We start from the raw sequence: 57,671 nt of genomic DNA, 5'->3' as shown, positions 1-57,671 counted from the left end.
ACCGATGGTTCCATCGTACTGATGAACATATTTCATGTTGATCCCGCACAGGCAGACATCCTGGAGGCGGCCTGGAAGGAAGATGCGGAGTATATGCTGGCACAAACCGGCTTGATTTCCGCACAATTACATCGCGGGATCGCTGGCAGTGGTACGTTCATGAACTATGCCGTTTGGGAAAATCTAGAATGTTTTCGCGCTGCATTCACTAATCCAGAATTTCAGGCGAAGCTCGCTAAGTATCCCGATGGGATAACTGGGTCGCCGCACATATTTCAAAAACTAGCAGTTCCCGGAATCTGCGAGGCATAAATAAAAGAGCGCACCCGATCAACGTTTACCCCGGATGCGCTCACTCATAAACTAACTCATTATTTCAGCAGAGCTTTAGCCTTAGCGACAACATTCTCTACAGTGAAACCGAACTCTTTAAACAGCTGATCAGCAGGAGCCGATTCACCAAATGTCTCCATACCCACGATAGCGCCATGCATACCGACATATTTAAACCAGTAATCAGCAATACCCGCTTCAACTGCAACACGCGCAGAAACCGCAGTTGGCAATACAGCTTCACGGTACGCAGCATCCTGCTTATCAAAAGCATCAGTAGATGGCATAGAAACTACACGTACTTTACGGCCTTCCTGAGTCAATTGATTATAAGCCCCTACTGCCAATTCCACTTCTGAACCTGTTGCGATCAGAATCAACTCTGGCTGACCTTCACAATCTTTCAGGATGTAAGCACCTTTCTCAATATTAGCCAACTGTTCAGCAGTACGTTCTTGCTGTGCCAGATTCTGACGAGAGAAAATAAGTGCTGATGGGCCTATTTTACGTTCGATAGCGTATTTCCATGCAACCGCAGATTCAACCTGGTCACATGGACGCCATGTGCTTAAATTTGGCGTCACACGCAAACTGGCAATCTGTTCTACCGGCTGGTGAGTCGGGCCATCTTCACCCAAACCGATTGAGTCATGGGTATAAACAAAGATGCTGCGAATTTTCATCAGTGCCGCCATACGCACTGCGTTACGGGCATATTCAACGAACATCAGGAAAGTGGCACCATAAGGTACAAAACCACCATGCAGAGCAATACCGTTCATAATGGCGGACATACCAAATTCACGAACGCCATAATGGATGTAGTTACCTGCCTGATCTTCGTTCAATGGCTTAGAACCTGACCACATCGTCAGATTACTTGGCGCCAGGTCAGCAGACCCCCCCATAAATTCAGGCAGCACTTTACCGAAAGCCTCCAAAGCATTCTGAGAAGCTTTACGGCTGGCAATATTGGCAGGATTTTGTTGCAATTGTTCGATAAATGCTTTTGATTCGGTTTCCCAGTCTGCCGGTAATTCGCCACTAGTACGGCGTTTGAATTCAGCGGCTAATTCAGGATACGCTTTTTCATAAGCAGCGAATTTCTCATTCCAGGTTGCTTGCTTCGCGTTACCCAACTCTTTTGCATCCCACTCAGAATAGATTTCCGCTGGAATTTCAAATGCTGGATGATGCCAACCCAGCACTTCACGCGTTGCGGCAATTTCTGCGTCACCCAGTGGGGCGCCGTGAGAATCATGAGTACCCGCTTTGGTTGGCGCGCCAAAACCGATAACTGTTTTACACATTAGCAGTGAAGGTTTATCAGAAACTTTACGTGCTTCTTCAATCGCTGCTTTGACTGCATCTGCATTATGACCATCAACGCCGCGAACGACATGCCAGCCATAAGCCTCAAAACGACCTGCGGTATCATCGGTAAACCAGCCTTCAACATGACCATCAATAGAAATACCATTGTCATCATAGAAAGCAATCAGTTTGCCCAGTTTTAACGTTCCCGCCAGAGAGCAAACTTCATGAGAAATGCCTTCCATCATGCAACCATCTCCCATAAACACATAAGTGTTATGGTCAACAATATCATGACCAGGACGGTTAAATTGCGTAGCCAGAGTACGTTCAGCAATAGCAAAACCTACTGCATTAGCAATCCCCTGCCCCAAAGGACCGGTCGTTGTCTCTACGCCTGGCGCATAACCATACTCAGGATGGCCTGGCGTTTTGGAATGTAACTGACGGAAGTTTTTCAGATCATCAATAGAAACGTCATAGCCGGTGAGATGCAACAGGCTATAAATCAGCATAGAGCCATGGCCGTTAGACAATACAAAACGATCACGATCAACCCAATGTGGATCAGTGGGGTTATGATTTAAATAATCGCGCCATAAAACTTCAGCGATATCAGCCATTCCCATAGGCGCACCAGGGTGCCCTGATTTTGCTTTCTGCACAGCATCCATGCTAAGGAAGCGAATAGCATTAGCAAGGGTTTTACGAGTGGTCATTTTCTACTCCAAGTGGGATAAAAACGTTTAGGGGGATAATTTTCTCAGCACAGCGTACAAACCGCAATCTTTAAAGCCAGATATAAGAAAACTATCTTAATTTCACTTAAACGACAATTCTTTGATTTAGATTGCTGATTTACATGAATTTCATCGTCATCAGAATAAGAAACAAGCTCATTACGCAATATAGCGAGGTAATTTAATTAAACATAACTATTATTCGCAAATCAATAGATAAAATGCCCAATTAAACGGAGACACATCTTTAATTCGTGGCAATTTCTAGCTACCAAATTAATTATTTATATTGAACATATATTACGGTACCAATGATCCATTAGCTATTTAATTTATAAATAATTAATGCTCAGGCCTCCTCTCCAGATATCAATATCATCGCCACATCAATAAATAAACAAATAATTTAAAATCAAATAATACTTATAGTGATATTTTCTTATATGATGATATTTTTACGTAAAATAATAAGCAATTTAATTAACAAATACAGATAAAGCAAAAAATATTATTTTTTGATGAATTAATTATTGCAATCCATTATATAATCAGGTTATTTTAAATAGAATAAGAAAAATAGCCATTCAGATAATTACTTAATTAGTCATTAGGAGGTTTTCATGCTGAATATAAAAAACAAACCAAATAATATCACTCCGCAATTAATTTATATGTGGGAAAGAAGTAATGAACCTTGGGGGAGCTAAAGATTGCCAGTCAAGATTTGTCTCTATTGGCAGCAAAGAGTTATAAATTTTCATTAATCCAAGAACCAAACCAAAAACTCAAATATCTTTCTAACAAAATAGGAATTTTGTTGTGAATTACAAAAAATTAACTGTATCTCCTCAAATTATTAACTTGATGGAAACCAGTCATGAACCATGGGGTATAAAAGATAAAAGCTCCCGCTTTGTTTATGAGAATAAAGCAATGGCTATGTTACGGGATCTTCCTGTTGGTTTTAATGTCGAAGGGCGTCTCGACAATGATTTGCCTTGGAATGGCGCAGCTTTTGCAGAACAATTTCAAATACATGACAGAGCAGTCATGCAATCAGAACAAAGAATATGTTCATTAGAAACGCATTTATATGGTAAAGAAAAATTACTTTCCTCATATTTCTTCGAGAAGTTTCCATTTTATAATGAAGATAATCAATGTGTTGGCGTTATTTTCCATGCTTGGAAAGCTGAAGCTTTTTCTCTGACGCGCTTTTTTTACGGTAAACTTCCTGCTTCTATTATGTTTCAACCGCCCTCGGAGTTATTTACTCAACGGGAATGGGATGTCATTTTCCTATTTTTACAGAAATACACCAGTAAACAAATCGGGCGAGTGCTCAATATCTCTTATCGCACTGTAGAAGCTCATATGTTACGAATATACAAAAAAATTGGCATTAATTCTGGTCAGCAATTGGATGAATATTGCCGCCTTAATGATTTTGATCTCTATGTTCCTGAGAGATTTTTAAAGCCAGGAAGTAAAATGTTGATATAATATGATAAATACAAATAAAACAGATGAAAACCACACATAAGATATCAACGCAGATAATAAACACCATGAAAAATAGCTCCGATCCTTGGAGCATTAATAAAGACAAAAGCACTTGTTTTATTTATGAAAATAAAGCAATGGCTATGTTACAAGATATTCCCCCTTGATTTGAGCATTGAGGGGCGTTTTGATTGTGAGTGAGTTACCCTAGATGGATGCTGTCTTAAGACTGTAAAGAATACGCTAAAAGTACCAGTAAGAAACTATTAGCCAGTCAAGATATTAAACCAAGAATACTTTTAATATATAATAATTATGACCTTTACATCCAGCAGAAACACCTTCAATATATAGTTCTTATTTTGTTGAAAAATAACCGTTATCATTATTACGTAATCGTTTCGATAGCCTCTTTAATTAACCCTCATTGATAATCTGTCCCCAATTACCACCAAGTGGTAAAAACATTGATAATTTATCTATATATCGATGTTTTTTAATAATTAAAATCAGGAGATTACGATGAATATGCAAGATTGGCATCCAGCGGATATTATTGCAGCCTTAAGAAAACAAGGGACAAACCTTTCAGCGGTTTCCCGCAAAGCAGGTTTGGCATCATCGACACTGAATAATGCATTACATCGTCCATGGCCAAAGGGAGAAGCGTTAATCGCCACCGAATTGGGTTTACATCCATCGGCTATTTGGCCATCACGCTATAGACCTGGTAAAGAGAATAAGTTCCTGATAAAGGTTGAAGAAACAAGAAGTATAGAAAGCTGGTAGCTTCTCTATGTCTTATTTCAATGCAATTTCATCATTGCCAATAAAGAGACTATTGCATGGCATAAACGAGAAAGCCCCGGGCGATTACCCAGGGCTTCAAAATCATTGGCGGTGCGGACGGGACTCGAACCCGCGACCCCCGGCGTGACAGGCCGGTATTCTAACCGACTGAACTACCGCACCGCGCAGCGTTCTGGTTAAGAACGAGGTAGATATTACGAACCCAGGATCATCCCGTCAATATTTTTTATTACAAAGTGGCGCGCTTGATCAACTTTTCACCCTTAAAGGTGATTTATCTGCAATTTTATTTTAACTCTGTTCAGAACTTGTACGCCATAAACAGCTCCCGCCTTTCTTCTCAACTAAATCCAATCTGGATTCATGAGCGACAAGTTCTTCATCCGCTGCATAAATAACTTTTAATGCAGTTTGAGGCCGGGTAATACGCTGTACTTCAGAAACACCCGCATTGCCAGAAATATCCCCTTCCATTGAGAATGCAAGAGAAGTCTGTCCGCCTGTCATTATCAAATAGACATCAGACAATATCTCGGCATCAAGCAACGCCCCGTGTAAGGTTCGCTTAGAATTGTCTATATCATAACGATCACACAACGCATCAAGGTTGTTTCTTTTTCCTGGAAACAACGCTCTTGCTAATTGCAAGCTATCAGTAATCTTGCAGAAATCAGCTGTTGGTGGGATATCACGGCCCAGTTTCCCAAATTCATAATCCATAAAGCCGATATCGAAGGGAGCGTTATGGATAATTAATTCAGCGCCACGAATGAATTCAATGAATTCATCTGCGATATCAGCAAACAGCGGCTTATCCTGCAAAAATTCATCACTGATTCCGTGAACTTCAAATGCCTCAGGATCGACCAATCTGTCCGGTTTAATATAGATATGAAAATGGCGGCCAGTCAGACGGCGGTTAATAACCTCTACGGCGCCAATTTCAATAATTTTGTGTCCTTCATAGTGAACACCTAACTTATTCATACCGGTGGTTTCGGTATCAAGGACAACTTGTCGTGTAATCGCAGTGCTCATAACGCTTTTTTATGTCAGACTTAAGGTTTTGGGATTGAATAAGAAGAGTCTACCAGATATGAGCAAGCAGGTAGAAATTTTCACCGATGGATCTTGTCTTGGAAATCCAGGGCCAGGTGGATATGGTGTTTTATTACGTTATCAACAACACGAAAGAACCCTCAGTGAAGGTTTTTATCACACAACTAACAACAGAATGGAGCTGATGGCCGCAATTATTGGCCTGGAAACCCTGACCCGCCCTTGCAAAATTGTATTAACCACCGATAGCCAGTATGTGCGCCAGGGCATTACACAATGGATCCATAATTGGAAAAAGCGCGGCTGGCGTAAAGCAGATAAATCGCCTGTCAGCAATGTCGATTTATGGCAACGTCTCGACCAGGCAATTACCCGCCATGATATTGATTGGCAATGGGTTAAAGGCCATGCCGGGCATGATGAAAATGAACGTTGTGATGAATTGGCTCGAGCCGCCGCAAACTCACCAACCAAAACCGATGTCGGGTATGTCGAAAATACAGATTAATCGCGCTTTCGGTAACATTTTGTTACACCAACGGCACTACCCAGTTTGGGCCTTAATAGCGTCATTTTTATCTGGTTTAGTGTTAATGGCAGTGTCCGCTTACGGGCAATAATCAGGCTTACACAACCAAATATAGGCAAATGCCGGTTAAAAAAGCCGGCTTCATTTCGCCAGGGTAATACTTGAAAATTACCACGATACATCACTTCATAATTAAGCAGACTCAACCAATCAAGTTGACGCGTCAGGGAAAACATACGGCTGCAATAGGGCTGATGCCGCCATAATCCTGGTACTAATTTTCCTAAACCCAGCAGACTCCATGAATTGAAACCACTGATGATAAGCCAGCCATCATCAATCATCACCCGGTCAACTTCCCGTAAAAGACGATGAGGGTCAGCATTGTAAGCCAGCACATGACTCAGCAAACAAGCATCAACGGACTTTCCTTCAAATGGCAGGTGGTAAGGATCGGAAATCACCTGCATATTCTTTCCTTCCTTACCCACATTAATCTGATTGAAGATCGGACACTCCTTGCTGTTAATTTCAGCACTCAAATTACCGACTTTCAACAGATGGAAACCAAATATTTTCGGCCACCAGGGTTGTAATTGACGTTCCAAAGCGGCACGGTAATACTCCCCCCAAGGTAAATCAGACCAAGAAGCCGGGGGATTCATATTTTGTGTTGTATGTGCAGATTTCATGGCTTCTTTTCCTTATAACCGCTGTTAAATAAGAGGTATACAATGGAGCTTATCAGTATTCCTGCCCTTTCGGATAATTACATTTGGTTACTTTGTGATGAAAATAGACACTCTGTAATCATTGACCCAGCAGAATCACAACCTGTTCTTGATACCTTGAAATCCCGAGGCTGGATACCCGATGCAATTTTACTTACCCATCATCATCATGATCATGTTGGTGGTGTTCCTGGGATTATTGATCAATTCCCTGATCTGCCAGTATACGGCCCAGAGGAAACCCAGAACAAAGGCACCACAATAATAGTACGTGGAGATAATAGCATCAATTTTGGTTGTTTTTCTTTCCAGGTTATTGATGTTCCAGGCCATACTCTGGGACATATTGCTTTTTATCAAGCTCCTTACCTTTTTTGTGGAGATACATTGTTCTCTGGTGGCTGCGGACGTCTCTTTGAAGGCACCGCTGAACAGATGTACGCATCTATAGGAAAAATAGCTGAATTACCTGATGACACACTTATCTGTTGCGCCCATGAATATACCGTTTCAAATATGAAATTTGCCCATGCTGTTTTGCCCAATCAGGCTATTAGCGAATACCAGCAAAAAGTAACTAGAATGAGGGAAAATAATCAACCAACAGTACCAACCACGTTACAAACTGAGAAAAAAATCAATATTTTCTTAAAATGTGATGATATTGATTTACAAAGAAATATTGGAATCACACCACACTCTCAACCGCTTTCCAGCGTTTTCCGTCAGCTAAGAATCCAAAAAGACCAATTCTGATTTAGATAGTTGCTATATCAAGCCAAGATAAGTATTATTGTTCACCTTTTAAGCAACTATAAAAATTAATTATGAAGACAAAAGCGATTCTGTTCGCATCTGTCTTGCTGGTTGGCTGTCAATCCGGACCTGATTGGTCGATGACAGCCGGGCAACGGGCACAGAATTCGTCTTCAACGAGTCTAAAAACAGGCAAGATAGCAGCGGCTGATGGCGCCAATCAGTTTGCTGCCTGGAAGGATGGTGATCCCAGCACTCAACAGGAGCTGTGGAGATACATCCGTGACGAGTTGAGGATGCAGATCCCTGATAATTACAGGGTTCGTGAACAACGAAATTATTACCTGAAAAACAAGAGCTATCTCCACGATGTAACTTTACGGGCTGAACCGTATATGTACTGGATAGTCAGGCAAATCAAGCAGCGCGATATGCCGATGGAACTGGTGCTGGTACCCATAGTGGAGAGTGCTTTTAACCCGCATGCTACCTCACGCGCTAAAGCGGCAGGTCTGTGGCAGATTGTCCCGGATACGGGTCGCAATTATGGTCTTACTCAAGATAAATGGTACGACGCACGCCGGGACGTTGCTGCCTCAACAACTGCTGCCCTGAATCTGTTACAACGCCTTAATAAAATGTTCAATGGTGACTGGTTATTGACTATTGCTGCTTACAACAGCGGCGAAGGCCGTGTTATGCGTGCAATGAAAGAAAATGCGGCAAAAGGTAGACCAACCAATTTTTGGTCCTTATCACTGCCAAGAGAAACTGCGCTTTATGTACCTAAAGTTCTGGCGCTCAGTGATGTCATTCGTCACAGTGATAAATATGGTATTACGCTGCCAAAATCCAATGATCAACGGGCACTTGATCAGATTGATGTTGGTCAGCAAATCACACTGTCTCAAGCCGCAGAAATGGCTGGCATGTCCCTGACATCCATTAAGGCATATAACCCTGGATATAAACGGGGAGTCACATCGCCTAACGGTCCACATTACATCATGCTGCCAAAGGCAAAAGTTGATCAGTTTAAAAACTCGCTGGCAAACGAAACCGTTCTGAGCAATATGCGTCAGGAAGTTGCGAAAAACAACCGACAACTGAATAAACGAAGCCAATACAAAGTTCGTTCAGGAGATACATTATCCGCTATTGCAAAACGGTTTAATTCTTCCCCCCGTGAATTACAACGCATGAATAACCTAAAAACAGCCAGATTATTGAAAATTGGACAAATATTAAGGGTAAATAATAACAATGCCATTATTTACCGTGTCCGCCAAGGTGATTCAATTGCCAGTATTGCTAAACGTCACGGTATCAACATTAAGGATTTAATGAGCTGGAACGATGGCATAAAAATAACAGATATCAAACCAGGAATTGAATTAACACTCTATGTCAATGAATTTCCTGATGAAGTTTAAAATCTTTTCCAGTAGATATTTTATTGTTGAAGGAAGATAGTAGATGGCCCTCTCTTAGGGCCATTTCTTCATATTTAGTGGAATAAACTTTAGCTTACTCTTTCCGAAATCAAACGAATCGACAAACATTGCAAGATAATCATATAACTAATTGATAAATATAATATTCGGTCATTAAAATTGGATTAATAATCAATGTCGTAAAGTATTAAATATGCTATTTAAGAAATCGAATTTAAATAATATAACAGTATAATTACGATAAAACATTGACTAATTTTAACTATATCAATGAAATACCTGACTCATGTGCTCTGAACCGGAGTCTGACTCCGGCTCTTTATGTATGAAGTTATTTTTTTATTTTATGAATAAAGCGCTTTTACAGGCAGGGAAAGAGAGTTGCCTGTGAGCACTTTTTGTAGAAAATCAGTCAGGTTTTTCTGATGGTTTTCAACCTCTTCTTTGCCAAACATTGCTGAATCAGCATCAAAATCAACAATTAATTCTCCAGCATCTACTTTCCCGCGATAGATAATGTTAAAGCTAAAGCAATCATAGAGCCCGCTGGTGAGTATATGGCGTTTAACCTGACAATCGACAAAATTGGGAGAGTCAAAAGGTAACACATTGATGAGTGGCGAAAATAAATAACGGGTATCTTGAGGTAGCTGATGATCTAAAAAGATCTGTTCTATACGATATCTGGCATGAGTCCGTTGAGTATGAAGTGCGTTGATTGTCTTTTTCAAAAAGGTCTCTAATGTTTCATCCGGATTGGTGTTTATCAATAAGGGAAGAATATTAGTCATTAATGCCGGTGTATTGGTTCTGAAACGGGTTCGGCGATTCATATAGGGTAGCCATAACGGCATTGAATATTCACCATTTTGTGTCTGTGCCGCGAAATAGTGAAGCAAGTAGATGCTTGAAAGCGCCACTAACAGATCAGGCCAGGCGATATCTGTATCAGCCGATAAACGTATTAAGCCTGTGACAATATTCGCGGAGAGCGCACAACTGGTGTAATGGTGTTTGGTACTATAGTCGGCACGGGCGATATCCACGGTTGTAAGGCGGGCGGATGAAAGATAATTTTGCCAGTATAAGCGATCCTGTTCATATTGCTCGCTGTTACAGTACTCTTGTTCTTCAGTAAGGTAGTTGCTGAGTGAGTGAAAAGAAGCATCGGCACTGGCTTTACCAAGATAATACGAATAGAAATGCGCACAACGATGTTCAATGAGCGCCATACCAAATCCATCAAGCAGAATATGATGAGCCCGGTTGTACCAGAGATAATGAGACTCGCTTAATTTAAATAGCCACTGAGCGGATAGCAGTTGAGTTAATAAATTCAGCGGAGATTCCACATCGGCCCGCATAAGTTGCAACGCTGTGTGGAAAGGATCGGGCTGCGTCTGTAAATCAATGAATTTTAACTGTGGTATGGCGGCTTGATTCGGTTGTTGTAAAGGAAGCGGTTCTTCTTCAAGGCGTTTAAAACGGACAGAGAGCACATCTGTTTCACTGGCCACTGTCGTTATTGCTTTGCAAAGTGCCTCTTGATCGACGTTGCCCTGAATATCAAGATAGTGAGCGACAGTCGAAACAACTTTTTCGGAATGCAGGCTGAACTCGTGCCAGTAATATTGTTGTGCCTGCGTCAATGGCATCCAGCTAGAAGTTTGATCGATGTTTAACATTGTAAACCTTATGAATTCATCATAGAAAATAGAATAAAAAATAAAAAAACAGATAAAACTTTCTTCTATGTTTGTGATCGGTGTTCATACAATGTTAAGCCACGATATTCCCGTCTGAACAAGCCAACGCGTAATCGCCTATTTATTCCCATGACATTCATTCTCCTGTTTGATCACCATTTTTCGTTGATTGTTTCTGGCTGAAATCTGAATTGGTTTTATATCTGAGAAAATGAAACATTTGTTGTGCTATACAACAAGAATGTGACGTATTTCGTGATCAGCGTTATTGTATATGATAATCATTATTAATCTCATTGTCGGATATTAGACAAAATGATACATTACGTCCACTTTGGATTATCTGAATGGGTATGCGAGGTTTCTGCATCGCAGATCCACAATCACTGTCTGAGAATGCCAGAATGAAATCGATATTAACCCTTGTATATGGCTTGGTAATTACTCTGGTCACTCTATTTGGGGGGACTGTTTATGCTGCAAACGCGAAAAATGCAGCTCAGATGGAAAGCCTTTCCTGGCCAAGAGATTTTAAAAATGCTGATGGCACTATCACCACGATTCCGACAAAACCTCAGCGTATTTTATCGACCACAGTTTCGATAACCGGAATACTGTTATCGATTGACGCGCCTGTAGTCGCGAGTGCAACGGCCACGAATGGGAAATTTTTTGCGCAATGGGACAAAGTTGCTCAAGAGCGGAAAATTGAAAAGCTCTGGTCAGCCGGCAATATTGATCTGGAAATGGCTTATGTTGTCGCGCCCGATCTGATCGTGGTTTCTGTGAGCGGCGCTGATTCCGCATATGCTCAGGTAGAACAACTTAAACAAATCGCGCCTACGATTATCTTAGATTATGGTAAACAGACATGGCAGGATTTGGCGACTGAATTAGGAAAGGCGACAGGGCTTGAAGATAAAGTTGCGGCCAGAATTACTGGTTTTGATAATTATCTTGCTGAGTGCCGGGCAAAAATTGCTATCCCCGAAGGTAAGGTTAATATTATCAGCTATGCGGGGCCGGGCACCATTAACCCCATATCAACGAGTATAAGCCCACATGCTTTGTTGCTTTCACAGCTTGGGTTTACTATCGAGTCGGCAGATCCGGCCTGGCATAATAATGCGAATAAAACCGGCGACTTTGTTTGGGCGCAATATGAAAATATTACGCAGTTAACCGCGCCCACGACATTTCTTTTAAGTGCGGGAGAGCACAGAGCTGCTGAATTCTTAAAGGATCCTGTACTTGCTAATTTGGCTTCAGTCAGAACAGGACAAGTCTATGGTCTTGGTGTGAATTCGTTTCGAATTGACTATTACAGTGCAAAAGAAATTGCCGATAGCATTGTTAAACGGTTTGGCATTAAGCAGAAAGCGAAATAACTTAGCAATTGTTTGAGTTGGATATGAAAAAATTGATTTTTTCAGTTGCTAATTCTGTTGCGCAATCTGATAACCGGCAATTCAAATTTCAGCGAAAAGGGTTGCTGATTTGCGGGTTATTACTTGTGGCATTTTCAGTTTTTAGTCTTTTTGTCGGGACCCGCCCTGTCACGATTAAAGTCACCTGGGAGGCATTCACCGCTTTTAATCCTGCCAATAGTGAACATTTATTGGTTCGTTATCTGAGAGTGCCCCGTACTTTGCTGGCGATTATCGTTGGTTGCTCATTGGGTGTCGCGGGTGCCATTATGCAGGCGCTTACCCGTAATCCACTGGCTGATCCGGGTATTCTGGGAATCAATGCCGGAGCGGCGGTTTCCATTGTCTCGGCAATTGCTTTTTGGGGTATTTCCGACGTTATTGGCTATATGTGGTTTGGTCTGGCAGGGGCGACAATTGCAGGTTGTGGCGTGTATTTACTCGGGGGGATCCGGCATGGGTTGAACCCGGTAAGAATGGTATTGGCGGGCGCTGCACTGTCCTTTGTATTACTTGCTATCACCCAGATTATCACCATAAACAGTGAAGACGAGGTATTTAATCAATTCCGGCACTGGGTGGTGGGTTCACTTCAAGGGCGAGGTTATGAGGTGCTTTTCCCTGTCTCCATATTGGCGGCCTCAGGAGTGATGATTGCTTTAATGCTGACAAAGTCTCTTGATACGGTAGCACTTGGTCATGATCTGGGGAAATCATTGGGTGTTAACCAAACCAAAGTTTGGATTCTATCTGCACTGGTCATCATTATGTTATCTGGCGGCGCCACGGCGGCGGCGGGGCCCATTAGTTTCATCGGCCTGACCGCCCCTCATTTTGCCCGTTTAATTGCAGGGTCTGATTATCGTTGGGTACTTCCTTATTCTATGCTGATATCTGGCGTTATGGTGGTAGCTGCTGATAGCTTGGGACGAGTCGTAGGATATCCTGGGGAAATTAGTGTTGGCATTATGGTGGCGCTAATTGGGGGACCGTTCTTTGTTTTCCTTGTCAGAAAATGGAAAATTGTTCAATTATGAGCAGACGGAATGATGGTGAGACTGAGGTTAATATTTCCGGTAAGGTCTGGCGACAAGGAAAAGTGTCTCTTGTTTTTATTCCCAGAAATCTTATGGTGATTTGTGCCATATTGCTGTTGATTATAGTATTAGCGCTTTTTTCCATGACTATCGGTAAATTCAATATCACCATTGAACAAATTATCACTATTTTCTGGGGGCGGGGCTCCGGTACAATCAGCGAAAAGATTATCATGGATATTCGTTTACCTCGCGTATTAACCGCAATTTTTGTTGGTGCGGCGTTGGGGGTATCTGGTGCGGTTTTTCAGTCCATTTCCAGAAATGCATTAGGTTCTCCAGATGTGATTGGTTTTACAACCGGTGCGGCGACGGGGGCGATTCTACAGATAGTTTTATTTGATAATAGTGCAGTGCAAGTAGCGATTGCTGCTGTTGCCGGAGGGACGCTGACCGCAGTGGTAGTGTATCTGTTATCTTTAAAATCCGGTGCAATAGGTGGGTATCGCCTCATCCTGACGGGGATTGGTGTGGGTTCAGTGCTAAGTGCCCTGAATGGCTTATTACTGGTAAAAGGAAATCTCGATAATGCCGTGATGGCAAATTTGTGGCTTGCCGGATCACTTAATGCCCGAACATGGATACATGTTTTCCCTGTTTTAATAGGCGTTGTATTGCTGGTGCCTTTGGTTCTTTTTATGGCAAGGAAACTGAGCATTATTGAGATGGGGGATGATATTGCCAGTCAGCTTGGTATCAGGGTGGAACGCGTTCGTTTTATTATGATTTTTTGCGCTGTGGTTTTAGCGGCTCTTGCCACTGGTGCCGCAGGACCGATTGCTTTTGTTGCTTTGGCCGCTCCTCAGCTTGTGGTTCGCCTGACCCGTTCGAGAAATATGCCGGTTATCAGCGCCGCGCTAATGGGGGCTTGCCTTTTGCTGTCAGCTGATCTGCTTACGCAGCTTTTACCTTTACGAGCGGCAGTCCCTATTGGGCTTATGACGGGGCTCATTGGCGGAATTTATCTGATTTGGTTGTTGACCCGTTCTCGGCAAATTTAGTAAGAATCGTCGTAAATCTTCTCCTAATGTGGGCGGAGATATCTGGGGGTAAGTCATTCAAGTAACAAATATACCCAATAGATTTCAATTTGCAGCGCGGCGGCAAGTGAACGCATCCCCAGGAGCATAGATGACTATGTGACTGGGGTAAGTGAACGCAGCCAACAAAGCAGCAACTTGAAAGATGAAGGGTATATAATAATATATTTGTTGGGGTCTTTATCTGTCTCAATTGATGGAATATTTTCGTTATTTATATTCTTAACTTAGACTGTGAATTATTTCTTTATTTTCCTGGTTTGTTTTTTAAGCCTAAAATTAATTCCATAAAATATAGGGATATATTCTTAGTCAATTTCTTTCTGGCTAAATACCTTCCTAAAACCACATACTTTACCGAGTTATCTTTTGTTTTTTTTATTTCCTTAAAATAAAAAGTTGTTTTATATAGGAAATTTATTTTTCTGTTGCATTGATCACAGTTAATGATAATGATTTTTATTTACATACAATAATACACCTTGTTATGATAATTATTACTATTTAAGAAATATTATAACAAAGCAACACTGAAGAGTAATAATAACATTACGAAACTACTCTGCATGAAATTAGCATGGGTTGAATCGCACCATGTTTTTACAGACTGGGATCCACCGGTCAGCAATGTCACGATTTAACTTATTTAATTTTATTAAAACGATTTCGTGTTAGCTGGCTAAAGGAGAAAAATGAATGAATAGGTTGCACTCAACTCTGCAACATGATGTATCAGAAAAAGAACATACTGAAAAATCGAATTTTGTAGGTATCTTTGGGGCTTTATTTTTTGGTGCTATTGTGCTCACAGGAACTGATGCTGTTGCGGCAGAGGAAAAGAACACACAAAACGCCCAAAAAGGAAATACTAAAGCATTATCATCAGAAGAAGATGTATTAGTGGTGACAGGAGAGAAAGTCAATCGCTCTATTTATGATAGTGGTTCAAGCGTCGAGGTTTATAATCTTCGCAAAATGAAATCTATTCCTAATCCTGATGTTAACATGTTGCTGCAAATGACGCCGAACGTTGTTGATAACGGTATTAGTAATGCTCTTCCCGCCGTTCGCGGTGTTGATGGTTCAGGCCCTTCACAAGGGGGAATGGCTTTCATTAGTGGGACGCGTCCCAGAATCAACGTCTCTATTGATGGGCGCTCGTTTACCTATAATGAGCTGGCTTTCGGCACGCAATCTTTGTGGGATATAGAGAGTGTCGAGGTATTTCGTGATCCACAAAGTTATATTCAGGGAAGGAACGCAATTGCAGGCGCTGTGATCATTAAATCACTCGATCCTACCTTTTATTGGGAGAGCGCAATCAAAAGTGGGTTCGCTAATCAGGGCTATCAGCAAGTCGCTGCGATGGCTTCCGGTCCTTTGATTGACGAGCAATTGGCTTTCCGTCTTAGTGTCGATCGTCAAAATCGTGATAGCTTTGCTAACCTGGTTTCTTATGATCCTGTTGGCGATCCGCACAAAATTGAATCAACAACGGTCCGTGCGAAGCTGCTGTTTGAACCACTGTCCATTCCTGAGTTATCCACGAAATTAACGGTTAACCATCTTGATAGTCGGGCTCCTCAGAACGAAGCATACAATCCAAGGGATACGCCTAATTTAAGGCATGAGCTGTTCAGACCCGTTATAGAACGAAAAACGACCAGTGGGATCTGGGATATTTCATGGGCTTTGTCAGATACTATTAGTCTGGAAAATAAATTAATTTATACCGATCTGTCTTATAGCAGATTAACCTCGTCTAAAATTCCAAGGGCTGATACTGATGGCAAAGAGCTAGAAGTTGAACCTATTATCCGTTTTCAAGGGTTTGATAATAAGCTGAATGGTTTGGTGGGTGTGCGTTATTTCCATGGTAAACAGGATGAGTCTATTAATCTTTTCGGGGGCAGCAAGTTTGATGACAAAACGGAAACAGCCTCTGCCTATACTGTCTTGACCTACACGGTTGTTCCTGAAATTGATGTGACTTTATCAAGCCGCTTTGAGCGTGAACACAGAACACGTAAAGGGGGAAGCGAAAGTGTAGCAATCGATTTTGATAAAACCTATAACGCTTTTCTGCCTAAAATTGATGTAGCCTGGAAACCGCAGAAAGATCAAACCGTCGGGGTAGCTGTTGGTAGAGGTTATAACGCAGGGGGGGCGGGAGTGACCTTTGGCAATCCTGTCATTAGTTATACCTATGACCCTGAATATGTCTGGAACTACAGCCTTTATACACGTAACAGCTTGCTGGACGGTAAACTGGAACTCACCTCTAATCTTTTCTATAACGATTATAAGGACATGCAGTTACCTTACTATCTGTCACTCGATTCAACCATGATCCGTAATGCTAATAAGGTTGAAACGTATGGTGCAGAAATCGGTGCTCGTTGGCTGCCGGTCGAAAAACTTGAGCTAAACGCTAATGTTGGCTTACTGAAAACGAAGATTAAAAGTTTCGCGGAGAGTGGTGTTCAGGGTAATGAATTACCTCGGGCACCGGGATATACCGCAAACCTCTTGGCTAAATATTTACTGACAGAGGATATTGATGTTAGCGGCAATGTTATGTTCTCAGATACTTATTATTCTCAGTATGACAATTCTGCCCGTGGAAAAATCCCAGCCTATTGGATAGCTAACCTTCAACTTGGTTATAACTTCAAATGGGGACGCGCCACATTATTTGCTCAGAATCTGTTTGACTCTGATAAACGTTTATTAGTTCCGGATAATAACGTTAATTCGATAATTTATCAGCGTCCGAGAATGATTGGTGCGACGTTTGAACTGAAGTTCTAAGGCGATTAGTCAATTGGTTAGGACATTAATTCAATAAGTAACCGGACAGGGGGGTGAAACTTATTCTATCCGCCAAAAAATGAAGGGCGGTTGTATGAGTGGGATCACATCCTCTGTCCGGAAAATAGCAAAAGATTAATATGTAGAGTAGCCCTGCGTTGACTGGAGAAGCGGGAATATGGCAAGAGAGTTTAAGCGGATACTGACAGATGATGAAGCATTGCTTTTGGATGAAGTATTCAATGCCCATGCTGATGGTCATTCATCTTCGGAAGCCCAAGAAACTGAAAAGGATTTAACTGAATTTGAAGAGATGGTGTGGCTTCATCATCAACAGGATCCTGATGTTTCAGGTCAGTTTGCCTGTGTCTGGTCATTGACAGGAAATATCAACATAGGCCGGCTCATCAGGGCATTAGAGCTTCTTACTAAAGAGATAGTTGGAATTAATGTTAGGTATCGTTTTGATGATGAAGGCGATTTGCGTAAATATTGCGATCTAACAGCGGATTCTCCTATCGAGATTTATCAGATTCAGTCCGATGAAGAAGCGATAAATAGGCTGCTTAAGGATCAGTGCAAACCTATCGGGCTTGATGAACATCCACCGGTCAAATTCATGTTGTTTATGAATGGCAAGCATGGGGTTATTTTAGGTGTGATTGTGCATCATATTCTGAGAGATAGCATGTCATGGCCGCAGATGCTTACCATGCTTTCTGATGTCTATAATAATGGCCTGAAGACTATTGGATTTAGCAAGGAAGATTTATTTCGCAAGGCAATCCCGGCTAAATGGTTATCATGTGAGTCTGGAAAGATTGGCATTTCCTGGCTCTATAAATCCGATACCGCCAGGGGCGCGCTAATTAAAGAAACGGGTAAAATCAGTTACCTTGATGATTCTCTTCATCATCGTCTTGTGGGCAGGTATCGTACTACAATCAATGTTGATGCACTTGCTCCATTGTTGCCTGCGGAGAACACAGCATATTCATCATTGGCAACAGTAACAGCATTATTTGGTTACTATATTGCTATGATAGGCTCTCATTTGGACGTGAATGTCAGTGTGTCGTGCGACCCGGAATATACACATGATGAACTCAACAGCCCATTTTTCTACTCAGAATTAATGTCGTTGCGTGTGTGCCGGGATGACAAAAGCCTGGATAAAATAATTGCCGATCTTGAAAGGCAGATAGAAAGCGGCAATCTACAAATTGGCAATGAGGTGGAGTTCGGCCATAACAGCCCACATATCCTTGTGACTTGGCTTAATCAATCCCAGCCATCACTCAGGTTGAATGATGCAATGGTTGAGTTATTACCCATTCCACCGTTAGACGCGCATTTTGATATCTCGCTGGCAGCTGGAAATGTAAATGATGGGCAATGGTTTCTTGAATTAATAACGGGCCCGTCAGTATCCGCACATATTGGCGCATTTTTGTTAGAAGGTTTTTGTACATTTATTCATGAACAAGATGTCACTATTGCGCCAAAACTTACGTCTGTTTTTTCGCCTCTAACGAAGAAAAAACATGAAGATATCAGTGATACAGCACTTATTATCGCCAAACAGCAAAAAGAACATGAGGCAACTGATAAAAGCGATAGCCATCGTAAAATAGCCAATATTATCCTAAATGAATTCAGGCAAGCGCTCTCCTCACCGGAAATGACAGCCAGTGATGACTTTTTCGATCTTGGCGGGCATTCACTCATTGCCACCCGCGTGATAGGCAGATTACTGAGCTTACATAATATAGAGATCCATATTAACCATCTCTTTAGTTATCCGACCGCGTTGAAACTTGCTGAATATGCGCAATGTCATGATCCTATTGATGAAAACAAAGATGAATTGAGCGAAGAACAATCTGAAGAAGATATTTCGGCTGCCGCACCTTTATCCCTTGCGCAAAAATCTCTATGGAAAGCGTATGCGGCATTTGATTTCAACGATATCTTCAACTTACCTTTTATTTTAAAATTTTCTGCAATTATTAATGAGCAGGTACTTAGGCAAGCTTTTTTTGATGTACTGCAAAGACATTCTGTATTGCGTAGCCTATTTTATGAGGAAGAGGGCGGAGTCTATCAACGTGTCGTTCCAATGAAGGATTTATCGGGCTATCAGTGGTTTTGGGATTCTCATGAATATGGTCTCCTTTCCTCAGAAGAAATATTAAAAAAAGAGGGGAAATATCTGTTTGATCTATCTGAAGAACTGCCTTTACGCATTAAATTTGTCACCGATAACGCCTCAGGGCAGCAGTTTTTATCCATGTTATTTCATCATGTGGCACTTGATGAGTGGTCTGTTACTTTGCTCATGGAAGAGCTGAAACATGCCTATAAATACAGGTTGATAAATGAGACGCCAACATGGCAAGAGCAACCTTTACCATTCCTTCAATATGCAATCAGGCAAAATAATGAGGGAATGAATCAGTCTCATCTTGATTATTGGGTTAATAATTTACGGGGCGCGCCAAGCGGAGAGCCCATTTTTGAAAATCCGGCCAGCGAGTTATCCGGGCAAGCGAATTCCTGTGAAGGCATTGAGTTTGAGATTGAAAAAGTGGTGGCTCAAGGCTTACAGTCACTTGCCAGAAAAAATGGCGCTTCATTCTTTAATATTCTTTACGCCAGTATTGTTGCATCGCTCAATTTACTGGGGGCAACCGATGATCTTATTGTGGGAACATCGGCTTCAGGACGTGATGACGCGAGCTTCTTTGACACTGTCGGTTATTTTACTACGGTTGTGATACACAGAGTTCGCTTTACTGAACAGATGACATTTACTGATCTGATCACTCAGGTTAAGAACAACATCAATGACTCGTTGCCTTATACCGATATCCCCATTGATCTGATTGAAGAAGCCTTATCAGGCCATGCAGATCAAGGAAAAGATCATTTATTCGAGGTATATATTCAGTTACATGCAAAAAATAGTTTGAGCGGTGAGTTCCATATGTTGGATGGAAGCCATATTGCATTTCAGCAGATTGTTTTGGAAAAGCAGGAATCGCTACTGGGGCTTCACTTTGAAATTATGGAAGAGATGATTGCAGGTGAAGAAATGGTACGTATTTTGTTTAATTATCGTTCAGATCGTTATAGTGCGGCTCAAATCGCTCAAATATCAGAGACTATCAATGGCATCTTGACGCTGTTTGCAAAAACACAGGATAGCAATATACCGCTTGGGGCGATTTTGCCAAGATTATCCGCGCGCATAGATACCCTTTGAATACCAGGGTTTCTATTCAACACTGAATAATCCTCTTGCAGTCTGCATTGATATGAATACTGATGCAGACTGATTAATAACGTTTTTGTGAGAGAATTGATGACAACGCTAACGCTAAAACATGATAACCAAAGTGTTTTATCACCTTGTCGCTTGAGTGTGGAAAAATTGCGCCTGGGGTACGGTGAACATATCGTCTGTGATGAACTGAATTTGCGTATCCCTGATGGTCGTTTTACCGTGATTATCGGTCCTAATGGCTGTGGCAAATCCACGCTGTTGAGAAGTTTATGTCGTCTGTTGCGCCCGGAATATGGCAGGGTTTGCCTTGATGGTCATGATATTCACACTATACCAACACGCGCTTTGGCCCGTCAGCTGGGGTTATTACCGCAAAGTGTGCAGGCTCCTCAGGGGATCAAAGTGGTTGATTTAGTCGCGCGCGGGCGTTTTCCCCATCAGCGGTTATTACGTCAATGGAGTCATGAGGATTATGAAGCGGTGCGCCAGGCAATGAATGCGACCGGCGTGACTCAGCTTGCTGAATGCGTTGTTGACGAACTTTCAGGTGGGCAGCGCCAACGGGTTTGGGTTGCTATGGTGCTGGCTCAACAAACGCCATTGTTACTGCTTGATGAACCGACAACTTATCTTGATATTGCTCATCAAATTGAGTTGCTTGAGCTGTTTTGTCGCCTTAATCAAGGATCCGGATATACGCTTATTGCTGTGCTTCATGATTTGAATCAGGCTTGCCGGTATGCAGATCATCTGATTGTGATGGCGGGGGGACGGATTGTGGTGGAAGGAGCGCCTGGTGAGATCATTACGACAACATTAGTCTCTGAGGTTTTTGGACTCGATTGTGTCATTATTGATGATCCCGTCAGCCATACTCCCTTAATTATTCCGCAGGGACGGCGTTTTACAAAGGGATAGATATGATTTTTAAATGTATTTTTTAATAATAATATTGATTATTATTATCATTAAAATAATATTAATATCGTTGAGCTATGCCTGATAGATTCAATCAACAACTTTTAATATCAGGCAGAATAACAGGATAGTGCGAAATGAGATCTCCAAATGGAATAAGGGAGAAACGTTTTAAAGATATACGTTTTTATAAAATAAAATCATATCGAAATTTTATTACTGGCAATTTAAGTCATCGTTTTATTTATAGCAAGTGGTGCAAAGTTATGTCGAGGCAAGAATTCCATTTTCGTGATTACACGATTAACAGATAGAGGTAAAACTTGTGCCAGATCTATATAGAGATACTTTGCTGACTGGTTTTAATGATCTTAATAATAAGGATTTTCTGTTTCTTTCATCCAGTAAAAGTCTATTGGCACAGGGGCAATATGCGATTGTGTCAAAGCCACTTGATGATGCAGCAAACCCTGATAGCCTGATTCAGCAAGAAATACGTCAATTATTTCAGCAAGCGAAGAGTGATGGGATTGAAAATCCTGTTCTGGTGGGGGCAATTCCATTCGATAAACAGCAAAATGCGGCACTTTTTGTTCCTGAACAATGCAATTGGTTCCAAAGAAAGCAGTTTCCTTCGCTTATTTCCAATTCAACCCATACAGAAAAAAGACGCACCCAGTGGCCCGATAAAGCACACTTTAGCCAGATGGTGAACACTGCCGTTGATGCAATGCGTAATCATAGACTAGATAAAATTGTCCTTTCGCGGTTACTCGATATCGAAACCCATCAGCCATTAGATTCAATTCAATTATTACGACATCTGAATCAGCAAAATAGTTGGAGTTATAATTTCCATGTTCCGTTGGAAAATGGGGCATTGATTGGTGCGAGCCCAGAATTATTAGTACGTAAACAGGGCAATACTATCTTTTCTCAGCCGCTGGCAGGTTCAGCAAAGCGCAGTGAAAACCAGCAAGAAGATTACAAATTGCGTCAGGCGCTTATTCAGTCCGTCAAAGATAATTATGAACATCGGTTAGTGACCGATATGATGAGAAACGTACTCGAAAGTCGTTGTCAAAAACTACATATCTCCGAAATGCCTTCCACCATCAGCACGCCTGTACTTTGGCACCTTGCCACCGATATTGAGGGAGAGCTGAAGGCGCCACAGGAAAATGCACTTTCTATTGCTTGCCTGCTTCATCCTACTCCGGCCCTTTGCGGTACACCGTATCAGACTGCGAAAAACCTAATTGAGGAATTAGAGCCGTTTAAACGAAACCTCTTTGGCGGCATTGTGGGGTGGTGTGACGAGAAAGGGAACGGTGAATGGGTGGTGACTATCCGCTGTGGTGAAGTGAATGGTTCACGGGTAAGACTGTTTGCGGGAGCTGGCATTGTGCCTGATTCGAAACCAGAGTCAGAGTGGCAGGAAACAGAGGTTAAGTTTTCAACGATGATGCGTGCATTCGAGTTTTCACAGGAGGCATGTCCAGCATGATAGTTGAATTTAATCGTTGGCCGAAAGCGCTGGAACAGCGCTATCGTCAGTGTGGTTATTGGATAGATCTCCCGCTTAGTGACATTTTGACCCGTCAGTCAAACAACGGGCAAATTGCGCTTATCTGTGGAGATTGTCAGTTCAGCTATGCTGAACTTAACCTGCTGGTGGATAGTTTGGCCGCAGCATTACAACGACAAGGCGTTAAACGAGGACAAACTGCCTTAGTTCAATTGGGGAATGAGGCCGAGTTTTATATTGTTTTCTTTGCCTTATTACGGCTTGGGGTAGTTCCGGTTAACGCTATATTTAGCCATCAGCGCAGTGAACTTTGTGCTTATGCTGATCAGATTAACCCCGCATTGTTGATTGCCGATCGCAACCATTCCTTGTTTAGCGACGACAATTTTATTGATGAGCTCAAAGCTTGTACGCCGTCTTTGTGTCACGTTGTCTTACGTGGTGATAATGGCAGTATTCTGGATTTTGAGACGCTATTGGCAAAAGGCGCGGGTGATTTTATCGCTAATCCAACACCGGCTGATGAAGTAGCATTTTTCCAATTGTCGGGGGGGAGTACAGGGACACCTAAACTTATTCCCCGAACGCATAATGATTATTACTACAGTATTCGCGCCAGTGTGGAGATTTGCCAGTTTGATGCTGAAACTCGCTATTTATGTGCACTTCCTGCTGCGCATAACTTTCCTATGAGCTCTCCGGGGGCATTAGGGGCGTTTTACAGCGGAGGGCAGGTCATTTTAGCGAATAATCCCAGTGCTGATTGCTGTTTTCCGCTTATCCAACAACATCAGGTGAATGTGACTGCATTGATACCGCCAGCAGTCAGTGTATGGCTTGAAGCGATAGCACTTAGTGGTAGCCGTGACGCACTAAAAAGCTTGCGACTGCTACAGGTCGGTGGGGCAAGGTTAAGCGAGAGCTTGGCAAGACGTATTCCAAAAGAGATGGGATGCCAGTTACAACAAGTTTTCGGTATGGCTGAAGGATTAGTGAACTATACCCGGCTGGATGATGACGAACAGCATATTTTTACGACGCAAGGCCGTCCGACCAGTCAGGATGATGAAGTTTGGATTGCTGATAACAATGGCAATCCTGTTCCCCCCGGTGTCGCTGGCCGATTGATGACTCAGGGGCCTTATACTTTCCGCGGATATTACCGCAGTCCACAGCATAATCAGCAATGTTTTGATGGTAATGGATTCTACTGTTCTGGTGATCTCGTCATCATGGCGCCTGATGGTTATTTACAAGTCGTGGGGCGTGAAAAAGATCAAATCAATCGCGGTGGGGAAAAAATTGCGGCTGAGGAAATTGAGAATCTGCTGCTTCGGCACCCTGATGTCATTTATGCCGCGCTTGTCGCTATTCCTGATTCGCTAATGGGTGAAAAAAGCTGTGCTTTTGTCGTATTACGAAAACCGATAAAAGCCGTAGTCTTACGGCGTTATCTGCGTGAGCAGGGAATAGCAGATTATAAATTACCTGACCGGTTTGAACCTGTTCCCTCACTGCCGATAACACCTGTCGGAAAAATAGACAAGCAACAATTACGTCAACTTGCTAAACAATTTGTTCAGCCATCACTCGTTGGAGAAAGAAATGAGTATTCCTAAACTTAATAGTTATGACTTACCTGTGGCAGAAGGACTTCCGACAAACAAGGTCAATTGGTCGTTGGATAAAAATCGGGCTGCGTTATTAATTCATGATATGCAAAATTACTTTCTTAACTTCTGGGAAGAAAATAGTCCATTAATTAATCAAGTCGTGACTAATATTGCCAGGCTGATAGAAATCTGCCGGGAAAATGGAATACCGGTATTTTATTCCGCTCAACCTAACCAGCAGAGTGATGAGGAGAGGGCGCTGTTAAATGATATGTGGGGACCGGGGCTAAACTGCCACCCTGAACTGCAAAAAATTACAGATGCGCTCGCACCACAGGCTGGTGATATTGTCATGGATAAATGGCGATATAGCGCATTTCAGCGCACTGATTTTGAGCAACAGCTCAAAATAGCTGGGCGTGATCAACTTATTATCTGCGGTGTTTACGCACATATTGGCTGTCTAATGACAGCGACTGATGCGTTTATGCGTGATATACAGCCCTTTATGGTTGCGGATGCTTTAGCCGATTTCAGTTATGAAGAACATATGATGGCGCTTAAATATACCGCTGGGCGCTGTGGGCGTGTGGAGACTACCGAGCAGTTTCTTGTTGCCTTAGATGTAAAACAAGAGCAATGGAATAAAACCCGCCTCAAAGCGTTATTACTGCCTTTATTAGATGAGGATAGCGACGATATTGGTGATGATGAGAACTTGCTTGATTATGGGCTGGATTCTGTACGCATTATGTCTCTCATTTCCCATTGGCGGCAGCAAGGATATGAGATGGATTTTATTTCGTTAATGAAAAATCCAACAATAAATGGTTGGATGGCATTATTCACTGAGCGTCAGGGAGCCTAAAATGAGTATTGCGCTTGATTTTAGCGATAAAATTGTCTGGGTAACTGGTGCCGGTAGTGGTATTGGTTACCAGACGGCTTATCGTTTTCAGCAAGCCGGCGCGAAGGTGATTGGGTTTGACATCACGTTCCCTGAGGGGGATTTGCCTTTTATACCGTATTTGCTTGATATCAGTGATCCTATTGCTGTTTCGCGCTGTTGTGAACAACTCCTTGCACAACAGCCACAACTTGATGTGCTGGTCAATGGTGCCGGAATCTTACGCCTTGGTGCGGCTGAAGAGATAACATTTGAAGATTGGCAACAGTGCTTGTCTGTCAATGCGGGAGGGGCATTCAATCTATTTCAGGCGACTATTCCCCAGTTCCAACGCCAAAAGGCGGGGGCAATTGTCACTATTGCATCAAATGCGGCTCATGTTCCTCGTGTTGGCATGTCGGCCTATTGTGCTTCTAAGGCTGCACTGCGTAGTCTCTGCCTGAGTGTTGGGCTGGAATTAGCACCTTATGGCGTTCGTTGTAATCTTATTTCACCAGGATCGACAGATACACCAATGCAGCGTGGTATGTGGCAAACAGAAGCGTCTAAACAGCAAGTCATTCAGGGATCTTCTAAATTGTTTAAACTTGGCATCCCACTTGGGAAGATAGCGACGCCAACAGAAATTGCTGATGCGGTCTTGTTTATGGCTTCTGATCTTGCAAGCCATATTACTTTACAAGATATTGTCATCGATGGTGGTGCAACGCTTGGCGCTTAATCGCCTGTTATGATGAATAAAGCGCTGTATTAGAGATTGCTGGAAATGAAAATACCTTTTTCATTTCCAGCAGTTGAAATCTTCAATACAGACTTAAGTTTTCGGGGGCAGTTAATCAGGGCCGGATCTTACTTTTTATGGAAATTTTCATCATAAAAAGTGATTTTTAATTGGTAGATTCAATTATTAGAAACAACTCTCTATAATTCACCCCAATTACTCATAAAATATCGATATACCCTTCATCTTTCAAGTTGCTGCTTTGTTGGCTGCGTTCACTTGCCGCCGCGCTGCAACTTGAAATCTATTGGGTATAAGCTCGCTTTTATACGAGCTTTTATTAAATCAAAGAGAGGATTAAAAAACAGCTCTTTATCAATATTCAAAGATGGTAAAATTTTAACGCTATTATTCTTTCGGTTTTTCAGGCCAGTTAATATCTGGTGCCGATGAAATATCAATCCGACTTAATAATACCAGATACTTTTTCCAACCCAACAATAACGCTTTTTCAGCTTCCGATGCCATTTCAGTTTCAACGGCATATTGTAGCACAGTCATAACTTCATCGGCTTGTCGGCGAAGAGCGGCACGTTGTTGTTCTGCTTGGTTAATTTGACTGGCCTTTTGTGCTTCAACGTCTGTTACCCATTTTTCACCATCCCACTTGTCAAACTCGGTAGCTGGTTGCTTGAATGTCAATGTTTCTGGTAATTCATCCAATTCAATTACTTCTTGTTGTGCGCCTGTCTGCGTGTCGTAAGCTATTTTCCCCCGGTGGTCAGGTACGATTTCCCAATGACTTCCGTCCTCACTGCGGCGCACAGCCATATTATCCCCATCGGGAAGGTCTGGCGCGTCAAGGTAAGAATGTGCCGACAAACCTACACCTTCTGCAACATATTCGAAATCAGTCCCAGTCAATTCCCTCGAATAAGTATTAGCATGATAAACCTTTATCCAGCCAGCTTGAGTCGCTAAACCATCTTCACCTAATATGGCGGTTTCTGAATCTGAAATATAATTTTGTGTCATTATTATTCTGCCTTTACGATGTAGTTAAATGCGATATTGCGAGGTCTTGTTTCGTGGCTTGTCCTGGCTACCCGGGACGCATTAAATATGGTTTCATGACAGTAAGTGTCGTTCTGGGCTCCCCATTTGCCAGTTACTACGCCACCATCGACAAAAACGCCTTTAGTGGTTACTGCTATTTCATTATCGCCCATAAATGAGCCTTTTAAATCTTGTAGTGCATCACTCTGGTTTGTCAGAAGGATTCGATCCTTATCCACTCCTCTTCCATCATCCCAGCCACGAATAAACTCGCCTCTTAAATCGGGCAATCTACCGCCAGGATAAGCTTCCGCTAACTTTGGGTACTGTGATCTATTAAAAGCTGAACCATTACAAGTGAAATAGCCTATAGGTGGGTGAGACAACGGCCAGGGAATAGGAGCACCAACAGGAACTTCACTGGTTGTTTTAATCAGTTTATCTACCTCTGCTCGTGTATAGACTTCTGTTCGAGTATATGCCCCCACATCACTCGCATTCAGATTAATATCCTCAGTCAATGCCTTACCATTTATTTTCCGGCTATTGGGTATTTTACTATTAATATTTTCACGCAATGAATTTATGATTTCTTGAACAAGTTTTTGTGTCACTGCCAATGTGTCATTATTACCAATTTCATTGGTCAATTGAACAACACCTTTTTGTGTTAACGAAGCATCGGGAACTCCTACAGCAATTTTCTGTTCTAAGGCTTTATTTAATTGAGCGGTGAGTCTGGCTATATTGCCATCATCCAAAATATCATCACTAAATTGTGTCGCAATAAAATTGGCTATAACAGAGGCTATTGTTGATGATTGGCGTAATACCTTATTTAAAACATGGGTGGAGATATCATTTTGTGGAAAACCAGTCCGAATATTTTGACTTTCTTCATATTTTTCTTGACTCACTACATTAGCATTATCACTAATGGAAAAAGCTTTGAAATCATTTTTCTGGCTCATATACTCCTCTTAAATTAAATAATATTTCTCTGTAATTAACATATTAAATTATCGTGCAGGTGATTTGTCTCAATTGGCGCAAATTATAGTTTAGTTCAGAAAAATAATAGTGGAGTGTTTTTATAACTTACAGGGTTAATTATTTTTGTATAAGGGAAAGGAAATATTAATGGCTGTGAACTATTATCCACCTATTTCCTCTGGGATTTTTTATATTTCATGATGTTACAGTAAATCACTGGAAAATAAATTCATATGACAATAAGGTTAAAATCTGAAAATATCCTAAATAGAATAAAATAATGATTGGAATAAATGCTTTTTAAATTATGCAAAATAATATTTTAATATTCTGTTTTAGTTTTAATAAATTCATCAATAGCTTGTATAGGTTCGCTAAAGCCTTTCCGCATATCTGGGTTTCCCTTAAAAAACTTCTAGCCGGAAGTATACAGGCCTGCCAGCTTTTCTTCGCCGCTTTTCAATGGCTTGAATATACTCATATACCGGAATCTCGCCCTCTAATGCCTCTTTATTCGCGCTTTTTAAGTAATTATGGAAAATTAGGTAAATGTAAAATAAGTGAAATATAGAATCGCTGATAAATGGATTAAACATGGCAGAGTAAACAAAGTGGCATCCTGCCCTGAAAAATACGCCTTGGTTTTTTTCGGGTAATCACTCCTTTTTTCAGGGCTTAAATCCTGCCAAATTAGCCGTTTTATCCTTTTTTTAATTGCGTTATTTTTAGGGTTTTTCTCGTAAAATAACCGGCGAGAAAACACTTTAATACTTATCTGTTCGGATAATATTATTTTATGTGTGGATTTCTTTTTAACTCGCGATTAATGGTTTTCGATTAAATGCGATTAACTCGCCTTTTGAAAAGCTGTATTTATTGAGTTAAATCTGCATTGCTATAAAGTCTTTAATACTTCTGTATTCTCGATTTTAAATGATTATGGTAAGTTAGGTGAATGTAAAATAAGTGGAATATAGAATAGTTGATAAATGAATTAAATATAGCAGGGTAAACAAAGTGGGCTCCCGCCGAGCTTGTCCTGAGTTTTATGATAGGCAGGCTTTAAACTGTTATTAAAAATCATTGTTTTAATTTATAGTTTTAATCGGTATAAAGTTTTTACTGTTGTTTTTACCGATTTTAACACCTGCTTTTTATTAAATTTAACATCATCGAATATCGTGTTTTACTTTTAACGAAAGCTAATCATACCTGTTTTATCTTTACTGGCAATCCAAGGCGACTTTCATCGGTCACCACCATTTATTTTTTCTTCATAAATCAGAAAGTAAATGGCTTGATGAGATAAAAATACCCCTTGTTGTTTTTTCGGATAATCATTTCCTTTTTCAGGGATTAAATCCTGCTAAGTTAACCGTTTTATCTTTTTTTAATTGCATTATTTTTAGTTTTTTTCTTCGTAAAATAACCGGGGAGAAAGCGATTTAATACCTATCTGCTTGGATAATATTATTTTACGTGCGGATTTTTTTCAACTCGCGATTAATAGTTGATGGTTTTCGATTAAATGAGATTAACTCTCCTGCTGAAAAGTTACATTTATTGGGTTAAATCTGCCCTTGATATAAAGTCTTTAATACTTCTGTATTCTCGATTTTAAATGATTATGGTAAGTTAGGTAAATGTAAAATAAGCGAAATATAGAATCGCTGATAAATGGATTAAACATGGCAGAGTAAACAAAGTAGCATCCTGCCCTGAAAAATACGCCTTGGTTTTTTTCGGGTAATCACTCCTTTTTTCAGGGCTTAAATCCTGCCAAATTAGCCGTTTTATCCTTTTTTAATTGCGTTATTTTTAGAGTTTTCTCCGTAAAATAACCGGCGAGAAAGCACTTTAATACTTATCTGTTCGGATAATATTATTTTATGTGTGGATTTATTTTCAACTCGCGATTAATGGTTTTCGATTAAATGAGATTAACTTTCCTTCTGAAAAGTTGTATTTATTGAGTTAAATCCGCCTTGATATAAAGTCTTTAATACTTCTGTATTCTCGATTTTAAATGATTATGGCAGGTTAGGTAAATGTAAAATAAGCGGAGTATAGAATCGCTAATAAATGAATTAAATATAGCAGGGTAAACAAAGTGGGATCCCGCCGGGCCTGTTCTGAGTTTTATGATGGGCAGGCTTTAAACTGTTATTAAAAGTCATTGTTTCAACTTATGGTTTTAACCGGTATAAAGTTTTTACTGTTGTTTTTACCGATTCTAACACCTGTTTTTTATTAAATTTAATCATCATCGAATATCGTGTTTTACTTTTAACGAAAGCTAATCATACCTGTTTTATCTTTACTGGCAATCCAAGGCGATTTTCATCGGTCACCACCATTTATTTTTTCTTCATAAATCAGAAAGTAAATGGCTTGATGAGATAAAAATACCCCTTGTTGTTTTTTCGGATAATCATTCCTCCTTTTTCAGCGTTTAAATCCTGCCAAATTAATCATTTTATCCTTTTTTTAATTTCGTTATTTTTAGGGTTTTCTCCGTAAAATAACCGGGGAGAAAGCACTTTAATACTTATCTGTTCAGATAATATTATTTTACGTGTGGATTTCTTTTCAACTCGCGATTAATGGTTTTCGATTAAATGAGATTAACTTTCCTTCTGAAAAGTTGTATTTATTGAGTTAAATCCGCCTTGATATAAAGTCTTTAATACTTCTGTATTCTCGATTTTAAATGATTATAGTCTGTTAGGTAAATATAAAATAAGCGGAATATAGAATAGCTGATAAATGAATTAAACATGGCAGGATAAAAAAGTGGAATCCTGCCATGGTGCTTTCATTTTAATGATGGCTTTTCATTATTTTCCGCTATTGTTTATTATAACGAAACTCAGGTGAGAGTTTACTTATTCCAAGTCCATTAACTTTTTTAACTTTAATCTGTACTGGGATCCGTTCTTTCATGGCTTCGACGTGGCTTATAACACCAATAGTTTTCCCGGAAGCATTCAGATGGTCCAGAGCGTCGAGTGCAATATCAAGAGTTTCTGGGTCAAGTGTGCCAAAGCCTTCATCCAGGAATAGTGAATCAATACAGGTTTTATTGCTGACTAAATCAGATAAAGCTAAAGCCAGAGCGAGGCTGACCAGAAAACTTTCACCACCGGAAAGCGTTTTGGTATCACGAATGGCATCGGCTTGCCAGGTATCAACGACTTGCAGTTCAAGGCCGTCACTGTTTTTGCGTTGTAAATAATAGCGTCCGTGAAGTTTTCTCAGCCGTTGATTGGCAAGATGAACCAGATGATCCAGTGTTAGCCCTTGGGCAAAACGGCGGAATTTAGCGCCATCTGCTGAACCAATCAGGTTATTCAGGTAACTCCAGTCATCATAATTTTGTTGGCAATGGTTGATCTCTTCCAGCAAGGATTTTTGTTGTTGGCGGCGTACTGCGTCATTACCAAGCAGGTTTCTTAATTCTCCTTGTTGTAAGGTGTTTCTTTTCAGCTCATCAGTGGTGCTTTTCAACTGTTCAGTCAGTTGTGATTTTGTCTGTTGAGAAAGTAATTCAGGGCGATTTTTCAGATGTTGTTGCAGGGCTTCTGCTGCTTTTTGACACAAGGCTTTGACTTGTATCTGTTGTTGTTCGAGCCGTTCTTTGAGTTGTTGCAGCTCCTTACGTTGCTCTGGTGATAATAGGGCTGCTTCAAAGGTACTTTGATCGGTAAATATACTTTCAGCTAATGCAGAGTTGAAATTTTGTTCTGACTGCTGTTTTTGTTGTTCAGCTTGTTTGCTGTTTTTTTCAATCTCATGAATTGCGCCGGTAAGCTGGCTGATACTGGATTGTGCTTGTTGCAGATGTGACAGTGCCTGTTTGTATTTTTCTTCCAACAGCTGAGATTGTTGCTGTAGTGCCTGAGTCATTTTCGCGACCGACTGTTCACCAAATAGTTTTTGGCGCTGTTGTTGCGTCTCTGCGAGTTGCTGTTTCTGTTGTTGCTCTTTTTGATTAAATATGTTTAAACGGGATGTGTATTCTTCTTTTTGTTTACTCAATGATTCAAGCTGATTTTGAATAACAGCTTGTTCTTTTTGGATTTGTTGCCAGTTTTCACGGCAGTTTTGATATACCTGCCACTCATTTCTACGTTGTTGCAGCCAGTTTTCAGCATCATTCAGAATTGGCAGTGATAAATCATATTCCTGTAATTCAGAAGTCATTTTTTCAATAACATCAGCCAGCTTATTCTGTTGTTGCTGTATCTCTGGTTGCAGTTCAGCGAGGTGTTTTGTTAGGGCATTGTATTGTTGTTTATCCAGCTCAATGCTTTGCTCAATTTTTTTAATCTGTTCTTTATGAACTGTTAGTACTTTTTCTGTTTTTTGATGTTCTTTTTCTGTCAGTTCAAACTTAGCTAATTGGGCCAGACAAAGTTGATAAGCCGATTGGTTCTGCTGTACAAATATTTCAAGTGCCGGTTTATCTGAAGGAGAAATTTCAGTTTGTAATGTTTCGCAAGTTTGCTGCCATTGTTGAATTAATGACTTCAATTTTGGTTCAGCGTCAGTAATTTCTTGCAAAATATGGTTGTATTGTTGCTGTTGAAACTCGTTTTTATTCACTAACGATATTCTGGTAGTTTGCAGTTCTTCAAATTCCTGACGTAAATCTTTTAGCCGTTGCTCTGATTTTGACAATTCAATCTTTTGATAAGCTTGAATAGCCGGGTGATGTTCAGAACCGCAAAGTGGACAAGGAACACCTTCTTTGAGTTGCGCGCGCTCTTTTTCCAGACTAACAATTTTTTGTTCTAACTGAATGCGTTGAGAAAGATCTGCTAAATGTTGCTGTTTGTCTGAGAGTTGTTTATCAATAGCGCCAATTTGAACAGGAAGTTCCTTTAATAATTTTTCCGGTTGTTGTAAACGAACACGATTACTGGCAATTGTGGTTTGTAATTGCAGGATTTGCGGGGACAGTATTTCCAGTTTATGTTGCCGCGGCAGTTGTTCCTGATATTCAGCTAATTGTTTTTGTAATTTCTCTGGTGAATATTGCTTTTGCAGATGAAAAAATTGCTGCTCTGCCTGTTCAAATGCCAGTTTTAATGGTTGGTTATTTTCAATCTGTTGTTTTAGGTCTGCTTCTTGTTTATTCAGGTTATCGCTAAGTTGTGTGATTTCGGCATTGAGCTTGTCAATTTTTTGATTTTGGTGATTAATTTGTTGCTGCTGATCTTGCCGCCAGGAGAATTGGTGTTGCCAGAAAGCAATTTTTTCACCGAAATATTGATGGTAAGTCTGCTGTTCGAAATAGTTTTCCAGTTGTTTTCTTTGGTTGGTTAATGACAGGGAGCGTTGGTTTGCCGTGTCATATTGTTGACAACTATTTTCAAGCGCTGTTTTCTGTTCGCTGATTTGTTGCTGAGTAAGATTAAGATCTTTAATCTGACCATCAATCTGATGATCCAATGGGATCACCTGTTCTGATATCAGTTTTTCTTGTTGCTGCCGATGTTGTTGATGCGTTGCTCTGGCAGAGTCGGTATCAGTCACTTTTTGTTGTATCGGCGTGAGTGTTTGCTGCTGCTGTTGAAGTTGTTGGCGCATATCTTCCAACTGCTTACTGATTCTCTGATGCTCATATTGAGTTCGATTTTTGTCATCCAGCAATGGGCGAAGCGTTTCGGCTGGTTCACTGTCGGCCAGTTTTTGCAGTTGCGGTTCTGCGTGGGTAAGTGCGTTTTCTGCCTGTTGTAAAACAACCTGATTTTCAGTAGTAAATTGTTGAAGTTCTTCCTCACGGATCAGCCATTGCTCCGAATGTTGCAGGGTTTTTATTTGTTGATTCAGTCGTGATTCAGAATCCGCGAGTTGTTGCTGTTGCTCGAGATATTGTTGATGCTGTTCTTCCGTTAACAAATCAATGGCAGAGGCTTTGGCTTGCAGAATACCCAGTTCTGACTGGGCTTCTTTATGTTGCTGGTAAATTTGTTGGGATAAAATACCGTAAATTTCAGTACCGGTTAATTCTTCTAATAAATCAGCCCGTTCATTGGGTTGAGCATTGAGAAAAGCAGCGAAGTCTCCTTGGGATAACAGCATGGATTTGGTGAAACGACCGTAATCCAATCCGGTAATTTCGATAATTTTCTCTTTCTTATCTTGGATCTTATCTGCCAGAATTTTGCCGTTGCTGCTGAATGCGAGTTCCACTTTTGGGGCTTGCAGATTGCCGTCCGGCTGGTTGCGCGCTCGCCGTTGGCTCCAGAAAGCGCGGTAAGCAACACCTTTCACTTCAAACTCAACTTCAGCTAGGGATTCTGCTGTGTGGCGGGTCATCAGCTCATTTTGTGATGCTGAAACTGTCAGGCGCGGTGTTTCGTGATAAAGCGCAAGGCAGATGGCATCCAATAATGTGGTTTTACCCGCACCGGTAGGGCCGGTTATTGCGAATAGGCCACTGCTGGCAAACGGCTCTGTTGTGAAATCAATCTTCCATTCACCTTGTAATGAATTAATGTTTTTCAGTCGCAGACTCAGAATTTTCATGCCTGTTCCTCCTTGTTTTTATCCTGATAGATATTATTCAGTGTTTGTTCGAAAAGGGTGGTCAGACGTTTTTTGTGTTCTTCATCTTCAAGTTCTGATTGCTCAAGCCGCCGGGTAAAAACCTGGTTAACACTGAGTTCTGTCAAGGTTTCTCTGTTTTCTTGCGCTAGCATATTTTGTCGCTGTGTTTTACTACGCCGCAGCAGAATGACTTCAACAGGAAGTTTCGCAACCATTGATTGAACTCTTTTCTGGATATCATGGAGATAGTCTTGTGTGGCAACTTCAATATCTAACCAGACGGGTTGCTCGCCTTTATAGTCATTAAAAGTCTGTAATTGCTGTTCAATTTGTTGCAGGTCACCCCTGATAAGCTGCATGGGTTGATATTGAGGAATAGGTAAAAGTGTAATGGATGCCAGTTTGTCTTGGGTAAATTCCACCAAACAGACACTTTTCTCCTGTCCGACTTCATCAAAACTGAGCGGTATGGGGGAACCGCTGTAGCGAATATGTTCAGATTTAGCCACGATTTGTGGCCGGTGAATATGCCCAAGTGCAATATAGTCTGCCGGTGGGAAAGCTTGCGCCGGGAAGGCATCAAGTGTACCAATATAAATATCCCGGACTGAATCTGTGGCTGAGGCGCCAACGGTGGTTAGATGCCCGGTGGCAATAATAGGTAAGGGTAAATGCAGTTCATCACGTAATTTACCTGCTTGCTGATAGAGTTGATCATAGTGTTCTGCAATTGCTTCCTGTAATGCCAGTTGTTTTTGTTCTCCTGACTGACCTGCCAGGCTGGTCATAATATCTCTTGGACGCAGAAAAGGGATTGCACAGAGGATGGCGCCGGTATTGCCTTCTTTGGTGTTGAGCACTTTTATTTGCTTCTGCTGGTCTTCTTCCGCATGGGCAATGACGGTGGTATTCAGGCAGGAAAGCAGTTCCTTTGATTCATTCAACGTTGCCACGGAATCATGATTACCACCAAGGATAATTAACTGACAGCCAGTAGGTTGCAGTTCAACAACAAAGTGATTATATAGCTCACGGGCGTAACTGGGCGGCGAGCCGGTATCAAACACATCTCCGGCAACAATTAATGCATCGACCTGGTAATTTTCAACCTGTTTAATCAGCCAACGCAGAAAATGTTGATGTTCAGCAGCCCGGCTTTTTGTAAAAAAATATTGACCAAGATGCCAGTCCGAAGTGTGAATAATACGCATAATTCCGCCGCAATGGATTAAAGTGAATGATGATTATAATGGCTATATTCTGAATGTCGCCTTTAAATCTGGTTCAGTGAATATATCTCCGAGTCGCTTCGCATTCATGATGAAATATGATAGTTGTTTGAATTAATTATTGCGAAACAGATTGCAGGTGGAGGATAGCCGAGGCAAGATTTCATAAATCTGTCATAAAACTGACGCATAATGCCTTTTAAAACTCAGTCGCGTTTATCTCAATATTTAACAGGACTAACCATGACAAGACGTATTCTGGTCGTTGAAGATGAAGCTCCGATTCGTGAGATGGTCTGTTTTGTGCTGGAAAAAAATGGCTATCAGCCGGTAGAGGCGGAAGATTATAATTCCGCGCTGGCATGTTTATCTGAGCCCTATCCTGATTTGGTGTTATTGGATTGGATGATCCCTGGTGGTTCTGGTTTGCAGATAATCAAACAAATGAAACGGGATAATAATGCCCGTGATATTCCGGTGATGATGCTGACGGCACGTGGTGAAGAGGAAGATCGGGTTCGTGGCCTCGAAGTTGGGGCAGATGACTATATAACCAAGCCTTTCTCTCCTAAAGAGCTGGTTGCTAGAGTCAAAGCGGTATTGCGGCGTATTTCACCTATGGTGGTGGAAGATATCATTGAAATGGATGGTTTGGTTTTGGATGCCACTTCCCATCGTGTGACCAGCCAGGATCTGGCTCTGGATATGGGGCCGACCGAGTTTAAATTACTTCATTTCTTTATGACTCATCCTGAGCGGGTCTACAGCCGTGAACAGTTGCTCAATTATGTTTGGGGAGCAAATGTTTATGTTGAAGACAGAACTGTCGATGTACATATTCGCCGTTTACGTAAAGTATTAGAGATTGGTGGTCATGATAAAATGGTGCAGACCGTTCGCGGTACTGGTTATCGTTTTTCTACCCGTTACTGAGTTTGCGCACCGGAGAACCTGATGTGTTAGAACGTTTATCCTGGAAAAAACTGGTTTCAGAACTGTTTCTTTTTTGTTTGCCTGCATTAGTTTTGTCGATATTTATTGGTCACTTGTCCTGGTATTTGTTTGCTTCGGTATTTTTGGCGCTGATATGGCATGGCTATAATTTGCTGAAACTTTCGGATTGGTTATGGTTAGATCGTAGGATGTTGCCGCCGTCGGGAAGGGGGGGATGGGAGCCGATTTTTTACGGTATTCACCAAATGCAGCAACGGAACCGGAAACGGCGCCGTGAACTGGCGCTGTTGATCAAACGGTTTCGTAGTGGCGCTGAGTTATTGCCGGATGCCATTGTTATGATGACAACCGAGGGTAATATTTTTTGGTGTAACCGTTTGGCCCAGCATTTACTGGGTTTTCGTTGGCCTGAGGACAATGGGCAGCCTATTTTTAATTTACTTCGTTATCCTGATTTTAATCGGTATATGCTTTCCAGGGATTTTGCACGTCCGTTATCAATAGAATTAAATAATGGTTTCACTGTTGAGTTTCGGGTTATGCCTTACTCTGGAGAGCAACTATTAATGGTTGCCAGGGATGTGACGCAGAAACGGGCCCTGGAAAATGCCCGCCGTGACTTTTTTGCGAATGTCAGCCATGAAATGCGTACCCCTTTAACTGTATTGCAGGGTTATCTGGAAGTCATGCAGGATCAGGAGGTGTCTGGCTCGCTGAGTAATAAAGCGCTGAATACAATGCAGGAGCAAACCCGGAGGATGGATAGTCTGGTGAAGCAATTATTGCAGCTTTCTAAAATCGAAGCTGCTCCTCAGATTGATATGAATGAAATAGTTGATGTGCCTCTGATGCTTAAGGTATTGCGCCAGGAAGCCGCCGCGCTTGGTAATGAATGCTATAAAATTAATTTTGATATTAGTGAAAAACTAAAAGTTTTCGGTAATGAAGAGCAGCTTCGTAGTGCAATGTCTAATCTGGTTTATAACGCGGTTAATCATACCCCGAAAGGCACTCAGATTGATGTCAGTTGGAAAACGAACTCCCACGGTGCCGAGTTTACCGTGAAAGATAATGGACCAGGTATCAGTGCAGAACATTTACCCCGTTTGACCGAACGTTTCTATCGGGTAGATAAAGCCCGTTCTAGGCAAACGGGTGGAAGCGGCCTCGGTCTTGCTATTGTTAAGCATGCTTTACATCACCACCATTCCCACCTTGAAATCTCCAGTGAAATAGGTCAAGGAACAACTTTCAGTTTTACTTTACTGTCAGGATTGATTGTACCGGCTAAATTAACCAGTAAAAGAGATAATAATGGTTTAATTAAAAGCAATAATTAACTTGTGAAATTAATTATTAGCTTTGAAGGTTAAAAAAAACACAAATCATATAGTGTGTATTCAATGATAGCTAACAGCAATCACTGGTTTTGAAAAAGAGTGTAGTATATAACTCTGCATTCTGGTTTATCTATTGCCTTCTGGCACTATAAAAGTTTTACTTGTGGGCAGTTGCTGGCGATTCTATCTATAATAACCACTATGGTTCTGTATTAAACAGGTACAGGTGAATATTATTTTGATAATAAATCGTTAAATTAGGGTTCAATATTGCCAATGTGGGCTTAATTATTGGCGGTATTTATATTATTCAAGCCATTAAAATGGTAACAAAAAATTAACAATTATTATGACAAATCGTTTATCATCTAAGGATATTTGGGCGTTAGGGTTTATGACCTTTGCCCTGTTTGTAGGAGCGGGAAATATTATTTTTCCTCCTATGGTGGGATTACAATCGGGTGAATATGTTTGGGTAGCTGCATTAGGCTTTCTGGTCACCGCGGTTGGTTTACCGGTAATTACAATCATCGCGTTGGCAAAAGTAGGCGGTGGTATTGAAGAGCTGAGTTCACCCATTGGTAAGGTTGCGGGGTTGCTGCTGGCGACGGTTTGTTATCTGGCTGTTGGCCCTCTATTCGCAATTCCACGTACTGCGACGGTTTCTTTTGAAGTGGGCATTGCTCCCCTTGCCGGTTCGGGTGAATTATCACTCTTTATTTACAGTCTGATTTATTTTGCCCTGGTGATTGCTGTTTCGCTTTACCCTGGTCGTTTGCTTGATACTGTCGGGCATGTGCTGGCACCCATTAAAATGCTGGCGTTAGGTATACTTGGTGTTGCCGCTCTACTTTGGCCTGCGGGGGGCTCAATTCCTGCAATTGATGCTTATCAGCAAATCCCATTCTCCAGTGGTTTCGTTAACGGTTATCTGACGATGGATACCTTAGGCGCTATGGTATTTGGTATTGTTATCGTTAACGCGGCGCGTTCAAGAGGTGTTGCTTCATCTTCATTGTTGACCCGTTATGCGACGTGGGCAGGGGTGATTGCCGGATTCGGTCTGGTGCTGGTTTATCTGTCTCTGTTCAAACTGGGTTCTGGCAGTGGATCATTAATTCCTCATGCGGAAAATGGCGCTATAATTTTGCATGCCTATGTTCAGCATACTTTTGGTGGTGTTGGCGCTCTTTTCCTCGCCGTGTTGATTTTTGTCGCCTGTATGGTGACTGCGGTGGGATTGACTTGTGCGTGTGCTGAGTTTTTCAGCCGTTATCTGCCTTTGTCTTATCGTTCATTGGTTCTGATCCTTGGTTTGTTCTCCATGCTGACTTCTAACCTTGGTTTGAGTCATTTGATCAATATTTCTATTCCGGTACTGACTGCGATTTATCCACCTTGTATCGTTTTGATTGTTCTGAGTTTTACATTGCGTTGGTGGAATAATTTCAGCCGTATTTTGGCTTCGGTTATGTTGATCAGTCTGCTATTTGGTATTTTAGATGCTATCAAGTCATCAGAAACTCTGGTGTATTTATTACCAAACTGGGCAACTCGTTTACCATTAGCTGATCAAGGGTTAGCTTGGTTAGCTCCCTCCCTGTTGGTTCTGGTTGTGTTTGGTATTTGTGACCGTATTTGGGGACGTTCTGGTTCACAAGAAAGTCAAAGTCATCAGTGATAATGGTCCGTTTATTTGACCGTTTGTCATCGTCAGATCGTTAGAGAAAGTGCGGGATGGCGTGCCTGAGAAAGGTGTTCCATCCCGCTATTCTTATACATGGTTTGCTGAATTACCTGTTGTTAGTAACCAATAGCAGCACCTGCTGGGCGCCGAACATCATTGGCGCCATAGAAATAGTTTTCACGAACTTGACCAGATACGGCAGCATCATTACCTGAAGAACCTGTATTTGAAACGTTAGCGGCTTTTGGTAAACCTACCATAATCAACTCAGCTGCGCCCCACGGTGTTTGTTCCACCATTTTATATCCCATTTTTTCCAGCAAATTCAGTGAGTCTTTAGAAACACCTCGTTGTTCATAATAAACTTCATCTGGTAACCATTGGTGATGAATACGGGGGCTATTGACCGCTTCCTGAGGAGGCATACCGTGATCAATGATGTTTAAGGCAGTTTGTAGCGTGATAGAGATAATACGGGAGCCTCCGGGTGAGCCCAGAACAAGGAATATATTATTGTCTTTAGTGACGAGTGTCGGGCTCATTGATGATAGTGGGCGCTTACCAGGGGCGATAGAGTTAGTCGCACCTTGAATCAGTCCATACAGATTCTTCTCACCAATTTTTGTCGTGAAATCATCCATTTCATCATTGAGGAAGAAACCTGTTCCCGGTGCGATGACGACAGCACCGAAAAGCCCATTGATTGTATAGGTGGTTGAAACCGCATTACCTTCTTTATCTACAATGGAGTAGTGCGTGGTTTCTGGTTTCTCATGTGGTTCAATACCCGGCTGAACATTTTCTGATAATGTTGCTTCCCCTGGTTTTATTTTTTTACGCAGAGATTCGGCATAGCTTTTACTCAGTAAACGATCGATTGGGTTTTTAACAAATTCCGGATCGCCAAGGTGAGTATTTCTGTCCATATAGGCATGACGCATTGCTTCCGTCAGTGTGTGAATATAATCAGCAGAGTTGAATCCCATTTCTTTGAGGTTGTAGCCTTCCAGAATATTCAGGATTTCACACATTGTTACCCCTCCTGAACTGGGTGGCGGTGAAGAGATAAATTTATAACCGCGATAGCTACAGGTGACGGGGGCTGTTTCTGAGATCTTATAATTGGCGAAATCGGCTTCGGTAATAATGCCGCCTGATTTTTTAGCTGCTTCTACAACCCGTTTAGGAATATCTCCATGATAGAACGCTTCTTGCCCTTTTTTGGCGATTAATTCCAGTGTATTTGCCAGATCGGTTTGTATCAACTTATCGCCCGGTTGATAAGGGGAGCCATCTTTACGCAGGAAGATGCGGGCTGCTTCTGGATCTTTGCGGAAACGTTTGATTGAAGTGTCCAAAATATCTGTGTCTGCTCGGGTTAGTATATAACCTTCCCGTGCCAGTTTAATTGCAGGCGCCATGACCTGTTCACGACTGAGTTTGCCATATTTTTTTAGGGTGCTGTCCAGTCCCATCACGGTCCCGGGCACTCCGGCAGCCAGGTAGCCATATAAACTGGCTCCTTTAACAACGTTGCCTTCTTTGTCCAGATACATATTGGCGCTTGCCGCATTTGGTGCGGTTTCGCGGAAATTAATAAAAGTATTTGTGCCATCAGCCAGATGAATTGTCATAAAACCACCACCGCCGATATTTCCACAGCATGGGTTTACAACGGCTTGGGCATAGCCAACAGCAACAGCCGCATCAATAGCATTTCCACCTATCTTGAGGATATCCACACCAACTTGTGAAGCAAGGTGTTGGGCTGAGACAACCATGCCATTTTTAGCTTCAACGGCGGGTTCTGAAGCGGCATAAAGATGAGAAGAGATAAGTAAGGATATTATTACCAGTGGTGTTTTCCATGTTTTCAACATGTTGTGAACTCCTGTCGTTTTGCGGGATGATTTTTATAAAGTGGAAGTGCTTGTTTTATTTACACGAATTTTAATGTTAATCAATTGTAAATTTAATTATAAGTGATGATAACTATTAGAAAGATTTATTTTTTGTGCGCAAGGTGGCAAAACGAGGAATTTCAGCGATAAAAAAACCAGTTGGCAGCAACCAACTGGTCTGAATTATTGGTAACGTTTGAGGTTACAGTTTAGATGCGTTCTGAGACAGGTACTTAGCTACGCCGTCTGGAGAAGCGCCCATACCTTCTTTACCTTTTTCCCACTGTGCAGGGCATACATCGCCGTGCTCTTCGTGGAATTGCAGTGCGTCAACCATACGCAGCATTTCGTCAATGTTACGGCCTAGTGGCAGATCGTTAACAACTTGGTGACGGACAACGCCGTTTTTGTCGATCAGGAAAGAGCCACGCAGAGCTACGCCAGCTTCTGGGTGCTCAATACCGTATGTTTTTTGAATTTCACGTTTAGTATCAGCAACCATTGCATATTTAACTTCGCCGATACCACCGTTATCGATAGGAGTTTTACGCCATGCGTTGTGGACAAATTCAGAGTCGAAAGAAACACCAACAACTTCAACACCGCGTTTTTTGAACTCTTCGTAGCGGTGGTCGAATGCGATCAGCTCAGAAGGACATACGAAAGTAAAGTCCATCGGCCAGAAGAAGATAACGGCAGGTTTACCGTTCAGGTGTTTTTTCAGGTTGAAATTCCCAACTATTTCGCCGTTGCCAAGGACAGCTGCTGCTGTAAAGTCAGGGGCTTGACGAGTTACCAGAACCATGAGTTACTCCTGTAGTTTTAACCGGGGTTTATGTAAAAATTGGATGTAGAATAAGGAATTAGCGTACATCAATAAAGGGTAAAATACTAATTTTTGCAATAGATTTTACCTATCAATACTTTATTTTTATTTTCTTTACTGTAACGCTTTACCCGCGTTGTTAATTGGGTGAGATTTCCAGCTTCATTTGAGGGAGGTTATAAAAATCTTTATTTTCCGCTTTTTCCATCATATAGGGATAAAATTGCCAGAATAATGCTTCAAGGTCAGAGTAATGTTGTTCTATATCCTGAAATGATCCCGATAAGGCAGATAATTTGGGATGTCTTCGGGCCATTCCATTTAATACATTTGCGATAAATGCAAGATCCGCATAGCGGGTCAACCAGTTTTGCGACCATAAAAACTCATTCATTTCCTGAAATTTTTCGGGAGTTTTATAAAGATGAGGTTCTATCTGATTGCGGGCACGGTGAATAAATGCCGGTAATGAGTCATCGGGAACCAGTTTATCCCAATATAAGGAAAGGAAGTGATCCCAAATAATATCCAATGTAATTGGCGCAACCCGTCGATATTGGCTACTGAACAGGTGACGGGCTTGAGTAACTAACGGGTGGGTATCTGTTAATACATCAACCCGTCGATGCATGCGAATGCCTGCAACCACGTCAGCGCTGTATTGCCCCTCTGGATTGCCGCGAACAAAATCCGCCATCAAGTTCCCTAACAGGGAGCTTTCAGCCAGAGTAGCTAAATGAAGGTGAGCGAGAAAATTCATCTGGTGATTATAATATAAATCAGCGAAGTTATGTGCTTATTTGTTGCACCCTTAGAGCTGCGGCACTAGACTAGTCCGCCTGTTTTTCTGAATGATTAAATACAATGCGAGTTTCCGATTTTACTTTTGAACTTCCTGACGAAATGATTGCTCACTACCCTCAACCACAACGCAGTGGCTGCCGTCTACTTTCCCTTGATGGTGAAACGGGGGCGTTAACGCATGGTGTTTTTACGGATGTTCTCGATAAGCTGAATGCCGGAGATTTGTTGGTTTTCAATAATACCCGAGTCATATCCGCGCGTATTTTTGGCCGGAAAGCCACCGGCGGTAAACTGGAAGTTCTGGTTGAGCGGGTATTGGATGATAAGCGGGTACTTGCACATGTGCGCGCTTCCAAAGCACCAAAAGAGGGATCAGAGCTGTTGCTGGGTGACAGTGAGAACGTTAAAGCGACGATGCTGGCCCGTCATGACACGCTGTTTGAAATACGTTTTGATGATCAGCGTGATGTGCTGTCCATTCTGGATGATGTCGGCCATATGCCTTTGCCGCCTTATATTGATCGCCCTGATGAAGCGGCGGATCGCGAGCTGTATCAAACGGTATACAGTGAACGTCCAGGCGCAGTAGCCGCACCAACGGCAGGTCTTCATTTTGATGAGCCATTATTGGAAGCCCTGCGTGAAAAAGGGGTGGAAATGGTTTTTGTTACCTTGCATGTAGGGGCCGGTACTTTCCAGCCAGTGCGTGTAGAAACCATTGAAGACCATATTATGCATGCTGAATATGCTGAAGTGCCGCAGGATGTGGCTGATGCGGTCCTGGCATGTAAGGCCCGGGGTAATAAGGTTGTCGCTGTTGGAACAACATCCGTCCGCTCGCTGGAAAGTGCAGCAAGAGCTTGCCAAAATGGATTAATTGCGCCATTTTTTAATGATACGCAGATTTTTATCTATCCGGGTTTTGAATATCAGGTTGTTGATGCGCTGATTACGAATTTCCATTTGCCGGAATCGACACTTATCATGCTGGTTTCTGCATTTGCTGGTTATAAAAATACCATGAGTGCTTATAAAGAGGCGATTGCAGAAAAATACCGTTTCTTTAGTTATGGTGATGCCATGTTTATTCGCCGTAATCCTTTGGCTTTCAAGGAAAAAGTTTCTTAATTTATTGTAATAATGTATGAAATCAGCATCAGACTGTTTATCTGATGCTTGGAGGTTAAGTGAAATTTGAATTACAAACTACCGATGGTCAGGCTCGGCGCGGTCGCCTGGTTTTTGAACGTGGCGTTGTAGAAACGCCGGCGTTTATGCCTGTGGGTACTTATGGCACAGTGAAAGGAATGACACCGGAAGAAGTAAAAGAGACCGGTGCGCAAATCCTGCTTGGCAACACTTTCCATCTGTGGCTGCGTCCGGGGCAGGAAATCATGAAGCTGCATGGCGACTTGCATGGATTTATGCAATGGCATGGCCCGATTTTAACGGATTCAGGCGGTTTTCAGGTATTCAGCCTTGGCGCGATGCGTAAAATCAAAGAGGAAGGTGTACATTTCCGCAACCCAATTAATGGTACGCCTGTTTTCCTCAGCCCGGAAAAATCAATGGAAATCCAGTATGACTTGGGTTCCGATATTGTGATGATTTTTGATGAATGTACTCCATATCCTGCTGACTGGGATTATGCCAAACGTTCGATGGAAATGTCCTTACGCTGGGCGGCTCGCAGTCGTAAGCGTTTTGATGAGTTACAGAATAAAAATGCTTTGTTTGGTATTATTCAAGGGAGCGTTTACGAAGATTTACGTGATATCTCAGTAAAAGGTCTGGTAGAGATTGGCTTTGATGGGTACGCTGTAGGCGGTCTTGCGGTTGGGGAGCCTAAAGAAGATATGCACCGTGTTCTTGAACATGTCTGCCCGCAAATCCCGCAGGACAAACCGCGTTATCTGATGGGGGTAGGAAAACCAGAAGATTTGGTAGAGGGGGTTCGCCGCGGCATTGATATGTTCGATTGTGTAATGCCAACCCGTAATGCCCGTAATGGTCATCTTTTTGTCACCGATGGTGTCATTAAGATCCGTAATGCCAAACATAAAGAAGATACTTCGTCGCTGGATGAGCAATGTGATTGCTATACTTGTCGAAATTATAGCCGGGCGTATTTGCATCATCTTGATCGTTGTAACGAAATTCTCGGTGCAAGGCTGAATACTATCCATAATTTGCGGTATTATCAGCGTTTAATGGCTGGGATCCGTAAAGCCATCGAAGAAGGTAATCTTGAACAGTTTGTTGAAGATTTTTATCAGCGGATTGGTAAACCCGTTCCGCTATTAAATATTTGACTTAAGTGGTGATTGACTGACCTCAGTGTGTATAGCATATTGCGGTTGGTTTTTTGATTACTATCGATTTTGATAACAATGAGGGAAAAGTTTAATGAGTATTATTTCTGAAGCAACGGCATCTGCTGGTGCACCGGCGGCTCAGGGAAGTCCATATTCTCTGATCATCATGCTGGTTGTTTTCGGTCTGATCTTCTACTTCATGATCCTGCGTCCACAACAGAAACGTACGAAAGACCATAAAAAACTGATGGATTCTATTTCCAAAGGTGATGAGGTTCTGACCAATGGTGGTTTGATTGGTCGTGTAACTAAAGTTGCTGATACGGGTTATGTCGTTTTAGCACTGAATGACACCACTGAAGTGACTATTAAACGTGATTTCGTCGCTGCCGTTTTACCGAAAGGTACAATGAAGGCTCTGTAATTTCTGATTTTCCCGAAGGGAACTGCCGTGCTAAACCGTTATCCTTTGTGGAAGTATCTGATGCTGATCGCTGCGATCCTCATCGGTTTGCTTTATGCACTTCCCAACCTTTATGGTGAGGATCCGGCTGTACAAATCACTGGCGCGCGAGGCATTGCCGCCAGTGAGCAAACGCTGGACCAAGTCCGTAATGTTTTAGAGAAAGATCAAATCACGAGTAAATCTATTGCGCTGGAAAATGGCGCGATTCTTGCTCGTTTCAATAATTCTGATATTCAGCTTCGTGCCCGTGAAGCCCTGATGTCCGCATTAGGCGATCAGTATGTGGTGGCATTGAACCTGGCGCCGGCAACACCAGCTTGGCTGGGCAAAGTTGGCGCAGAGCCAATGAAACTGGGCCTTGATCTGCGTGGTGGTGTGCACTTCCTGATGGAAGTGGATATGGAAACCGCGTTAGGCAAACTGCAAGAGCAGAGTATTGATGGCTTGCGTACTGATTTACGTGAAAAAGGTATTCCTTATTCCACTGTCCGCAAAATTGATAATTACGGTGTAGAGGTCCGCTTCCGTGATGAAAAAGCCCTTTCTGATGCAGAGAGCTATCTTACCAATCGTCACCGTGATTTAGTGTTCAGTGTTGGAGCCAATAATACCCTGAAAGCGGTGATGAGTGATGAGCGCCAGCGTGAAGCCCGTTCTTATGCAGTGCAGCAAAATATTACCATTCTGCGTAACCGTGTTAACCAATTGGGTGTGGCCGAACCGTTAGTTCAGCGTCAGGGAGCTGACCGTATCGTGGTGGAATTACCGGGTATTCAGGATACTGCCCGCGCTAAAGAAATTCTTGGCGCGACAGCAACCCTGGAGTTCCGTTTGGTCAATACAAGTATTGACTCTACTGCGGCTACATCAGGTCGTGTACCGGGTGATTCTGAAGTGAAAAATACCCGTGATGGTAGCCCGGTTGTGTTATATAAGCGTGTTATTCTGACCGGGGATCATATTACAGATTCAACCTCTGGTACGGATGAATACGGTAGTCCAGAGGTAAATATTTCACTGGACAGCGCCGGTGGCACTGCGATGTCTAATTTCACCAAGGACAACGTTGGTAAGCCAATGGCAACGCTGTTTGTGGAATATAAAGACAGTGGTAAGAAAGATGCTAACGGTCGGGTTGTGTTAGTCAAAAATGAAGAAGTGATTAATATTGCCAATATTCAGGTTCGTCTGGGGAGTAATTTCCGTATCACCGGTATTTCCAATGCAACTGAAGCCCGTCAGTTATCCTTGTTACTGCGTGCCGGTGCTCTGATTGCGCCGATTCAGATTGTGGAAGAACGTACCATTGGGCCAACCCTTGGTCTGCAAAATATTGAACAAGGTCTGGAAGCCTGTCTGTGGGGTCTGATCGCATCAATCCTGTTTATGGTGATTTACTACCGTAAATTCGGTTTGATTGCGAGTAGCGCGCTGCTGGCTAACCTGGTGCTGATTGTCGGTGTTATGTCTCTGTTGCCGGGGGCTACGCTCACTATGCCGGGGATTGCAGGTATTGTTCTGACGCTGGCGGTGGCAGTCGATGCCAACGTACTGATCAACGAGCGTATCAAAGAAGAATTACGTAATGGCCGTACCGTACAGCAAGCGATACATGAAGGTTATAAAGGTGCGTTCTCCAGTATTATCGACGCCAACCTGACAACGCTGATCACTGCGATCATTCTTTACGCTGTTGGTACCGGGTCAATTAAAGGCTTTGCGATAACAACGTCAATTGGTGTCGCCACTTCTATGTTTACCGCTATTGTAGGTACCCGGGCTATTGTGAACCTGCTGTACGGCGGTAAGCGTATTAAGAAGCTGTCAATTTAAGGAGCACGTTGTGGCACAGGATTATACTGTTGAACAATTGAACTACGGTCGCAAAGTCCATGACTTTATGCGCTGGGACAACGTTGCTTTCGGAATTTCGTTGCTGCTGTTGGTGGCTTCTGTTTTTGTGATGGCAACCCGCGGGTTTAATTGGGGATTGGATTTTACCGGTGGTACGGTAATTGAAATCAAACTCAGTAAGCCGGCTGATTTGGATAAGATGCGTGATAGCCTGGCGAAAGCGGGTTTTGAAGATCCTTTGTTGCAAAACTTCGGTAGCAGCCGTGATGTGATGGTGCGTATGCCACCGCTGATGGGCGCTGCGAATGAAGAACTGAGCAAAAAGGTTATTAAGGTCATCAATGATTCCGTTGATAAAGATGCGAGTGTGAATCGTGTTGAAATTGTTGGGCCAAGTGTCGGTGCTGAACTTGCCCAAAATGGTGCGATGGCGTTACTGGCGGCCCTTATCTGTATCTTGATTTATGTTGGGCTCCGTTTTGAATGGCGTCTGGCGTTAGGGGCGGTTCTTGCGCTTGCGCATGACGTCATCATCACGCTCGGGGTTCTGTCGTTGTTTCATATCGAGATTGACCTGACAATTGTGGCGTCGCTGATGTCCGTTATCGGTTATTCATTGAATGACAGTATCGTGGTTTCTGACCGTATCCGTGAAAACTTCCGTAAGATCCGCCGGGGTACGTCGTATGAAATTATGAACGTCTCTTTGACGCAAACACTAAGCCGTACCATCATGACTTCTGCGACTACCTTACTGGTGGTGCTGATGTTGTATATTTTCGGTGGTGCGATGCTGAAAGGCTTCTCGCTGGCGATGTTAATCGGTGTTTCTATCGGTACGATATCTTCTATCTATGTTGCTTCCGCATTAGCGTTGAAACTGGGTATGAAGCGTGAACACATGATCCAGCAAAAGGTTGAGAAGGAAGGAGCTGATCAGCCATCTTTATTGCCTTAACTATTCTGCCTTGATGCTGTTCAAACACCCTGTGAGTATCTGGCTGGCAGGGTGTTTTTTGTTCAGATTAAGGTAAACTATAAACTTAGCTCGGACTAACCATCAGGAAGTGATATGCATTGCCCATTTTGTGCCGCTGTTGATACCAAAGTGATTGACTCCCGTTTGGTGGGGGATGGCTCGCAGGTACGCCGGCGTCGCCAGTGTCTTGAGTGTCATGAACGATTTACCACTTTTGAAATGGCGGAGTTAGTTATGCCGAGAGTGATAAAAAGTGATGATATCCGGGAGCCATTCGATGAAGAAAAACTGCGCCGAGGTATGCAAAAAGCATTGGAGAAACGTCCGGTCGGTTCTGATGATGTAGAAGTGGCGATTAGCTGTATTAAATCTCAGTTACGTGCTACCGGTGAACGGGAAATTCCATCTAAAATGATTGGTAATTTGGTGATGGATGAATTGAAGAAATTGGATAAAGTCGCCTATATCCGTTTTGCTTCCGTCTATCGCAGTTTTGAAGATATTCGTGAATTTGGCGAAGAGATTGCTAAATTACAGGATTAATAAGTAGTGAATAACGATGAAAAATATATGACGCGTGCTTTCGAATTGGCGTGTCAGGGATGCTTTACTACGTCACCTAATCCTAATGTCGGTTGTGTGATTGTGAGTAATGGGCAGATTGTTGGGGAAGGTTTTCATTTACGTTCTGGTGGGTTACATGCCGAAGTCCATGCTTTACAGGTGGCCGGTGATAAAGCTAAAGGTGCAACCGTTTATGTCACTCTTGAGCCGTGCAGTCATCACGGTAAAACGTCTCCTTGTGCTGATGCCCTGATTGCTGCTGGCGTTAGTCGTGTGGTTACGGCTATGCAGGACCCTAACCCTCAAGTAGCGGGAAGAGGGTTTTATAAGCTGCAACAAGCGGGGATTGAAGTTGAACACGGATTGATGATGGAGGAGGCGGAATCCCTCAATAAGGGGTTTCTGAAGCGAATGCGTACAGGGTTCCCGTATGTTCAGTTGAAGATGGCGGCTTCTCTTGACGGAAGAACTGCGTTGGCTTCTGGAGAAAGCAAATGGATTACATCATCCCAGGCTCGTTATGATGTGCAAAAATTCCGTGCTCAGTGTAGTGCGATTCTGAGTTCTAGTAGCACTGTTCTGGCTGATGATCCTTACCTGACGGTCCGCTGGAGCGAATTGGATGCAGAAACTCAGGCGGTTTATCCTGAGGAAAATCTTCGTCAGCCGGTGCGTGTCATTGTTGATAGTCAGAACCGTGTTACCCCGCAGCATCAGGTCATACAACAGCCGGGCTATTGCTGGTTAGCCCGCACCAAAGCGGATGAATATAACTGGCCTGAAAATGTAGAGCAGATACTGCTGCCTGCTCATGGTGCTGGTGTAGATTTAGTGTTACTGATGATGCAATTGGGTAAACGTCAGATTAATACTGTCTGGGCCGAATGTGGTCCGCTGTTGGCGGGGGCATTACTGACTTTGGGGCTGGTAGATGAGTTGATACTTTATGTTGCGCCAAAAGTGCTGGGTGATGCCGCCTGTGGTTTGTTTACCATTCCTGAGCTTAAAAATCTGGCGGATGCGCCGGAATTTAACATTTTTGATGTACAGCAAGTCGGGCCTGATCTTCGTCTGTGTCTGCGGCCTGTATACTGACTGAATGTGTGAGTGTGGGTTAACCCGCCTGTTTTTATACTCTGTTGCTAAATCGGCAGGCGCGGCTAACGAAAGAATATGATAGAATCCGCCCCCCTGCGGATATGAACAGATATAAGGAAGGCTATGAACGTAATCAAAGGTATTGTTGCGGCTCCACAAGCTCGTGTGGCGATTGCCATTGCACGTTTTAACAACTTCATTAATGATAATCTGTTAGAAGGCGCGGTAGATGCACTTGAGCGTATCGGTCAGGTTGCTTCAGAAAATATCACTGTTGTCTGGGTTCCTGGTGCATATGAATTACCGTTGACGGTAAAAACATTGGTCGAAACCCAAAAATATGACGCAGTTGTCGCGCTGGGTACCGTTATCCGTGGTGGTACCGCTCACTTTGAATACGTTGCTGGTGAATGCAGTTCCGGTCTGTCTAATGTGGCAATGACCAGTAAAATCCCAGTAGCATTTGGTGTTCTGACTACAGAAAGCATTGAACAGGCGATTGAACGCGCGGGAACCAAAGCGGGTAATAAAGGCGCAGAAGCTGCGTTAACCGCACTGGAAATGGTCAATGTAATTAACGCCATTAAAGGCTGATTTTAGTTTTAATTAAGGGGAATCTTGTGAAACCTGCTGCTCGTCGTCGTGCTCGTGAGTGCGCTGTTCAGGCTATATACTCATGGCAATTATCTGGCAATGACATTGCTGACGTTGAATTACAGTTTCTGTCGGAGCAGGACGTCACTGGTGTTGACGTAACCTATTTTCGTGAATTGCTGTCAGGAGTAGCTGTGAACGCAGTTAAGCTGGATGCTTTGATGGCTCCTTATCTTTCCCGTCAGCTTGAAGAGTTAGGTCAGGTAGAAAAAGCCATTTTGCGTGTTGCTATGTTTGAACTAAGTTATCGTGATGATGTCCCTTATAAAGTGGCTATTAACGAAGCTATCGAATTGGCAAAAGTCTTCGGTGCTGAGGATAGTCACAAATTCGTGAACGGGGTACTGGATAAATCTGGCCCAGCAGTACGCAAGAAAAGATAATTCTCACTGCTTGACGGGTTTTTCCCACCGTAGACGATGATTTGTAAGGCCGGGGGACCGGCCTTATGTTCGTAATCATCAGTAATTTTTTGGGATTCTATTATGGCATGTGGCGAATTTGACCTCATTGCGCGTTATTTTGATCGTCAGACGACTAACCGGCGTGATGTAAATCTGGGTATTGGTGACGACTGTGCGCTGATGATGCTGGCCGATAAACAGCAATTAGCTGTCAGCACGGATACCTTGGTTTCAGGCGTTCATTTCTTACCTGATATTTCTCCTGAAGATTTGGCTTATAAATCTCTGGCGGTGAATTTAAGTGATCTGGCCGCTGTCGGTGCTGATCCTGCCTGGCTTTCGCTTGCGTTGACATTACCGGAAATAGATGAATGTTGGCTAAGTGGTTTCAGTGACAGCCTCTTTGAACAATTGCGTTATTACGGTATGCAGCTTATCGGTGGTGACACCACCCGTGGCCCGATGAGCCTGACGCTAACGATTCATGGTCTGGTTCCCGCAGGCAGAGCATTGCGGCGTGCCGGCGCAAAAAATGGCGATTGGATTTATGTGAGTGGCTCGTTGGGTGACAGTGCGGCAGGTTTAGCTCTGTTACAAAACCATTTGCAAATTTCTGATCCAGTGTCCCGTGATTGGCTAATTCAACGTCATCTCCGGCCGCAACCCCGTATTTTGCTAGGGCAGGCATTGCGTGATCTGGCAACGTCAGCAATTGATTTGTCTGATGGCTTGATTTCCGATCTGGGCCACATACTGAAAGCCAGCCGATGTGGAGCCAGAATAAATCTGGATGCGATCCCTTACTCTGGTGCAATGAAACAATACGTTGAACCGCAACAGGCTCTGATGTGGGCTTTGAGCGGCGGTGAAGATTATGAATTATGCTTTACTGTCCCGGAAAGGAATCGCGGCGCGCTGGAAATCGCTTTGGCTCATACCGGCGCTGGTTTTAGCTGTGTCGGACAGATTATGCCGGAATCAGAAGAGATTCGTTATTACAGCAAGAATAAAGAGATTAAATTGGATCTGAAAGGGTTCGATCACTTTATTACCGAGGAAGCACATGGATGAGGCAAAACGCCGTTTACGGATGAATAATCCCTGGCATTTATTAGCGACGGGTTTTGGTAGTGGGCTATCGCCGGTAATGCCAGGAACAATGGGATCTGCTGCTGCTGTTCCATTTTGGTTATTATTGATTCAGTTTCCAGAATGGATTTGCTGGCTGGTGATTATTACCGGAATGTTGTTCGGGATAATGATTTGCCAGCGTACTTCTGATGATATGAAAGTTCATGACCATGGCAGTATTGTCTGGGATGAATTTATCGGTATGTGGATCACATTGATGGCAATTCCTGTCGTTAACTGGCAGTGGGTTTTAACGGGTTTTATTGTGTTCCGTATTTTGGATATGTGGAAACCGTGGCCTATTCGCTGGTTTGATCGTTATATTCACGGCGGATTAGGTATCATGTTGGATGATATTATCGCGGCTGTATTCTCGTTCGTCATTGTTTGGTTATTGGCGTTTTATCAGATTTTGACTTTCTGATGTGCGGTGCGTTTGATTATTAAATAAATGGAGTTCTAACCCATCATTGGTTGACTAGTAGTCAATTACCTCATTCTGATTGCCTTTTGGTCATAATCTGCACTGTAGGGGGCTATATCGCTCCTGTACGGGCGGTTACGTTGTGAACTAAGTACAACATTGCATGACGAATCATAAAGGCTATCTCATCTGGCCGGGGCTCAACCACCTGGCTGCAAGGCTAAAAAGAAAAAACGTTACCAATCAGTTTAAATTAAGACGAATATCCGCTAACAGGGCACCTTCACATGTACTGAAGGCGATAGGGGTCAGCGATGCACAAGCTCAAGCCAGTGTGCGCTTCGGACTGGGCAGATTTAACATTGAAGACGAGATACGGTATGTTTGTCTCCGTCTGGAAAAAGCGGTGAATAAATTGAGGTCGATGGTGCCAAAGTCATTCGGTACCCGATAATAATTAAGAATTAATTAAGATGGAGTTTGACTCATGCGAACAATGTCGGCACTTTTTCTCCTGTTCGGAACCCTGTTCACTGCGGGAGGATATGGCGCCACCTTCCTTATTTCCGCGTATTTTCGGTCACAAGGAGGGAGTGACATTGACGCCGGGACGACTCTCAGTGTGGCCTTGGTTGGCACTTTGATTGGTGTTCCTTTAGTCGGATGGTTTGCCGGGCAGCTGGAAGCATCCCGCCTTGCAGCCCTTGCGGCGTTGGCGATGTCATGTGGTTATCTTCTTTTAGGCGGCTTTAGCGGTGAACTGAGCTATATTCCGCGTATCGCGGCGTTTTTGATTGGACTCGGTTGGGGAATGTTCTATATCAGTGGGCCCATGGCGTTGTCGGAACGTGTCACTGATGCTGACAGGGGCCACTGGTTTACCCGATTCAGTGCGTTTCAAATGGCTGGGATTTGTGGTAGTCCCATCCTCCTTACCGCAGCGGTTGAACAGGCGGGGGTGTCCATCCAAACAACGTTTCTCTTTGTTGGCGTCGCTGGCACCTTTGCCTCACTGCTTCTGGCGACCTTTGGTATCAAGGAGCCGCATGGTCAACGGGAATTATCACTGAGACCCTGGGTGAAAAAAATAACGAAGATCGCTACAAGTAGTGCGATCCGTCCCATTGTGATGGTGGGTCTGGGAGGCTGTGTATTCTCCGGAATGATGTCATTCCAGAGTTCACTCGTCGAAGGGACGCGTGCAAATGCAAGTACATTCTTCGCTGTACATGCAGCGACCGTGGTTGTGTCGCGGCTTTTGTTGGCCCGACGTTTATCGACGATGCCCCGTATCCCGTTAGTCACTGCGCTGATGTTATTCTTAATCGTGGGTATTTTGGCCCTGCTGGGCATACCGGTTCACCCCGTGTTCCCGATTGCGGCGGCCATGTTAACGGGGATAGGGTATGGATTGGTGTATCCCGTTATTCAAACATGGGCAATAAACGATTCTGCTCTTGAGAATCGCCATGCGGCCCTCACCTGGTTCGTTGTCGCCTATTTTGTGGGTATATTTGGATTTCCGGCGATAGGTGGATGGATATTAGTTGGCGCGGGCAAGGCCTTGTTTATCCTCGTTCTGGCCGCAATAGCCTCTCTTGAACTTGTGATGGCGTTATTGGGAGGGAGCTGGTTTTGTCGTATTAAGGACAGGCTGACTGCATAGGATGAAGTTCGTTAACGGTCATTCAGCCAGTTGATTTCCTTGGCAGGCATCTTGATAATGCATTCGACAGACGCTCATTGGGTAGGCGGCAGCGATATGAACGTTGCGGGCCTGCGGTGGGAGTTGTTGATCATTTTTTGCTTTATATCTCAGTATTTCCTTCTCAGGGCTAATGTTGTCTAATATCAAAATTAGGACTACAATAGCACTACAAAAATCAGCATGTACGAGGTACTAAATGAGCACTGAAACTTACGTTCGCACACGTATAGATCCAGCAATTAAGCAAGAGGCAACCGATGTCCTAGCCGATATTGGGATCAAAATGTCTGACTTTCTACGCATTGCTGTAACGATGGTGGCCAAAGAAAAGGCGTTACCTTTCGAGATCAAGAAAATCCCTAACAGAGTTACTATTGAGGCTATGAATGAGGCGAGAAGCGCAATGAATGCGCGTTTTAACAATGCGGATGATTTAATTTATGACATTGAAAAAGACCGCAGCAAGTAAGCGAGCCAGTCTCCCGCGCCGTTCAGACTATACAAAGCAGTTTGGCAAAGATTGGCAACGATTGAGCCGTTCTGGGCGTTATGACATGAACCGATTAAAATCTGTTGTAATGTTCCTCATTGCGAATGATTCACCGTTAGGATCTGAATATAAAGATCATGAATTAGCTGGAAATTGGGCAGGGTTTAGAGAGTGTCATATTGGGGGGGATTTTCTTTTAATCTATCTGTTGGACGAACAGAGAAATGTAATCGAGTTTGTCAGAACCGGTACACATGCGGAATTGTTCGAATGATCTAGTGGAAATCTTGAGTGGCACAATGACTCAGGCTTTCAAGGAATTAGAAACTGAAGGGGTGAAATTGATGCCTGTTCCGGGATATGAGTGACGTACACTGCAAGATATCCCGGTACTGAAAAAAAACTGTTGAGTTTTAACATCAGCTCGCAGGCTTTAAACTGTTATTAAAAGTCACTATTTTAACTCTTGGGTTTAATCGGTATAAAGTTTTAATCGTTGTTTTCACCACTTTTAATGTCTGATTGTATTAAGTTTAATCATCATGGGATGCCGTATTTTACGTTTAACCAATGTTAATCATATCTGATTTATCTTTGATGATATAAAAATATCCTTCTATGCTTTTTCGGATAGTTTTTTTGCTGATTTCCTTTAAATTATCTGTTAATGGTTAATGTGATTCGATTAAATGTAATTAACTTTTTTTCTAAAAAGTTTTATTTATTGAGTTAAATCTGGCTTTTATATAAAAGCTTTAATCTATCTGTATTCTCGTTTTTAAATAGTCATGGCAGGTTAGGTAAATATAAAATGAGAGGAGGATAGCATAGCTGATAAATGCATTAAACATGTTAGGGAGTAAGCTGTTTTTAGTCACCTTTCGGCGTGAGCAATCAAAATGCTTCTGTACAAATATAATAAACCTCGGTAACTTTAGCTTACTTGTAATAGGATCCATTGATCCCATTTCACCTTCTTGCAACACTCTGAGCAAGTGGGGACTGTGATAGTATCCCCGTTCATTCGTGAAATATTTTCCTCTAAGGCTCTTCTGTGCCGTCGATCTCCAATGCACACCAGAGCGCATGACCATCTTCGAAGACAACATTGGGTTCTTCAATGAGGCTATGCAACACATTTACCAGCGACTCTTTAGGCAGCAAGTAACGCTTACCTCTCAATGTCCAAATTGTCTCGACTAGAACCACATCAGTGATCAAGATTTTCTGCTTACCTTCAAAGAGTGCATTGGCCTTTTGAGACTGGTTCGCGTCATCTTGCAGCAGATATCTGAGTACGACGTTTGTATCTACTTCAATCATCAGTGTATGGCACTTTCAAGTGACTCTTCTGATCGACTGAGATACCCTTCAATATCCCCTTCGCGGCACCTTTGCGCTTTGTAATAATTGAAATGATCCCTTTCCGGCTGACGAAACTTTCATACTCGTCACCTGGCTGAATGCCAGCTATTAAACATTGCTCAAGCGGTAACGTCCCCTGTCTTTTCTGGCTAACTATTGGCATAAAAACACCCCTTTACTAAACATGATAAGTAAAGATGTGTGCATCTTTACATTTTGTCAATAGTAAATACCTATCATCAAATTTGCTGGGATTGCAAGTTAAGATAACTGGGCTATTTGGACAATGTTTTTATGTAATCCCATGTCTTTATTATTTAGTTAATACTGTTATTTTGTCACCTTGTTAATCAATTTAAAATCCGTTTTTCCTGATGTTTTCTCTTTTAAGAAAAACTCAACGGTGATAATCGAAACGCTAAAAGTCAGTAATCTGAAGGATAATAGGATAAATATCCTATTATCCCTATATACCCTTCATCTTTCAAGTTGCTGCTTTGTTGGCTGCGTTCACTTACCCCAGTCACATAGTTATCTATGCTCCTGGGGATGCGTTCACTTGCCGCCGCGCTGCAACTTGAAATCTATTGG

At 42.5% G+C, this 57,671-nt stretch carries 46 protein-coding genes and 1 tRNA gene (1 of these 47 running past the window's edge); 33 read left to right on the top strand and 14 right to left on the bottom strand.

Going from position 1 to position 57,671, the window contains the following annotated elements; all coding sequences use genetic code 11:
• Positions 1-312 carry the 3' portion of an antibiotic biosynthesis monooxygenase family protein gene (locus LGZ99_RS09720; protein ID WP_023044239.1) on the top strand. It extends 60 nt beyond the left edge of the window, so only the last 312 of its 372 coding nucleotides appear in the window; its start codon lies beyond the left edge, outside the window; it ends in the stop codon at positions 310-312.
• Between the two features lie 59 nt (positions 313-371).
• Here the strand turns inward: LGZ99_RS09720 and tkt are convergent, their stop codons facing one another.
• Positions 372-2,366, bottom strand: coding sequence for a transketolase (gene tkt, locus LGZ99_RS09715; protein ID WP_021324576.1), 1,995 nt, complete (start codon positions 2,364-2,366; stop codon positions 372-374).
• Positions 2,367-3,206: 840 nt separating this feature from the next.
• Here tkt and LGZ99_RS09710 point away from each other — a divergent pair.
• Both LGZ99_RS09710 and LGZ99_RS09705 read left to right on the top strand, forming a co-directional pair.
• Complete coding sequence (locus tag LGZ99_RS09710) at positions 3,207-3,890, top strand: helix-turn-helix transcriptional regulator (RefSeq protein WP_262979079.1); 684 nt, start codon at positions 3,207-3,209, stop codon at positions 3,888-3,890.
• 522 nt (positions 3,891-4,412) lie between these two features.
• Positions 4,413-4,679 carry a helix-turn-helix domain-containing protein gene (locus LGZ99_RS09705; protein ID WP_021324575.1) on the top strand — a complete coding sequence of 89 codons (267 nt, stop codon included), beginning with the start codon at positions 4,413-4,415 and terminating at the stop codon, positions 4,677-4,679.
• A 106-nt stretch (positions 4,680-4,785) separates the two neighbouring features.
• Here LGZ99_RS09705 and LGZ99_RS09700 read toward each other — a convergent pair.
• Positions 4,786-4,862 (bottom strand) — tRNA-Asp (locus LGZ99_RS09700).
• A 129-nt stretch (positions 4,863-4,991) separates the two neighbouring features.
• A complete protein-coding gene (gene dnaQ, locus LGZ99_RS09695) occupies positions 4,992-5,738 on the bottom strand; it encodes a DNA polymerase III subunit epsilon (protein WP_021324574.1) in 747 nt (248 codons plus the stop codon).
• A gap of 58 nt (positions 5,739-5,796) precedes the next feature.
• On the opposite strand from dnaQ, the gene rnhA reads away from it, so the two are divergent.
• Entirely contained in the window at positions 5,797-6,267 is a 471-nt protein-coding gene (gene rnhA, locus LGZ99_RS09690; RefSeq protein ID WP_262979078.1) for a ribonuclease HI, read from the top strand.
• Here the strand turns inward: rnhA and LGZ99_RS09685 are convergent.
• Positions 6,264-6,980, bottom strand: a complete 717-nt coding sequence (locus LGZ99_RS09685; RefSeq protein ID WP_262979077.1) for a methyltransferase domain-containing protein — start codon at positions 6,978-6,980, stop codon at positions 6,264-6,266. The two genes, rnhA and LGZ99_RS09685, sit on opposite strands and share 4 nt — an antisense overlap.
• A gap of 42 nt (positions 6,981-7,022) precedes the next feature.
• On the opposite strand from LGZ99_RS09685, the gene gloB reads away from it, so the two are divergent.
• Both gloB and mltD read left to right on the top strand, forming a co-directional pair.
• Positions 7,023-7,775, top strand: coding sequence for a hydroxyacylglutathione hydrolase (gene gloB, locus LGZ99_RS09680; protein ID WP_262979076.1), 753 nt, complete (start codon positions 7,023-7,025; stop codon positions 7,773-7,775).
• A 71-nt stretch (positions 7,776-7,846) separates the two neighbouring features.
• Positions 7,847-9,208: a murein transglycosylase D gene (mltD, locus tag LGZ99_RS09675; RefSeq protein ID WP_023044233.1), complete on the top strand. Its 1,362-nt coding sequence runs from the start codon at positions 7,847-7,849 to the stop codon at positions 9,206-9,208.
• A gap of 365 nt (positions 9,209-9,573) precedes the next feature.
• Here mltD and LGZ99_RS09670 read toward each other — a convergent pair whose 3' ends face one another.
• On the bottom strand, positions 9,574-10,914 hold the full coding sequence (locus LGZ99_RS09670; RefSeq protein WP_262979075.1) for a condensation domain-containing protein: 1,341 nt from the start codon (positions 10,912-10,914) through the stop codon (positions 9,574-9,576).
• A gap of 368 nt (positions 10,915-11,282) precedes the next feature.
• Here LGZ99_RS09670 and fepB point away from each other — a divergent pair, with 368 nt between their 5' ends.
• The 10 genes from fepB to dhbA all read left to right on the top strand — a co-directional run bounded on the left by fepB (position 11,283) and on the right by dhbA (position 26,283).
• Positions 11,283-12,323: a Fe2+-enterobactin ABC transporter substrate-binding protein gene (gene fepB / locus LGZ99_RS09665; protein WP_235184641.1), complete on the top strand. Its 1,041-nt coding sequence runs from the start codon at positions 11,283-11,285 to the stop codon at positions 12,321-12,323.
• A 23-nt stretch (positions 12,324-12,346) separates the two neighbouring features.
• Positions 12,347-13,399, top strand: coding sequence for a FecCD family ABC transporter permease (locus LGZ99_RS09660; RefSeq protein ID WP_262979074.1), 1,053 nt, complete (start codon positions 12,347-12,349; stop codon positions 13,397-13,399).
• Positions 13,396-14,460 carry a FecCD family ABC transporter permease gene (locus LGZ99_RS09655; RefSeq protein WP_051769111.1) on the top strand — a complete coding sequence of 355 codons (1,065 nt, stop codon included), beginning with the start codon at positions 13,396-13,398 and terminating at the stop codon, positions 14,458-14,460. Before LGZ99_RS09660 ends, LGZ99_RS09655 begins: the two co-directional genes overlap by 4 nt.
• Positions 14,461-15,195: 735 nt before the next feature.
• Positions 15,196-17,310: a TonB-dependent receptor gene (locus LGZ99_RS09650; protein WP_262979073.1), complete on the top strand. Its 2,115-nt coding sequence runs from the start codon at positions 15,196-15,198 to the stop codon at positions 17,308-17,310.
• A 178-nt stretch (positions 17,311-17,488) separates the two neighbouring features.
• Complete coding sequence (locus tag LGZ99_RS09645) at positions 17,489-20,575, top strand: condensation domain-containing protein (RefSeq protein ID WP_262979072.1); 3,087 nt, start codon at positions 17,489-17,491, stop codon at positions 20,573-20,575.
• 99 nt (positions 20,576-20,674) lie between these two features.
• A complete protein-coding gene (locus LGZ99_RS09640) occupies positions 20,675-21,514 on the top strand; it encodes an ABC transporter ATP-binding protein (protein WP_081858251.1) in 840 nt (279 codons plus the stop codon).
• A 325-nt stretch (positions 21,515-21,839) separates the two neighbouring features.
• Positions 21,840-23,021, top strand: a complete 1,182-nt coding sequence (locus LGZ99_RS09635; RefSeq protein WP_051769108.1) for an isochorismate synthase — start codon at positions 21,840-21,842, stop codon at positions 23,019-23,021.
• Complete coding sequence (locus LGZ99_RS09630) at positions 23,018-24,661, top strand: (2,3-dihydroxybenzoyl)adenylate synthase (RefSeq protein ID WP_262979071.1); 1,644 nt, start codon at positions 23,018-23,020, stop codon at positions 24,659-24,661. Before LGZ99_RS09635 ends, LGZ99_RS09630 begins: the two co-directional genes overlap by 4 nt.
• A complete protein-coding gene (locus LGZ99_RS09625) occupies positions 24,648-25,523 on the top strand; it encodes an isochorismatase (protein ID WP_023043394.1) in 876 nt (291 codons plus the stop codon). The genes LGZ99_RS09630 and LGZ99_RS09625 overlap by 14 nt, the downstream gene beginning before the upstream one ends.
• Before the next feature lies 1 nt (position 25,524).
• Entirely contained in the window at positions 25,525-26,283 is a 759-nt protein-coding gene (gene dhbA / locus LGZ99_RS09620) for a 2,3-dihydro-2,3-dihydroxybenzoate dehydrogenase (protein ID WP_021323614.1), read from the top strand.
• Positions 26,284-26,691: 408 nt separating this feature from the next.
• Here the strand turns inward: dhbA and LGZ99_RS09615 are convergent, their stop codons facing one another.
• The 4 genes from LGZ99_RS09615 to sbcD all read right to left on the bottom strand — a co-directional run bounded on the left by LGZ99_RS09615 (position 26,692) and on the right by sbcD (position 36,098).
• Positions 26,692-27,318, bottom strand: coding sequence for a tail fiber assembly protein (locus LGZ99_RS09615; protein ID WP_023043396.1), 627 nt, complete (start codon positions 27,316-27,318; stop codon positions 26,692-26,694).
• A 2-nt stretch (positions 27,319-27,320) separates the two neighbouring features.
• On the bottom strand, positions 27,321-28,310 hold the full coding sequence (locus LGZ99_RS09610) for a tail fiber protein (RefSeq protein ID WP_262979070.1): 990 nt from the start codon (positions 28,308-28,310) through the stop codon (positions 27,321-27,323).
• A 2,869-nt stretch (positions 28,311-31,179) separates the two neighbouring features.
• The gene (locus tag LGZ99_RS09605) at positions 31,180-34,866 is read right to left on the bottom strand and encodes an AAA family ATPase (protein ID WP_262979069.1); all 3,687 of its coding nucleotides are present in this window, start codon (positions 34,864-34,866) and stop codon (positions 31,180-31,182) included.
• Positions 34,863-36,098: an exonuclease subunit SbcD gene (gene sbcD / locus LGZ99_RS09600; RefSeq protein ID WP_023043734.1), complete on the bottom strand. Its 1,236-nt coding sequence runs from the start codon at positions 36,096-36,098 to the stop codon at positions 34,863-34,865. The genes LGZ99_RS09605 and sbcD overlap by 4 nt, the downstream gene beginning before the upstream one ends.
• 261 nt (positions 36,099-36,359) lie before the next feature.
• Here sbcD and phoB point away from each other — a divergent pair, with 261 nt between their 5' ends.
• The 3 genes from phoB to brnQ all read left to right on the top strand — a co-directional run bounded on the left by phoB (position 36,360) and on the right by brnQ (position 40,091).
• On the top strand, positions 36,360-37,049 hold the full coding sequence (gene phoB / locus LGZ99_RS09595) for a phosphate regulon transcriptional regulator PhoB (RefSeq protein ID WP_036836977.1): 690 nt from the start codon (positions 36,360-36,362) through the stop codon (positions 37,047-37,049).
• Between the two features lie 23 nt (positions 37,050-37,072).
• Positions 37,073-38,410, top strand: coding sequence for a phosphate regulon sensor histidine kinase PhoR (phoR, locus tag LGZ99_RS09590; protein WP_262979068.1), 1,338 nt, complete (start codon positions 37,073-37,075; stop codon positions 38,408-38,410).
• Between the two features lie 349 nt (positions 38,411-38,759).
• Positions 38,760-40,091, top strand: a complete 1,332-nt coding sequence (gene brnQ, locus LGZ99_RS09585) for a branched-chain amino acid transport system II carrier protein (RefSeq protein WP_023043737.1) — start codon at positions 38,760-38,762, stop codon at positions 40,089-40,091.
• Between the two features lie 122 nt (positions 40,092-40,213).
• Here the strand turns inward: brnQ and ggt are convergent, their stop codons facing one another.
• From ggt to LGZ99_RS09570, 3 genes are all read right to left on the bottom strand, one after another.
• Positions 40,214-41,977, bottom strand: a complete 1,764-nt coding sequence (ggt, locus tag LGZ99_RS09580) for a gamma-glutamyltransferase (RefSeq protein ID WP_262979067.1) — start codon at positions 41,975-41,977, stop codon at positions 40,214-40,216.
• A gap of 223 nt (positions 41,978-42,200) precedes the next feature.
• Complete coding sequence (locus tag LGZ99_RS09575) at positions 42,201-42,803, bottom strand: peroxiredoxin C (protein WP_023043739.1); 603 nt, start codon at positions 42,801-42,803, stop codon at positions 42,201-42,203.
• Between the two features lie 160 nt (positions 42,804-42,963).
• Positions 42,964-43,584 (bottom strand): acyl carrier protein phosphodiesterase, encoded by a 621-nt coding sequence (locus LGZ99_RS09570; RefSeq protein ID WP_036836971.1) that lies wholly within the window; start codon positions 43,582-43,584, stop codon positions 42,964-42,966.
• A gap of 104 nt (positions 43,585-43,688) precedes the next feature.
• Here LGZ99_RS09570 and queA point away from each other — a divergent pair, with 104 nt between their 5' ends.
• From queA to LGZ99_RS09500, 14 genes are all read left to right on the top strand, one after another.
• On the top strand, positions 43,689-44,756 hold the full coding sequence (gene queA, locus LGZ99_RS09565) for a tRNA preQ1(34) S-adenosylmethionine ribosyltransferase-isomerase QueA (protein WP_036836968.1): 1,068 nt from the start codon (positions 43,689-43,691) through the stop codon (positions 44,754-44,756).
• Positions 44,757-44,815: 59 nt separating this feature from the next.
• The gene (tgt, locus tag LGZ99_RS09560; protein ID WP_036836966.1) at positions 44,816-45,940 is read left to right on the top strand and encodes a tRNA guanosine(34) transglycosylase Tgt; all 1,125 of its coding nucleotides are present in this window, start codon (positions 44,816-44,818) and stop codon (positions 45,938-45,940) included.
• A 94-nt stretch (positions 45,941-46,034) separates the two neighbouring features.
• The gene (yajC, locus tag LGZ99_RS09555) at positions 46,035-46,367 is read left to right on the top strand and encodes a preprotein translocase subunit YajC (protein WP_021323460.1); all 333 of its coding nucleotides are present in this window, start codon (positions 46,035-46,037) and stop codon (positions 46,365-46,367) included.
• A gap of 27 nt (positions 46,368-46,394) precedes the next feature.
• The gene (gene secD, locus LGZ99_RS09550) at positions 46,395-48,242 is read left to right on the top strand and encodes a protein translocase subunit SecD (protein ID WP_072008821.1); all 1,848 of its coding nucleotides are present in this window, start codon (positions 46,395-46,397) and stop codon (positions 48,240-48,242) included.
• A 10-nt stretch (positions 48,243-48,252) separates the two neighbouring features.
• Positions 48,253-49,221 carry a protein translocase subunit SecF gene (gene secF, locus LGZ99_RS09545; RefSeq protein ID WP_023043742.1) on the top strand — a complete coding sequence of 323 codons (969 nt, stop codon included), beginning with the start codon at positions 48,253-48,255 and terminating at the stop codon, positions 49,219-49,221.
• Between the two features lie 114 nt (positions 49,222-49,335).
• On the top strand, positions 49,336-49,785 hold the full coding sequence (gene nrdR / locus LGZ99_RS09540; protein ID WP_021323462.1) for a transcriptional regulator NrdR: 450 nt from the start codon (positions 49,336-49,338) through the stop codon (positions 49,783-49,785).
• A gap of 6 nt (positions 49,786-49,791) precedes the next feature.
• Entirely contained in the window at positions 49,792-50,901 is a 1,110-nt protein-coding gene (gene ribD, locus LGZ99_RS09535) for a bifunctional diaminohydroxyphosphoribosylaminopyrimidine deaminase/5-amino-6-(5-phosphoribosylamino)uracil reductase RibD (protein ID WP_262979066.1), read from the top strand.
• Between the two features lie 126 nt (positions 50,902-51,027).
• On the top strand, positions 51,028-51,498 hold the full coding sequence (ribH, locus tag LGZ99_RS09530) for a 6,7-dimethyl-8-ribityllumazine synthase (RefSeq protein ID WP_021323464.1): 471 nt from the start codon (positions 51,028-51,030) through the stop codon (positions 51,496-51,498).
• A gap of 26 nt (positions 51,499-51,524) precedes the next feature.
• Positions 51,525-51,941 carry a transcription antitermination factor NusB gene (nusB, locus tag LGZ99_RS09525; protein ID WP_021323465.1) on the top strand — a complete coding sequence of 139 codons (417 nt, stop codon included), beginning with the start codon at positions 51,525-51,527 and terminating at the stop codon, positions 51,939-51,941.
• Positions 51,942-52,043: 102 nt separating this feature from the next.
• Positions 52,044-53,033: a thiamine-phosphate kinase gene (gene thiL / locus LGZ99_RS09520; RefSeq protein ID WP_021323466.1), complete on the top strand. Its 990-nt coding sequence runs from the start codon at positions 52,044-52,046 to the stop codon at positions 53,031-53,033.
• Positions 53,026-53,517 carry a phosphatidylglycerophosphatase A gene (pgpA, locus tag LGZ99_RS09515; RefSeq protein WP_021323467.1) on the top strand — a complete coding sequence of 164 codons (492 nt, stop codon included), beginning with the start codon at positions 53,026-53,028 and terminating at the stop codon, positions 53,515-53,517. Before thiL ends, pgpA begins: the two co-directional genes overlap by 8 nt.
• Before the next feature lie 487 nt (positions 53,518-54,004).
• Positions 54,005-55,183, top strand: coding sequence for an MFS transporter (locus LGZ99_RS09510; RefSeq protein ID WP_262979065.1), 1,179 nt, complete (start codon positions 54,005-54,007; stop codon positions 55,181-55,183).
• A gap of 238 nt (positions 55,184-55,421) precedes the next feature.
• Entirely contained in the window at positions 55,422-55,694 is a 273-nt protein-coding gene (locus LGZ99_RS09505) for a type II toxin-antitoxin system RelB/DinJ family antitoxin (RefSeq protein WP_021323470.1), read from the top strand.
• A complete protein-coding gene (locus LGZ99_RS09500) occupies positions 55,666-55,989 on the top strand; it encodes a type II toxin-antitoxin system YafQ family toxin (RefSeq protein ID WP_023043749.1) in 324 nt (107 codons plus the stop codon). The genes LGZ99_RS09505 and LGZ99_RS09500 overlap by 29 nt, the downstream gene beginning before the upstream one ends.
• Positions 55,990-56,756: 767 nt before the next feature.
• On the opposite strand, the gene LGZ99_RS09495 is transcribed toward LGZ99_RS09500, so the two are convergent.
• Both LGZ99_RS09495 and LGZ99_RS09490 read right to left on the bottom strand, forming a co-directional pair.
• Positions 56,757-57,038: a type II toxin-antitoxin system VapC family toxin gene (locus LGZ99_RS09495; protein WP_262979064.1), complete on the bottom strand. Its 282-nt coding sequence runs from the start codon at positions 57,036-57,038 to the stop codon at positions 56,757-56,759.
• A complete protein-coding gene (locus LGZ99_RS09490; RefSeq protein ID WP_262979063.1) occupies positions 57,031-57,243 on the bottom strand; it encodes an AbrB family transcriptional regulator in 213 nt (70 codons plus the stop codon). Before LGZ99_RS09490 ends, LGZ99_RS09495 begins: the two co-directional genes overlap by 8 nt.
• Positions 57,244-57,671 lie beyond the last annotated feature (428 nt).

This window comes from Photorhabdus temperata, assembly GCF_025384845.1.
In the GTDB taxonomy this organism is placed as follows: domain Bacteria; phylum Pseudomonadota; class Gammaproteobacteria; order Enterobacterales; family Enterobacteriaceae; genus Photorhabdus; species Photorhabdus temperata.
Note: the sequence above shows the minus strand (reverse complement) of the source record. Positions and strands in the feature narration are given on the sequence as shown.

Coding starts and splice junctions, on each gene's coding strand:
- tkt (WP_021324576.1), bottom strand. CDS start 2,366: ATGACCACTCGTAAAACCCTTGCTAATGCTATTCGCTTCCTTAGCATG.
- LGZ99_RS09705 (WP_021324575.1), top strand. CDS start 4,413: ATGAATATGCAAGATTGGCATCCAGCGGATATTATTGCAGCCTTAAGA.
- dnaQ (WP_021324574.1), bottom strand. CDS start 5,738: ATGAGCACTGCGATTACACGACAAGTTGTCCTTGATACCGAAACCACC.
- rnhA (WP_262979078.1), top strand. CDS start 5,797: ATGAGCAAGCAGGTAGAAATTTTCACCGATGGATCTTGTCTTGGAAAT.
- LGZ99_RS09685 (WP_262979077.1), bottom strand. CDS start 6,980: ATGAAATCTGCACATACAACACAAAATATGAATCCCCCGGCTTCTTGG.
- gloB (WP_262979076.1), top strand. CDS start 7,023: ATGGAGCTTATCAGTATTCCTGCCCTTTCGGATAATTACATTTGGTTA.
- mltD (WP_023044233.1), top strand. CDS start 7,847: ATGAAGACAAAAGCGATTCTGTTCGCATCTGTCTTGCTGGTTGGCTGT.
- LGZ99_RS09670 (WP_262979075.1), bottom strand. CDS start 10,914: ATGTTAAACATCGATCAAACTTCTAGCTGGATGCCATTGACGCAGGCA.
- fepB (WP_235184641.1), top strand. CDS start 11,283: ATGGGTATGCGAGGTTTCTGCATCGCAGATCCACAATCACTGTCTGAG.
- LGZ99_RS09660 (WP_262979074.1), top strand. CDS start 12,347: ATGAAAAAATTGATTTTTTCAGTTGCTAATTCTGTTGCGCAATCTGAT.
- LGZ99_RS09655 (WP_051769111.1), top strand. CDS start 13,396: ATGAGCAGACGGAATGATGGTGAGACTGAGGTTAATATTTCCGGTAAG.
- LGZ99_RS09650 (WP_262979073.1), top strand. CDS start 15,196: ATGAATAGGTTGCACTCAACTCTGCAACATGATGTATCAGAAAAAGAA.
- LGZ99_RS09645 (WP_262979072.1), top strand. CDS start 17,489: ATGGCAAGAGAGTTTAAGCGGATACTGACAGATGATGAAGCATTGCTT.
- LGZ99_RS09640 (WP_081858251.1), top strand. CDS start 20,675: ATGACAACGCTAACGCTAAAACATGATAACCAAAGTGTTTTATCACCT.
- LGZ99_RS09630 (WP_262979071.1), top strand. CDS start 23,018: ATGATAGTTGAATTTAATCGTTGGCCGAAAGCGCTGGAACAGCGCTAT.
- LGZ99_RS09625 (WP_023043394.1), top strand. CDS start 24,648: ATGAGTATTCCTAAACTTAATAGTTATGACTTACCTGTGGCAGAAGGA.
- dhbA (WP_021323614.1), top strand. CDS start 25,525: ATGAGTATTGCGCTTGATTTTAGCGATAAAATTGTCTGGGTAACTGGT.
- LGZ99_RS09615 (WP_023043396.1), bottom strand. CDS start 27,318: ATGACACAAAATTATATTTCAGATTCAGAAACCGCCATATTAGGTGAA.
- LGZ99_RS09610 (WP_262979070.1), bottom strand. CDS start 28,310: ATGAGCCAGAAAAATGATTTCAAAGCTTTTTCCATTAGTGATAATGCT.
- LGZ99_RS09605 (WP_262979069.1), bottom strand. CDS start 34,866: ATGAAAATTCTGAGTCTGCGACTGAAAAACATTAATTCATTACAAGGT.
- sbcD (WP_023043734.1), bottom strand. CDS start 36,098: ATGCGTATTATTCACACTTCGGACTGGCATCTTGGTCAATATTTTTTT.
- phoB (WP_036836977.1), top strand. CDS start 36,360: ATGACAAGACGTATTCTGGTCGTTGAAGATGAAGCTCCGATTCGTGAG.
- brnQ (WP_023043737.1), top strand. CDS start 38,760: ATGACAAATCGTTTATCATCTAAGGATATTTGGGCGTTAGGGTTTATG.
- ggt (WP_262979067.1), bottom strand. CDS start 41,977: ATGTTGAAAACATGGAAAACACCACTGGTAATAATATCCTTACTTATC.
- LGZ99_RS09575 (WP_023043739.1), bottom strand. CDS start 42,803: ATGGTTCTGGTAACTCGTCAAGCCCCTGACTTTACAGCAGCAGCTGTC.
- LGZ99_RS09570 (WP_036836971.1), bottom strand. CDS start 43,584: ATGAATTTTCTCGCTCACCTTCATTTAGCTACTCTGGCTGAAAGCTCC.
- queA (WP_036836968.1), top strand. CDS start 43,689: ATGCGAGTTTCCGATTTTACTTTTGAACTTCCTGACGAAATGATTGCT.
- yajC (WP_021323460.1), top strand. CDS start 46,035: ATGAGTATTATTTCTGAAGCAACGGCATCTGCTGGTGCACCGGCGGCT.
- nrdR (WP_021323462.1), top strand. CDS start 49,336: ATGCATTGCCCATTTTGTGCCGCTGTTGATACCAAAGTGATTGACTCC.
- ribH (WP_021323464.1), top strand. CDS start 51,028: ATGAACGTAATCAAAGGTATTGTTGCGGCTCCACAAGCTCGTGTGGCG.
- thiL (WP_021323466.1), top strand. CDS start 52,044: ATGGCATGTGGCGAATTTGACCTCATTGCGCGTTATTTTGATCGTCAG.
- pgpA (WP_021323467.1), top strand. CDS start 53,026: ATGGATGAGGCAAAACGCCGTTTACGGATGAATAATCCCTGGCATTTA.
- LGZ99_RS09510 (WP_262979065.1), top strand. CDS start 54,005: ATGCGAACAATGTCGGCACTTTTTCTCCTGTTCGGAACCCTGTTCACT.
- LGZ99_RS09505 (WP_021323470.1), top strand. CDS start 55,422: ATGAGCACTGAAACTTACGTTCGCACACGTATAGATCCAGCAATTAAG.
- LGZ99_RS09500 (WP_023043749.1), top strand. CDS start 55,666: ATGACATTGAAAAAGACCGCAGCAAGTAAGCGAGCCAGTCTCCCGCGC.
- LGZ99_RS09495 (WP_262979064.1), bottom strand. CDS start 57,038: ATGATTGAAGTAGATACAAACGTCGTACTCAGATATCTGCTGCAAGAT.
- LGZ99_RS09490 (WP_262979063.1), bottom strand. CDS start 57,243: ATGCCAATAGTTAGCCAGAAAAGACAGGGGACGTTACCGCTTGAGCAA.